At 37.0% G+C, this 57671-nt stretch carries 51 protein-coding genes, 2 tRNA genes and 1 rRNA gene (1 of these 54 running past the window's edge); 23 read left to right on the top strand and 31 right to left on the bottom strand.

From position 1 onward, the window contains the following. From J5J03_RS17050 to J5J03_RS17035, 4 genes are all read left to right on the top strand, one after another. Positions 1-311, top strand: the 3' end of a protein-coding gene (locus J5J03_RS17050) for a Ger(x)C family spore germination protein (RefSeq protein WP_208591133.1). Its footprint begins 895 nt before the window's first position; the window shows 311 of its 1206 coding nt (coding positions 896-1206); its start codon lies beyond the left edge, outside the window; it ends in the stop codon at positions 309-311. Positions 312-317: 6 nt separating this feature from the next. Beyond that, complete coding sequence (locus J5J03_RS17045; protein ID WP_208591131.1) at positions 318-551, top strand: hypothetical protein; 234 nt, start codon at positions 318-320, stop codon at positions 549-551. A gap of 124 nt (positions 552-675) precedes the next feature. Next, positions 676-1794 (top strand): GerAB/ArcD/ProY family transporter, encoded by a 1119-nt coding sequence (locus tag J5J03_RS17040; RefSeq protein ID WP_331460522.1) that lies wholly within the window; start codon positions 676-678, stop codon positions 1792-1794. 263 nt (positions 1795-2057) lie between these two features. Continuing rightward, the gene (locus J5J03_RS17035; RefSeq protein ID WP_208591126.1) at positions 2058-2570 is read left to right on the top strand and encodes a cupin domain-containing protein; all 513 of its coding nucleotides are present in this window, start codon (positions 2058-2060) and stop codon (positions 2568-2570) included. A 111-nt stretch (positions 2571-2681) separates the two neighbouring features. Here the strand turns inward: J5J03_RS17035 and J5J03_RS17030 are convergent, their stop codons facing one another. After that, positions 2682-3599, bottom strand: coding sequence for an SDR family oxidoreductase (locus tag J5J03_RS17030; RefSeq protein ID WP_208591124.1), 918 nt, complete (start codon positions 3597-3599; stop codon positions 2682-2684). 194 nt (positions 3600-3793) lie between these two features. Here J5J03_RS17030 and J5J03_RS17025 point away from each other — a divergent pair, with 194 nt between their 5' ends. From J5J03_RS17025 to J5J03_RS17005, 5 genes are all read left to right on the top strand, one after another. After that, on the top strand, positions 3794-3964 hold the full coding sequence (locus tag J5J03_RS17025; protein WP_208591121.1) for a hypothetical protein: 171 nt from the start codon (positions 3794-3796) through the stop codon (positions 3962-3964). Positions 3965-4338: 374 nt separating this feature from the next. Beyond that, the gene (locus J5J03_RS17020) at positions 4339-5880 is read left to right on the top strand and encodes a spore germination protein (RefSeq protein WP_208591390.1); all 1542 of its coding nucleotides are present in this window, start codon (positions 4339-4341) and stop codon (positions 5878-5880) included. Beyond that, positions 5880-6977 (top strand): GerAB/ArcD/ProY family transporter, encoded by a 1098-nt coding sequence (locus tag J5J03_RS17015; RefSeq protein ID WP_208591119.1) that lies wholly within the window; start codon positions 5880-5882, stop codon positions 6975-6977. Before J5J03_RS17020 ends, J5J03_RS17015 begins: the two co-directional genes overlap by 1 nt. Position 6978: 1 nt before the next feature. Then, positions 6979-8157 carry a Ger(x)C family spore germination protein gene (locus J5J03_RS17010; protein ID WP_208591118.1) on the top strand — a complete coding sequence of 393 codons (1179 nt, stop codon included), beginning with the start codon at positions 6979-6981 and terminating at the stop codon, positions 8155-8157. Positions 8158-8578: 421 nt separating this feature from the next. After that, on the top strand, positions 8579-9049 hold the full coding sequence (locus tag J5J03_RS17005) for a hypothetical protein (RefSeq protein ID WP_208591117.1): 471 nt from the start codon (positions 8579-8581) through the stop codon (positions 9047-9049). 487 nt (positions 9050-9536) lie between these two features. Here J5J03_RS17005 and J5J03_RS17000 read toward each other — a convergent pair whose 3' ends face one another. From J5J03_RS17000 to J5J03_RS16960, 9 genes are all read right to left on the bottom strand, one after another. Then, a complete protein-coding gene (locus J5J03_RS17000) occupies positions 9537-10553 on the bottom strand; it encodes a DUF3231 family protein (RefSeq protein WP_208591116.1) in 1017 nt (338 codons plus the stop codon). Positions 10554-10710: 157 nt separating this feature from the next. Further along, the gene (locus J5J03_RS16995) at positions 10711-11574 is read right to left on the bottom strand and encodes a DMT family transporter (RefSeq protein ID WP_208591115.1); all 864 of its coding nucleotides are present in this window, start codon (positions 11572-11574) and stop codon (positions 10711-10713) included. Between the two features lie 551 nt (positions 11575-12125). Next, positions 12126-12584: a hypothetical protein gene (locus tag J5J03_RS16990; protein ID WP_208591114.1), complete on the bottom strand. Its 459-nt coding sequence runs from the start codon at positions 12582-12584 to the stop codon at positions 12126-12128. A 33-nt stretch (positions 12585-12617) separates the two neighbouring features. Beyond that, on the bottom strand, positions 12618-14291 hold the full coding sequence (locus J5J03_RS16985) for a sodium:solute symporter family protein (protein ID WP_208591112.1): 1674 nt from the start codon (positions 14289-14291) through the stop codon (positions 12618-12620). A gap of 33 nt (positions 14292-14324) precedes the next feature. Continuing rightward, positions 14325-14600 carry a DUF4212 domain-containing protein gene (locus tag J5J03_RS16980; protein WP_208591111.1) on the bottom strand — a complete coding sequence of 92 codons (276 nt, stop codon included), beginning with the start codon at positions 14598-14600 and terminating at the stop codon, positions 14325-14327. A gap of 297 nt (positions 14601-14897) precedes the next feature. Continuing rightward, a complete protein-coding gene (locus tag J5J03_RS16975) occupies positions 14898-15632 on the bottom strand; it encodes a LytR/AlgR family response regulator transcription factor (RefSeq protein ID WP_208591110.1) in 735 nt (244 codons plus the stop codon). Continuing rightward, positions 15601-17382: a LytS/YhcK type 5TM receptor domain-containing protein gene (locus J5J03_RS16970; protein WP_208591109.1), complete on the bottom strand. Its 1782-nt coding sequence runs from the start codon at positions 17380-17382 to the stop codon at positions 15601-15603. The genes J5J03_RS16975 and J5J03_RS16970 overlap by 32 nt, the downstream gene beginning before the upstream one ends. Further along, positions 17375-18880: a solute symporter family protein gene (locus J5J03_RS16965; RefSeq protein WP_208591108.1), complete on the bottom strand. Its 1506-nt coding sequence runs from the start codon at positions 18878-18880 to the stop codon at positions 17375-17377. The genes J5J03_RS16970 and J5J03_RS16965 overlap by 8 nt, the downstream gene beginning before the upstream one ends. Continuing rightward, positions 18877-19176, bottom strand: a complete 300-nt coding sequence (locus J5J03_RS16960) for a DUF485 domain-containing protein (RefSeq protein WP_208591107.1) — start codon at positions 19174-19176, stop codon at positions 18877-18879. The genes J5J03_RS16965 and J5J03_RS16960 overlap by 4 nt, the downstream gene beginning before the upstream one ends. A gap of 300 nt (positions 19177-19476) precedes the next feature. On the opposite strand from J5J03_RS16960, the gene J5J03_RS16955 reads away from it, so the two are divergent. Next, the gene (locus J5J03_RS16955) at positions 19477-20085 is read left to right on the top strand and encodes a biotin transporter BioY (RefSeq protein ID WP_208591106.1); all 609 of its coding nucleotides are present in this window, start codon (positions 19477-19479) and stop codon (positions 20083-20085) included. Between the two features lie 14 nt (positions 20086-20099). Further along, positions 20100-21092, top strand: a complete 993-nt coding sequence (gene bioB / locus J5J03_RS16950; RefSeq protein ID WP_208591103.1) for a biotin synthase BioB — start codon at positions 20100-20102, stop codon at positions 21090-21092. Between the two features lie 479 nt (positions 21093-21571). Here the strand turns inward: bioB and J5J03_RS16945 are convergent, their stop codons facing one another. Beyond that, entirely contained in the window at positions 21572-22351 is a 780-nt protein-coding gene (locus tag J5J03_RS16945; protein WP_208591101.1) for a YheC/YheD family protein, read from the bottom strand. Positions 22352-22617: 266 nt separating this feature from the next. On the opposite strand from J5J03_RS16945, the gene J5J03_RS16940 reads away from it, so the two are divergent. Continuing rightward, complete coding sequence (locus J5J03_RS16940) at positions 22618-24348, top strand: methyl-accepting chemotaxis protein (protein WP_208591099.1); 1731 nt, start codon at positions 22618-22620, stop codon at positions 24346-24348. Positions 24349-24440: 92 nt separating this feature from the next. On the opposite strand, the gene J5J03_RS16935 is transcribed toward J5J03_RS16940, so the two are convergent. Continuing rightward, entirely contained in the window at positions 24441-25016 is a 576-nt protein-coding gene (locus J5J03_RS16935; protein WP_208591097.1) for a cupin domain-containing protein, read from the bottom strand. A 255-nt stretch (positions 25017-25271) separates the two neighbouring features. After that, positions 25272-26126: a MurR/RpiR family transcriptional regulator gene (locus tag J5J03_RS16930; RefSeq protein WP_208591096.1), complete on the bottom strand. Its 855-nt coding sequence runs from the start codon at positions 26124-26126 to the stop codon at positions 25272-25274. 144 nt (positions 26127-26270) lie between these two features. Between J5J03_RS16930 and gnd the strand changes: the two genes are divergently transcribed. Both gnd and J5J03_RS16920 read left to right on the top strand, forming a co-directional pair. Continuing rightward, complete coding sequence (gene gnd, locus J5J03_RS16925; protein WP_208591389.1) at positions 26271-27167, top strand: phosphogluconate dehydrogenase (NAD(+)-dependent, decarboxylating); 897 nt, start codon at positions 26271-26273, stop codon at positions 27165-27167. 160 nt (positions 27168-27327) lie between these two features. Beyond that, positions 27328-28674 (top strand): GntP family permease, encoded by a 1347-nt coding sequence (locus J5J03_RS16920; protein ID WP_208591095.1) that lies wholly within the window; start codon positions 27328-27330, stop codon positions 28672-28674. A 453-nt stretch (positions 28675-29127) separates the two neighbouring features. Here J5J03_RS16920 and J5J03_RS16915 read toward each other — a convergent pair whose 3' ends face one another. Both J5J03_RS16915 and J5J03_RS16910 read right to left on the bottom strand, forming a co-directional pair. Beyond that, positions 29128-29817, bottom strand: coding sequence for a hypothetical protein (locus J5J03_RS16915; RefSeq protein WP_208591094.1), 690 nt, complete (start codon positions 29815-29817; stop codon positions 29128-29130). Positions 29818-30011: 194 nt separating this feature from the next. Continuing rightward, complete coding sequence (locus J5J03_RS16910; protein WP_208591093.1) at positions 30012-31259, bottom strand: hypothetical protein; 1248 nt, start codon at positions 31257-31259, stop codon at positions 30012-30014. A 546-nt stretch (positions 31260-31805) separates the two neighbouring features. Between J5J03_RS16910 and J5J03_RS16905 the strand changes: the two genes are divergently transcribed. The 5 genes from J5J03_RS16905 to J5J03_RS16885 all read left to right on the top strand — a co-directional run bounded on the left by J5J03_RS16905 (position 31806) and on the right by J5J03_RS16885 (position 39218). Then, entirely contained in the window at positions 31806-33563 is a 1758-nt protein-coding gene (locus J5J03_RS16905; protein WP_208591092.1) for a sensor histidine kinase, read from the top strand. Then, positions 33560-34708: a response regulator transcription factor gene (locus tag J5J03_RS16900; protein WP_208591091.1), complete on the top strand. Its 1149-nt coding sequence runs from the start codon at positions 33560-33562 to the stop codon at positions 34706-34708. Before J5J03_RS16905 ends, J5J03_RS16900 begins: the two co-directional genes overlap by 4 nt. Next, complete coding sequence (locus J5J03_RS16895) at positions 34705-35961, top strand: ABC transporter substrate-binding protein (RefSeq protein ID WP_208591088.1); 1257 nt, start codon at positions 34705-34707, stop codon at positions 35959-35961. The genes J5J03_RS16900 and J5J03_RS16895 overlap by 4 nt, the downstream gene beginning before the upstream one ends. Before the next feature lie 143 nt (positions 35962-36104). Then, complete coding sequence (locus tag J5J03_RS16890) at positions 36105-37577, top strand: glycoside hydrolase family 68 protein (RefSeq protein WP_208591086.1); 1473 nt, start codon at positions 36105-36107, stop codon at positions 37575-37577. 105 nt (positions 37578-37682) lie between these two features. Continuing rightward, positions 37683-39218, top strand: a complete 1536-nt coding sequence (locus J5J03_RS16885) for a glycoside hydrolase family 32 protein (protein WP_407927847.1) — start codon at positions 37683-37685, stop codon at positions 39216-39218. 254 nt (positions 39219-39472) lie between these two features. On the opposite strand, the gene J5J03_RS16880 is transcribed toward J5J03_RS16885, so the two are convergent. The 5 genes from J5J03_RS16880 to J5J03_RS16860 all read right to left on the bottom strand — a co-directional run bounded on the left by J5J03_RS16880 (position 39473) and on the right by J5J03_RS16860 (position 44654). After that, the gene (locus J5J03_RS16880; RefSeq protein WP_208591084.1) at positions 39473-40669 is read right to left on the bottom strand and encodes a class I SAM-dependent rRNA methyltransferase; all 1197 of its coding nucleotides are present in this window, start codon (positions 40667-40669) and stop codon (positions 39473-39475) included. 583 nt (positions 40670-41252) lie between these two features. Continuing rightward, positions 41253-42680, bottom strand: a complete 1428-nt coding sequence (locus tag J5J03_RS16875) for a glycoside hydrolase family 1 protein (RefSeq protein ID WP_208591083.1) — start codon at positions 42678-42680, stop codon at positions 41253-41255. Between the two features lie 26 nt (positions 42681-42706). Then, positions 42707-43054, bottom strand: a complete 348-nt coding sequence (locus J5J03_RS16870; protein WP_331460517.1) for a PTS lactose/cellobiose transporter subunit IIA — start codon at positions 43052-43054, stop codon at positions 42707-42709. A 25-nt stretch (positions 43055-43079) separates the two neighbouring features. After that, positions 43080-44318 carry a PTS sugar transporter subunit IIC gene (locus J5J03_RS16865; RefSeq protein WP_208591082.1) on the bottom strand — a complete coding sequence of 413 codons (1239 nt, stop codon included), beginning with the start codon at positions 44316-44318 and terminating at the stop codon, positions 43080-43082. Between the two features lie 21 nt (positions 44319-44339). Further along, entirely contained in the window at positions 44340-44654 is a 315-nt protein-coding gene (locus J5J03_RS16860) for a PTS sugar transporter subunit IIB (RefSeq protein WP_208591081.1), read from the bottom strand. 161 nt (positions 44655-44815) lie between these two features. Here J5J03_RS16860 and J5J03_RS16855 point away from each other — a divergent pair, with 161 nt between their 5' ends. After that, a complete protein-coding gene (locus tag J5J03_RS16855) occupies positions 44816-46720 on the top strand; it encodes a BglG family transcription antiterminator (protein ID WP_208591080.1) in 1905 nt (634 codons plus the stop codon). A 204-nt stretch (positions 46721-46924) separates the two neighbouring features. On the opposite strand, the gene groL is transcribed toward J5J03_RS16855, so the two are convergent. Both groL and groES read right to left on the bottom strand, forming a co-directional pair. Beyond that, positions 46925-48559: a chaperonin GroEL gene (gene groL / locus J5J03_RS16850; protein WP_208591079.1), complete on the bottom strand. Its 1635-nt coding sequence runs from the start codon at positions 48557-48559 to the stop codon at positions 46925-46927. A gap of 69 nt (positions 48560-48628) precedes the next feature. Further along, complete coding sequence (groES, locus tag J5J03_RS16845) at positions 48629-48913, bottom strand: co-chaperone GroES (protein ID WP_208591078.1); 285 nt, start codon at positions 48911-48913, stop codon at positions 48629-48631. Between the two features lie 314 nt (positions 48914-49227). On the opposite strand from groES, the gene J5J03_RS16840 reads away from it, so the two are divergent. Further along, positions 49228-49935, top strand: a complete 708-nt coding sequence (locus J5J03_RS16840) for a CPBP family intramembrane glutamic endopeptidase (RefSeq protein ID WP_208591077.1) — start codon at positions 49228-49230, stop codon at positions 49933-49935. A 7-nt stretch (positions 49936-49942) separates the two neighbouring features. Beyond that, positions 49943-50152: a YdiK family protein gene (locus J5J03_RS16835; RefSeq protein WP_193568338.1), complete on the top strand. Its 210-nt coding sequence runs from the start codon at positions 49943-49945 to the stop codon at positions 50150-50152. A gap of 43 nt (positions 50153-50195) precedes the next feature. On the opposite strand, the gene J5J03_RS16830 is transcribed toward J5J03_RS16835, so the two are convergent. After that, positions 50196-50843, bottom strand: a complete 648-nt coding sequence (locus tag J5J03_RS16830) for a redox-sensing transcriptional repressor Rex (protein WP_018934108.1) — start codon at positions 50841-50843, stop codon at positions 50196-50198. Positions 50844-51014: 171 nt separating this feature from the next. On the opposite strand from J5J03_RS16830, the gene J5J03_RS16825 reads away from it, so the two are divergent. Beyond that, positions 51015-52940, top strand: a complete 1926-nt coding sequence (locus tag J5J03_RS16825; RefSeq protein ID WP_208591076.1) for an ABC-F family ATP-binding cassette domain-containing protein — start codon at positions 51015-51017, stop codon at positions 52938-52940. Positions 52941-53187: 247 nt separating this feature from the next. Here the strand turns inward: J5J03_RS16825 and tsaD are convergent, their stop codons facing one another. The 8 genes from tsaD to rrf all read right to left on the bottom strand — a co-directional run bounded on the left by tsaD (position 53188) and on the right by rrf (position 57662). Beyond that, positions 53188-54225, bottom strand: a complete 1038-nt coding sequence (gene tsaD, locus J5J03_RS16820) for a tRNA (adenosine(37)-N6)-threonylcarbamoyltransferase complex transferase subunit TsaD (protein ID WP_208591075.1) — start codon at positions 54223-54225, stop codon at positions 53188-53190. Further along, a complete protein-coding gene (rimI, locus tag J5J03_RS16815; RefSeq protein ID WP_208591074.1) occupies positions 54222-54668 on the bottom strand; it encodes a ribosomal protein S18-alanine N-acetyltransferase in 447 nt (148 codons plus the stop codon). The genes tsaD and rimI overlap by 4 nt, the downstream gene beginning before the upstream one ends. Beyond that, positions 54661-55359 carry a tRNA (adenosine(37)-N6)-threonylcarbamoyltransferase complex dimerization subunit type 1 TsaB gene (gene tsaB, locus J5J03_RS16810; protein WP_208591073.1) on the bottom strand — a complete coding sequence of 233 codons (699 nt, stop codon included), beginning with the start codon at positions 55357-55359 and terminating at the stop codon, positions 54661-54663. The genes rimI and tsaB overlap by 8 nt, the downstream gene beginning before the upstream one ends. Next, the gene (tsaE, locus tag J5J03_RS16805; protein WP_208591072.1) at positions 55356-55811 is read right to left on the bottom strand and encodes a tRNA (adenosine(37)-N6)-threonylcarbamoyltransferase complex ATPase subunit type 1 TsaE; all 456 of its coding nucleotides are present in this window, start codon (positions 55809-55811) and stop codon (positions 55356-55358) included. Before tsaE ends, tsaB begins: the two co-directional genes overlap by 4 nt. A 4-nt stretch (positions 55812-55815) precedes the next feature. Beyond that, positions 55816-56793 carry a thiamine-phosphate kinase gene (gene thiL, locus J5J03_RS16800; RefSeq protein WP_208591071.1) on the bottom strand — a complete coding sequence of 326 codons (978 nt, stop codon included), beginning with the start codon at positions 56791-56793 and terminating at the stop codon, positions 55816-55818. A 473-nt stretch (positions 56794-57266) separates the two neighbouring features. Further along, positions 57267-57343: transfer RNA gene (locus tag J5J03_RS16795), tRNA-Asp, on the bottom strand. A 71-nt stretch (positions 57344-57414) separates the two neighbouring features. Beyond that, positions 57415-57491, bottom strand: a tRNA-Met gene (locus J5J03_RS16790). Between the two features lie 54 nt (positions 57492-57545). Further along, positions 57546-57662 (bottom strand): 5S ribosomal RNA (rrf, locus tag J5J03_RS16785). Between the last annotated feature and the right edge of the window lie 9 nt (positions 57663-57671).

Here is a 57671-nt window from a genome sequence, read left to right as displayed (position 1 = left end):
ATGTGGGAGAGGTAAAATGTAACATTGATTTATCAAAACAAAAAACGATAGAGGAATTAGAAAAACGAATAGAAGATAACATTTCTAATACCGTTAAAGAGACCATAAAGGCTGTACAGGAAGATTTTTCTGTAGATATTTTCGGGTTTGGCGATGCTATGCATCGTTCAGACACAAAAGCTTGGAACAAACTGAAAGAAGACTGGAATGAAACACATTTTGCCGACCTTGATGTGCAAGTGCAAGCTGATATAAAAATTCGTCGATTAGGTAAAATTGGTAATTCTATTATACCGGAGATTAAGGAGTGATTCTTTTTGTGGGTAATAATAGTGGTTTTCCTGATAGGCTTCATATTAATCTTATTGGAAGTACCATCCATTTGGCGAAGAGAAGAAAAAAAAGAACTATTGGTATTTTCCATCCTACTTGTAATTGGTATTGGCCTGAACGTAGCTAAAGAATTAAATTGGAATATCTTAAACCCTCTTGATGTACTGATATTCATATATAAGCCTATAAGTGATTTTGTCATGTCGTTACTAAAATAATGGGATACTAAAATCGAGATAGTTTTGAATCCATTATTTTTATTCAACAGATTCTAGCGATTTGACTTATTTATATTTTTATTAGCGTGCATAATGGTTAATGGATGTTAAGGGGTGATAGCTTATTACAACGTATAAAATAAATGCAAACCAATTGTTTGTTTTGATTTTCCTTTTTGAAGTTGGTAGTTCCATTGTCGTGGGTGTAGGTTTTGATGCGCAACAAAATGCATGGTTGGCAATACTATTAGCTTTGATAGGTGGAATCATTCTTTTTATTGTGTATTATTATCTATTTCAACAATATCCTAATCATGTGTTTACCGAATATTTGGAAGAAATATTAGGGAAACCCATTGGGAAAGTTGTTGCTATTATCTATATCCTCTACTTCTTTTATATTGCAGGTAGGGTATTACGTGATTTTGGAGATTTGCTCATTACAACAGCACTTGATCAAACACCTTTAATTGTTGTGAATTTAATTATTGTACTGTTAGTATTGTACAGTTATTATTTAGGAATAGAAGTAATTGCAAGGGCTGGCAATATATTCTTTATCATGCTAATTATATTGGCATTTTCATTTTTTTTATTAGTATTTATCGATCAACTACCCAAAATTGAGAATCTTCAACCGGTTCTTGAAAAAGGATGGGAGCCTGTTATTAAAACAGCATTTCCATTAACCCTCACATTCCCATTTGGAGAAATTATCGTATTTACCATGATTTTTCCTTTCCTAAATCAAAAGGAGAAACTTTTTAAAATAGGAGTTGCTGCTCTAACATTCAGTGGTATCTTGCTAATGCTAACGATGACATTGATTCTAAGTGTATTAGGGCCGACATTAAGTAGTGAATCACAATTCCCTCTTATGGATGCAATTGCAAAAGTAAACATAGCTGACATTATACAGCGTTTAGATCCAATCGCTCTTGCTATACTAATAATTGGCATTTATTTTAAGATCACCATTTTCTATTTTGGTGGTATGTATGGCTTTGAGAAACTAATTCAAATAGAAAAAAATAAACGAAAATATTATTTGCTGATCTCAGGAGGAGCCCTTCTTACAGCTTCTATTTTTATGGCTGAGGGGCTGACTCAGCACTTGAAAATCGGTCTAGAAATTGTCCCATCTTATGTACACCTCCCTCTACAAGTATATATTCCATTAATACTTGTAATTATTAATGTAGTAAAAAACAAAATGAGCAAGTATAAGAATAATTTGCAGTAATACACTTTATCTCAAATATACTAAAAGAAAGGAACCTTTAGAAAGTACTGATCTATCCTTCCCATTATTCTCACATCCATTAATAAGCTCACTTGAAAACTTCAATAGAGAAAGTGAACACTTAGCCGTATTATTGCAGCCATATCCGCTTTAAATTGATTGTTGAAATAAGCCGCAGTTTATAGGGATATGAGTCAAAATCATAATGGCATCACCACTTTCTAGGCTATTGCATAAGGTATAAGGAAAGGTGGGAAATCATAATGGCAAATCAACAAACACCGTTATCATTTAAGTTTGATGTCAACAAGAGTCCTTTTTTCGTCGCTAATAGTCAGAATTACATTAACATCGCAGGTCAGAAACAGTTGAATAGCTTAGAAAACGTGTCCCTTCTCGATATTTTTCTAAGTAATCATCACATTGTAGAACCGCATTATCATCAAAATGCCGCAGAATTAGTTTATTGCATAAGTGGTGCAGCAATTGTTTCAATACTTAATCCTAATACGAAGCAGTTCCATCATTATCCTATTACTCCAGGCCAGATTGTCCAAGTTCCTCAGGGTTGGTGGCACTATGAAATAGCTACTTTAGATCAAACCCATTTGTTAGCCATATTTGATGCAGCAAATCCTGAAGTGATTCTAGGTTCAGATATATTACGATTAACACCTCCAGATATAATGGCATACACTTACGGCATGAACCAGCAATTGTGGCAACAAGTAATATCCCCTATTCAATCGTCCACCTATATTGGTCCCACGAGTTAATAAATCTTTGCAATTATGCAAAAAGCCATCCCTTAATTTTAAAGCAGATGGCTTTTTTGTTGGAAAAAATATCATATCAACAAAAGATAGCTAACTTCTATAGAGAATCTATTAACCAAACACCTGCCCTCCATTCACATGAAGTGTTTGTCCGGTTACAAAGCGGGAATCATCTGAGGCAAGATAGACAAACGTTGGAGCGATTTCAAACGGTTGACCTTGGCGATCCATCGGGTTACCTGCAAGCGCCACTTCATCAGCAGAAAAACTGGAAGGAATTAATGGTGTCCAAAATCGCCCTGGAGCAATAGCATTAACTCTTATTCCTTTTTTGACTAGATTTCTAGCAAGTGCACGTGTAAAGCCGATATTAGCTCCCTTAGTCGCGGTATAATCAATCAATTGATCGTATCCGTAAAATGTAACAACAGAGGAAGTATTAATGATCGAACTTCCTGCTTTTAAGTATTTTAATGCTGCTCTTGTTGTATAAAAATGGGAGTATATATTTACTTTAAACGTGTCATCAAACTGTTCATCTGTAATATCTTCTAAACTTGATTGCTGGAATTGAATACCGACATGGTTGCATAAAACATCTAACTGACCAAATTTTTCTACTGTCTTTTCCACAATAGTCATGCATTGTTGCTTATCTCTTAGATCACCTGGTAACAACAAACAACTCTGGTCTAACTCCTCCATTCGATTTTTAGTTCGACTGGCATCTTTATGTTCATCTAGATAAGCAATGGCTACGTTTGCTCCTTCTTTTGCAAAAGCAATCGCAGCAGCTGCTCCTATCCCACTGTCTCCACCTGTAATAAGTACTACTTTATCTTTTAATTTTCCACTCCCCTTATAATGAGGATTTTCAATGATTGGTTTAGGCACCATTAAGTCTTCTACTCCAGGTTGGCGATATTGACGTTGTTCAGGAACTGTTAAGGCTACCTCTTCATATTGAGTTATCTTTCCGTAATTCGGATACATCGGATACCCTTCGTGGCTCGGCCTGTTATCAGACATGTAAAAGCCTCCTTTTAAATCTCGCTAGAAGTACTCTATGTCATTTAGGCGAATGTCGTGTTTGTCTTACAGATGAAAGTTGCGAACTAGTGATTTTTTCCTTCCATTTTGATTCAAAGAATTTTGCCTATCATGAAAAATGAACTAGCTCTTTAAGAGAAAAAAAGCATAACCTGCTATCAGGAGGTGAAATAATGCGCTATTATTACAACCCAGAAGTAAAGTACTTATTGATTCCGGAATCTCAGAAAAAGGAAAATGTTTTATACGACAATAATCCAACACCTTGGCAACTGCCTGCGATCGGATTTAGACCACCTTATTATGTGAATCCTGTCTATCAACCATATTATCCAACCATTTAACAGAGAATAGAAGAAACCGGGAGATAATTAAATAGGTAGTACGAGAATCCGAACACTCTGAACGAAGCGTAGGCAAAATACGCAGACTCCTCATGACGAACACGAGCTAAAGACTGCACACGGTATAGGATACACTGCACAAGCAAGCTTGGAGCAGATGTTGACTTATGCCCTTTGGTTGAAAGCAAAGTATTTTGCCGAAGCGATATGGGTACTCAGACATTCATGTTCGGATTTTTCCTATCTAATTCCTCTTTTGTCCAAGCCTCATTTAACACAATTTCCCTCTGTATCTAAACCCAAGTACATTTGCATAGAAACAATTTAAGTGGGAAAACCAAAAGAATAGAACGCGTAATTTTGAGGTGGTTAAAATACGTACAAACTCATTTGTTAATCGTAAAAGAACAAAAGAGAAAGAAAATCCTAATCTCACTAAATTAGTTAAAAATCTTGAAAAAAACTTAAAAAATATTAAGACATTATTAGAAGAACCAAACGATTTAGTGATCCGAAAATTCAACGTTAGAGGGTCAAAACATTGGTGTGCCACTGTTTATATAGATGGTTTAGCAGATGGTAAATATGTACGGGACCATATAATAGATAATTTACAGTTAGAAACTGAAGGCAAACAAATTCCTGATGATAAACAACAGCTTTTTGACGAATTAAATAAGAATTTCCTTTCATCTTCTTCACTTCAAATAGGATATACATTAGATGATGTCTCCAATGGAATTTTAAACGGGAGTACCGTAATTTATTTAGATGGTATAGATAAAGTGTTTATTATAAAAACACAAGGCTGGGAAAAACGCGATATTAAAGAACCTGTAACAGAGTCATTAATACGTGGTCCAAGAGATGGTTTCGTAGAAGATTTACGTACGAACATGGTTTTGATGCGTCGTTATATCCACGATCCAAATTTACGATTTAAGACATATCAAATTGGTAGACGATCAAAGAAAAGTTTAGTTGTAGCATATATAGCTGATGTTATTCACCCAGATATCTTAAAAGAAATAACGAGACGACTCGAATCGATTGACACCGATGATGCACCTGAATCAGGTTTTATCGAACAATGGATTGAGGATAATTATCTTTCTCCTTTTCCTCAAATTATGAATACAGAGAGGCCAGATAAGGCTTCGGCTGCTCTTTTGCAAGGGAAGGTTGTCATTATACTTGATGGTAGCCCGTTTGTTTTAATTGCTCCATCAACATTAGGGAGTGCCATGCAATCCCCTGAGGATTATTATGAACGATGGACAATTGGAACTTTGCTGAGAATCTTACGTTATTTAGGAGCATTTATCGCTATATTCCTACCGTCATTATATATTGCATTAGTGGCTTTTCACCCAGGTATGATTCCAACCAATTTAGCATTCTCTATTGCTGCATCAAGGGAGGGAGTCCCTTTTACTCCTTTAATAGAAGCGCTTCTTATGGCTGTCACCATGGAGTTATTGCGAGAAGCTGGAGCTCGATTGCCGAAGACAATTGGACAAACCATTGGCATTGTAGGTGGATTAGTTATAGGAGATGCCGCCGTACAAGCTGGAATTGTGAGTCCTATCATGGTCATTGTCGTTGCCCTTAATGCCATTGCTTCGTTTGCCCTACCGGCATATAGTCTCGCAATTGCATTTAGAATCATTCTATTTGGGTTTATATTCTTAGCTGGAACATTTGGGCTCTATGGAATTATTATCGGGTACATCATGGTAAACATCCATATTGTTAACCTTAAAAGTATTGGTGTTCCCTATACAACGCCATTTGCACCTACCTTCTTTAAAGATTGGGAAGACCTTATCTTTCGCAAACCCGTTCCACAGTTAACGAAACGTCCAGAATATATGGAAACAAAAGATAAGCAGGCAGTAGATAAGGAGAATAGGTAATGAAAAGGTTTGAATACGCTGATGAGAAAATTTCTGATAAGCAAATTTTGGTAGCGGTTCCTTCATTTGTGATTGGCATAGGAATCCTTTCACTACCACAAAGCATCGCCTCTATAACCATGGCATCTGATGGCTGGGTATCTCTATTAATCGGAGGAGTGATTACCATTATCATTACTTGGTCAGTCGCTAAACTCTCAGCAAGCTTTCCACATCAGTCGTTTATAAACTATGCATCAACTATTGTTACCAGACCTATAGCAAGTGTTTTAACCTTTCTATTTGCGATCCAAGCAACTAGTATAACTTCATTACAGGTTCGCCAAATAGCTGACATTGCCAAACATTATTTATTAAAAGAAACACCTGTCGAAATCATTTCACTCACCTTTCTATTATTGATCATTTATGCTGTAGCAGGTTCAAGGATTGGCTTATTCAGATTAAACACCATGTTCTTACCATTTGTATTAATCGTTGCAGCAATCGTTATTGTCTTTAATATTAATTGGTTTGATCTAGCTTTCTTATCACCAACTTTTGAAACTAGTTTTAGCGGATATATAGAGGGTGTAAAAAATAGTGTTTTGTCTTATGCAGGTTTTACTATTTTATGGTTTTATATCACCATTGTAAAGGAACCAAAACAGACACCAAAAATGGCTGTTTTAGGAATGTGTATACCGGTAGTTTTGTATATCTTTCTTTATCTTACCTGTATCCTAGTTTTCGGAAACTCTGTTACCTCCAATTTGCAATATCCTACCATTGAACTTGCTAAAATCCTGGAAATTCCAGGTGGTATTTTGGAACGGTTTGAATCACTTTTCTTCGTTATTTGGATAATGGCCATTTTCAACACAACTGCCATGACATTTGATATTGCTGTGCTCGCACTTCATTCTATTTTTGCAAATGTGGGTAAAATGAAGGTTATTTTCATAATTGGTCCGATTGCATATGTTATCGGCATGTATCCACAAGACTTAGTTCAAGTTTCTATCTTTGGATCGTTTATTGGCTATAGTTCTGTACTATACACGGTATTTGTTACGCTTTTATTATTTGTCATCGCTAAAATAAGGAGGGTGAAGTAAAATGAAACGCTCTCTTTTATTGCTGTCTTGCTTCACTTTACTATTACTTGCCGGTTGTTGGGATGAATTACCTATAGATGAACGAGGTTTTGTTATTGGAAGTGGACTGGATATGGCAGGTAAAAATACAGAAGGTACTTATGATATCACACTGACAAGTCAGTTTGTTATACCAGGTAACTTATCCAATCCGACTCAAAACGGAGGACGAGAGCAAGCTGCATTCAAAAATATATCTACTACTGGTCAGAGTTCCTTTCAGCTTTCCAGGCAGATGTTAGGTCTTACAAATTTGATTCCTAACTATGAACATTTAAAGATTTTAATCATTTCCAGTGACATTGCACGCGATCCTAAATTATTCTCCAGTATCGTAGATGGCTTTATTCGTGACCATGAAATGCGTAGAGGAATAAAGGTGATGGTATCAGAAGGAGATGCAAAAGACGTACTTAATATCAAAACGGAAACAGAACCACTCCCTTCCCTATTCATCAACACTATAGTGGAAAATAATGTGAAATCGCTAGAATTAATCGAACCAGTCCGGATAGGACAACTGCATCGTTATTTGTTAGATGAACACAGCTATGCTCTGCCTCTGTTAACATTATCAAAAGATAATGTTAGTTATGAAGGTGTAGCCGTGTTTGATGGAAAATCAGACCATCAAGTTGGAACAGTTTCTGGTGATGACTTAAAAGGTTTAAGACTAATTAAAGGGAATATTTCAAATGGCATGTTACTTTTTCATATAGATGGGCAACTTATGATATATGAAATAAATGCCGCAAAGAGCTCCATCAAAATAAATGCTGCCAATCCAGACAATGTAAAAATATCGATATCCATTGATACAGAAGGAGCTATTGCTGAAATGTTTGGAGGCAGGTCACTTTTAGATCAAGCATATATGAATGAAATTGAAAAACAGATAGAAGAGAAAATCGAGCAAATTGTTAACCATACAGTAGAGAATGCACAACAGGAGTTTGAAGTTGACTTTTTCGGTTTCAGTAATATTTTAAAAGAAAAACACTATGATGACTGGAAGAAGATTAAGGACAATTGGGATCATGGAGATAAACTATTTTCCAAAAGTACAGTAGATGTATCAGCTAACGCTATTGTCAGAACTATTGGATCTTCAGATAAGGCAAAAGACAAAGGAATGGAGTGATGACATGTGGGAAAACATAGTAGGTAGATTAACTGATAAATTAGTTTTAGTTTGCACCTTATTAACTTTTATCGTACCCTACGTTTTTTATAAAATAAACCAAAAACTACACCAAAGTGGCGATCCCCCATGGAAGAAAAAGGTCTAGTTACTATTTTAGACCCTTTCTTCCAGACCCCACTTTTTCAACAGCAGTGTTTTATATATGATAATTCTGACTATTTTCTGCATATTTCCATAAATTTGGTTATATTTCATTCCATTATTTGGAATACTAATCTTAACGACTACTTTAAGAAGGTGTAAAAATGAACCGTAATACTGCTGTCGCATTGCTAAACAGAAGATACTCCCCCATTAAACAACCTTTTTTTCTTTCCATATCCATAACTTTGCTCACTAAAAGAAAGGTGCTAGAAATGTGAAGGCATCTGAGGCTATATTATGGAGTATCGCATTACCTGGATTTGCTCAAGTACTTAATGGAAGAATAGTTAAGGGGATTATCTTAATTGGCTTAGAGTTTTTAATTAATATTCAGTCACATTTAAACGAAGTCATTATTTTTAGTTTTTATGGCCAAATTGAAATGGCTATTGCAAATGCAAACTTTCAATGGCTCATGTTTTACCCATGTTTATATTTTTTTGCTATGTGGGATGCTTATCGTGATACTGGTGGTAATGAGAAGCCTTATGCTTTCTTACCATTTGTATTTTCTGCCTATTTTGTAACTGTGGGAACGATCTATTCCTCCACGTTCACTTTGTTTGAGGTGCTATTAGGACCGCTTTGGCTACCGATATTAAGTGTATTACCAGGGATGCTTGTAGGATTTCTATTGCAAAAGCTCATGAGAAAGCGAGACTCCTTAAGATGTCAGTTGAAATAAGAAAAACCGGGAAAACCCACCCGGTCCTGTTCAAAGTAGTTATTTTGACATGATTAATAGTCGTAACAACCGCTTCGGCTTGCCCACTTCGCTTTCCAGGGGGCGTGTCTTCAGCTAACTTTTTCAAGCGGGTTTTGCTTGGAAAAGTTAGCTTAGTCGAAAATCCCGTGGAAAGGGAAGTGGGGTTTGCCCTTCAGCAAACTTTTTCGAGCAAAAGCGGCTGGAACGAATCAACTGAGATAAAGGAATCACGGTGGTGAGTTTTCGAACCGATGAAGACTTTACCTAAAGGTACAACTGCGACTAAGCCTCTGGTTTAACCAATCGGCAAGTCTTCTTTATCGTAGGACGATTCGTGAATTCGCCTAGTTTCTGGGTGCTTGCGTAGACAGGCACCTAATTTTTATACTTTCTTTGCATTTAACGAAAAAAGTAGCTCCGTTTTGCAATACTTTCTGGTACTTCAAAACGGAGCTACTTTTTGAGGTCATTCTTCTTTATTTCTAGCTAATTTTTCACGATCTTTCGTTCCTGGAGGCTGTTCTAACCAATTATTTTTAATCATAATATCTGCACCACTTTTTGCTAGCTTTGATACTTCTAATGACAGACGTTCATAATCGACCATCAAATCACTTCGTTGACTGGCGGCTGCAGCAGTAGCATAATTACCAATTCCAGCTGACGTGAGCAGTGACATATGAAACATCATTAATTTGTCGGAAAAAGTTTTAGTAGTCGAATGACTTATTGCGACATCTGGAAGCTCTGGAACATCTACATCATTATCTAAGAGTGTATCAGTAAAAATTTTAATATGTTTTTGGGAGACTTTTTTTGCTCTCAGCATAAATTCTTGGACTTCTTTCGTAGGTGACGTTTGGGCAAATGAAATACATAACTTATATCCAATTATGTTGGTCTTAATATTCAAATACAAATGGGAAATCTCGATAGCATTTAATGGACGATTTTGATTCAAAGGATTTAAACCACTCATATATTTTTTACTATCCACATATTCCGTTTCTTTTGGTACTTCTATATATGGATGTCTTGGACTTACTCCTTTTGATTGAGCAATTTCACTTGATTGATTAAAAAGATTCATTGTCTCGTTGAGAGCTTGCGAAAAGTAATTTCGTATATCCTCCCTATAACTCATTGAGATAAAACCACCATATGATACTAATCCCACAGTCGCCATATGTTTCACATAGCTTAAGCAAAATAAATCTGTATAAAGCCAAGGAGCATGTATGTTCACATTTTGTTCGGTAAACCCATTTGGTTTCGCAAAATCATCTTGTTCAAAGATAGCGAGTAATTGCTCAAGATGACTTGAAGAGAGGTCATAGGCATACTGTATAACTGGTTTTATATCCGCATCTTCAATATGTTCCAGCATAAAGCCTAACACGCATTTCGCCATACTGTCATTCATATATCCCGTCCATAACGAAGCAATTTCACTCGATGTTAGATGTATCATTTTGTCACTCATAAGTAACCTCCAATAATAGTAATCTCATACTTATTATGCTCAAAAATCATGCATAATATGATATATAAAATGAGACTATACTCAGTGGAGGTCTTACAGACGATTAGCACAGTGACAATCTATACACGTGCCCATCTATTAACAGAGTTGATTAATCTTATGATGACGATTTCCGTAATGATAACAAAACTAGCGCTGTAAAGATTAGCACTAAACCTATTACTATTTGTACAGTTATTACTTCTTTTACAACAACCATTCCTAGAACGGACGCTGTAAGTGGTTCTGCAAGTGAAAGTGTCACAGCTGTTGCTGCAGAAGTGCCTGACAAACCACAGGCATAGAATAAGTAAGCAATCGCAGTTGCTAAAATTCCTAGATGTAATGCTACGATGATACCTTTCGATTCCAATAGCCAAGAAAAATCATACAAGAATAAAATCGGTGATAATAAAAGCGCAGCAAGCGTGAACACCACTGCAACAACCGTTTCCGAACGGTGTTGTTCCAATAACTTTTTGCTAAACAAGGTATATGCTGCAAAAGATAAACCCGCTCCAACAGCCATCAAAATCCCAAATGGTGATATCATAACTGTCTCTTCATTCGAAGCTAGTAATGTACAACCTGCTACCGCTAATATAGTAGCTAACCACCAACTTCGGTTTGGGATATTTCGATAAAATAGCCATTCTAGTAATCCTGCTAATATTGGTGCACTCCCAATTGCTACCACTGTACCAACTGCTACACCTGTCCATGATACGGCAGAGAAAAAGAGCGGTTGATAAGCCGCCATTGATAAGGCTGCTAAAAATGTTGTCAGCTTTGACCACCCATTGATATAAAATTTTCCTTGTATGACTACAAAAACTAATAAAACTATTCCACCAATCGCTAAACGAATGGCCCCAATAGCAACAGGATGTGCGGATGATGGTGCAAAGCTTTGAGCTGTACCTGTTGTTCCCCATAGTACAGCAGCAATTAATATGAATAAAAAAGCATTTCGCCGGCTCATAAAACGCTCCCCTAAGTTCCTCTGACTTTTTAAACAACGCCATTCAATATCATTCATTTTCTATAATATACCAGATTTAAATTTGCTTTCACAAATGCAAGATAAAAAAATTGGGGCAAAACTCACCTAGCGACTTTGGAGTAGATGAAATATATGGACAGTATTACCACTATTCCGATGCTCACTTCTCTCTTGACGTATCTAATACAAGTAAGAACACTGTATGTAATGGTAAGATTTCCTGGTAAAACTGAATTAACCGGAAAATCTGCCTATTAAAATGAGGAGTTTTTTCGGTAAAAATATAGTTACAGGGAAAACTACCAAGTAGCATAAGAGGTTTTCCCGATAATAAAGGTACCGAAGTTAGTTGAGGCCATGCCCGCGGAAAGGGAAGTGGACAGCCGCAGCGATGGTTTCCTATACGGTTTATTTCAAAATGGCTACTTTGATAACAAATGCGTTGATACCGAGGATTATATACTTTCTTTCCTTATGAAAAAAGGCTCTCCATAAGTCATTAACGATAACTTATGGAACAGCCCTTTTCGTTATGTTGTCCCCTCTATTCTTTTATTGGGAGTGATTATCGCTTTCCCTTCCCGTACAAATCTGCCTGAACCTAACCATGCTGCAAATGCAAAAATTAAATAAATAGCCTGTGTCGCATGTGCTCCTTGTAGAATGACCTGCAAACCCATCCCAAATCCGAGGGAAGGGATTGCGATCAGAAATGTCCGGAAGATCCGCTCGAAGCCTTTTTCAAGCGGCAGTGGCCAAATCCTGGAGAAAAACACTCCTAAAGCAACTCCCATTCCTGATACAACAAAAAGCTGTATCAAGGTAATTGGTGTGGGAAATGGCCAGTTCATCAGATAGTGACCAGTTAAATAAAAAATTTCAAGAAACAGGGTTATCCCCATCACCTTTTGAAACGTCTTCCTATTCATCCATGGATGGAAAAGATATAAGATGACTAAAAAAAGCGATAGTACAAAAGTCCAATTCATCTTTTTCCTCCTTTCTGTCACTTGATCTTATCATTACTCATCTAACTCAGGAGCACGAACATTTTCAATTAATTCCTGGATATCTTTGGGCGGTTCTGGAGTCATCCGGGAAACCATAAAGCTGACAATAAAGTTCAACATCATTCCGACTACCCCGACACCTTGAGCATTAATACCAAAGAAACTTTCTAAAATCGGTGCCTCCGTACCAAAAATAGATGGAGAGAGAATTGCACCAATCATAATCAATGTGAAACTCAAACCAGCAATAATACCTGCGACAGCACCTTCTTTATTCATTCGCTTGTCAAAAATACCTAACAGAATAACCGGGAACAAACTTGCTGCACCTAAACCAAAGGCAAGTGCCACAACCTCTCCCGCGAATCCTGGGGGATTTATGCCGACATAAGCTGCGATAGCCAGTGCAATTAGTAAGGTCATCCGACCAACTCGTAATCGTTGTGATTCAGAAGCCTCTTTATTAAAAATTCGATAATAAATATCATGGGATACAGCGCTTGTCATCGTAATTAATAACCCTGATGCCGTTGACAATGCTGCCGCTAAACCACCAGCTGCGACTAACGCAATAATGAAAGGAGCAAGATTTGCTACTTCTGGAGTGGATAACACAATAATATCTCCATCAATGGAGACCTCATTGTCTTCACCACCAGTAAAATTCACGACTCCATCACCATTGATATCATCTAATTGTAAAAGACCTGTTGTTTCCCACTTACTTACCCACTCAATACTCTGAACTTCTTCGATTGGCTTATCTGCGATCGTATCGATTAAATTGTATTTAGCAAATGCACCAACTGCAGGAGCAGTTAAATAAAGCAGGCCAATAAAGATGATCGCCCAAACCGCTGACCAACGTGCTGCACGAACACTTTTAACCGTATAGAAACGGACGATTACGTGAGGAAGTCCTGCCGTCCCCGCCATTAAAGCTAGCGTAACCATAAAGACATTAATCATGGATAGATCAGTAAATGGTGCCATATATTCCGTCATACCGAGATCTACTTGGATTTGTCCCAAGCGATCAACAATATCACTGCTTGTTATAGCGAGTTGCGGAATGGGATTACCTGTCAGCTGAAACGAAATGGCAAACGCCGGGATTAAAAAAGCGATAATAATAACAAAATATTGAATCGCCTGTGTCCAAGTGACACCTTTCATCCCACCAAGTAATGCAAAGAATCCGACAATTGCCATTCCAATTAAAACACCGACAATAATATCGACCTGAAGATAACGACTGAAAACAATCCCTACCCCACGCATTTGACCTGAAATATACGTAAGTGAGATAAAAATCGTTGCGATTGCTGCTGTCGCACGGGCACCATTTGAATAAAAACGATCACCAATAAAGTCAGGAACCGTAAACTTGCCGAATTTACGTAAATAGGGAGCAAGCAGTAATGCTAAGAGAACGTAACCACCAGTCCACCCCATTAAGTAAATGGTTCCGTCATAGCCTAAAAATGCTACCAGTCCTGCCATCGAAATAAAAGACGCGGCAGACATCCAATCCGCAGCAATGGCAGCTCCATTCGCTACAGTTGGAACTCCCTGTCCAGCGACATAAAAATTGGAAGTATCACGAACCCTTGACCACCAACCAATTCCCGTGTAAATAGCGAATGTAATAAGTACTAGAATAATCGTAATAGCTTCAACACTCATGAAAACCCCTCCTTATACCTACTTACTCTAAGCCTAATTCCCATCCTTTATCATTTCTTTATATTGCTTATCGAGTTTATCCATTCGAATGGCATATGTGAGTATCAGGATGATAAATACCAATATCGAACCTTGATGTGCAAACCAGAACGATAAGGATACATTGAAAAACTGGATTTTGGAGAGAGGTTCAGCAAATAGAACTCCCGCACCAAGACCAACCAAAAACCAAACAATAAGCAAACTTATGATCAGTTGGATATTTTTCTTCCAATACCATTTCTGTTTTTCATTGAGTGTTTGATTCATAGACTATTCCCACCCTTTCCTGCCTTTATTAATGTTAGAGTATAATAGTAAACGCTTACAAATTTCTGTTAATTAGCTCCAACTTATTATTAGGTTAATCACACTGCTAACCGTACATATGACCACCATAGAAGTCTTACTTTATGCTTTTCAAAGCCCATCCTCTTTGAAAGCATAAAAAAATACTAAATACTCTAACATTTGTACTTAGTATATTAAATATAATTGATTCAATTTCGAGATTTTCTTCAATTGTAGTTGTATCTGTTTAAAATGTTGAATAGATGGTATGAATGGTTAATTTAATCCTTGTAACACATCGAAAAATTCTTTGGCTACCGTTCTGCTCATCGGAACTTGCGATTTATGTTTATCCTTAATCACAATGTTATAGGCTCCGTTAAACCACGGAGTAATCTCCTCGATCGCATCAAGATTGACCAAATAACTTCGATGTGGCCGATAAAAAGGAAAGGAGAACAATTTTTCCTCTAGCTCCTTCAAATTCATTTTTGTTTCGATAACTTCATTTGTTAACGTGTGCAAAAGTAGCTGTCTGCCTTCACGGACTGCATAGCCGATTTGTAATGGGTCAACGACCACCATTTTATTATCAGTAGAAATAATCAACTTATCAATTTTCGGCTTTTTATTTTGCTTTTTTTGCAGTGCTTCTCTTATTCGCTTCATAGCGGTGTTAAAACGAGCTTTGTCAAAAGGTTTTAATAGGTAATCTGTCGCTTGAAGGTCAAATGCCTGAACAGCATAGGTGTCATAGGCAGTTGTAAATACAATGACTGGCTCATTGCCATCTTCATTACGCAATGTCTCGGCAGCTTCCAAACCGGTGAGACCTGGCATATGTATATCCAAAAACAGTACAGCCGGCTTATATTCACGATATAACTGAATTAATTGCTCCCCATTCTCTGCACTTGGACATAAAATCACATCTTCTTCCTGCTCGAGCAGATATGACAGCTCTTCTCGTCCAAGACGCTCATCCTCTGCAATCATCACGTAAATCTTCATTTATGCCACTCCTTGTCTGATCGAGTATTTTAAATGAAACAGAACTTCCTTTTTCCGGATGGTTGCGAAAGTGCAGCCGACTCTTCTCACCCATAATTCCTTTCAATCTTTCATTAATATTATATAAGGCAGTTCCATTTCCATTTTGTTGGTCAATAGGTTCTGTTCCGAGTAATACAAGGATATCATCTGAAAAACCTTTACCATTATCTCTCACTTCAATAAATACCCATTCTTCTTTCTTTGTAATGGTAAAATCAATTCTACCTTTCATCTGTTTATCTTTTAACCCGTGTTGAATACAATTTTCAATAAGAGGCTGTAATGTTGCTGGCGGTATTAGTACATCATCGAGATCTGGATCAATATGGATGTTAATGATTAACTGATCCATGAAACGTGCAGTCACAATTTCCACATAGGCATTGACATGTGCGAGCTCATCTTTCAGCGGAATTAGTGTTTTGCTGGCGATGGACAGGTTCGCCCGCATATAGTGACTTAGCTGTATAAGGATATGACGTGCCTTTTCCTGATTGACTCGCATCAAAGAATGAAGCAAATTAAAGGTATTGAATAGAAAATGTGGGTTTATCTGTGCCTGAAGATTTCTTATTTCCGCTTCCTTCAAAAGTTCTTTCATCCTTTCCGCTTCAAAGCCACTGATTTGATTGGAGATAATAGTGCCTAGACCTTTGGCAAGTTCAATTTCTACAGCCCGAATTTGCTGGGAATGGCGAAAATATAAATTAATCAGACCAATTATCTCGCCAGAACGATAAATCGGTACCATTATCGCTGTTTTCAGTGGACAGGCTTCAGACCTACATTGGATCTCCTCCCTGTCATAAGCAACCTGTATGTCCCCAGTATCAAGTGCTTTGTGTGATAGCCGCATTTTGAGCGGCTCCCCTAATCGATGGTGGTCGTCCCCCAGACCGACATGGCTGAGTACCTTCTCTTTATCTGTAATCGCAATTGCAGCAACATCTAGTTCATCATAGAGAAGCTTCGCCATTTTGTCAGCATTAGAGATTAAGGAAGCATCCTGAAGTATCGGCAATGCTTTCTCGGCGATTGATAAAGCTCGGTTTGTTTCAATCGCTGCTTCTCTTTCCGTTTCATTAAGTGCAGCACGGATTACCATCGTAAAAATGGCAAGAGCAACAGCATTGGTAATCACAAGCGGGATGCCAATTGTATTGACAAGCTCTACACCTTTTTCTTGATCAGAAATAAAAATCAGCAGTAAACCCATATGCAATACCGGTGGAAACATACCAATAAATAATGCCTTACCAGGTGCAATGACCCGCTCATCCGAGAAGAACTGACCTGTCCACCCCGTAATTAATCCCGCCAATGGATTAATCAAACTGTTGGCAATCCAAGCTTCACCACCAATAAATGCGAGGTATATCCCCGTAATAACCCCTGTACAAAGGCCGACATATGGCCCACCAAGTAAACCAGCAATCATGACCACTACTGTACTGAAGCCAATCAACACCTCACTAGAGGTCACATTAGTAAATCTTGATTCGAGCATTAACGTATCCATTGGGATTAACACACCAGTGTATGTCGCTAAGATCCCAATAAACCCAAAAACAATCGCTAGATAAATCACGGTGTCTATGGCCATATCTCTGTCTAATAACGAACGAAATCCCGGTATTTGGGTTAACATAAATGCCGCTAGCAAAAGCAGACCGATCCTTTCAAACAAAACAATGGTGAGGTCAATCATGTGACGCAGCCTCCTGTTTGTCGCTGTACAGTTTTAAGAAAAGATCTTCATAGCTTTTCTCGTCTTTCTTTCCTGCCATCGCACCGATCACACCACCAGCAAAGCCGGCAGGAATGGATAGAATACCAGGATTAGAGAGTGGTAAGATGCCGCTCCCCTCTGGACCCAATACAACTAAAATGATGGATGTAAGAAAACCACATAATAGTGTGGTATAGCAACCAACTCTATTAAATCGTTTCCAGTAAAACGTAAGAATCAGCAATGGGAATAACGTGGAAGCTGCAATCGCAAATGTAATCGATACAAGAAAAGCGACATTACTCTCTTCCATTCCTATCGATAAGAGAATCGACAATATTCCGATCACAACAGCAACAATTCTAGCCACCTGTAGTTGTTTTTTCTCTTCGACCTTTTTATTCTTCCAAAGATGATAATAGATATCGTGCGCAAAAGAGGAAGTTGCGGCAAAAATCAGCCCGGTTACTACAGCAATGATAGTGGCAAAGGCAACTGCCATCACAAAGGCAATTAGAAAATCACCACCGAGTGCGTCTGCTAACAATAATGCCGCCAGATTCCCACTGGAGTCCGCCTGTATCAATGTTTCACTTCCTACAAGTGCAATGGTCCCAACACCTAAAATAAGTGTCATGATATAAAACAAGCCAATAATCCATGAGGCAGACATAGCAGATATCCTTGCCTGTTTTGCATTTTTTACCGTTAAGAACCGAATTAGTATATGTGGAAGGCCAGAAGTACCAAGCATTAAAGTTAAGGTAAGCGAAATTTTCTCTATTGAGTTAGTAAACAGATTTCCAGGATAAAAAAACGATTCCCTATGTGGACTTTGCTCTACCGCATCCGTTATAAGACCGAAAAAATCCCAATTCAGCCAAGACAACAGAATCAAAACAACCAATAATGTTCCACACATCAGCAGTACAGTTTTTATAATCTGTACCCAAGATGTTGCTAGCATTCCACCAAATGCAACATACACCGTCATTAACACACCGATAATGGACACTGCTACTCGAAAATCCACCCCAAGCAAAAGACGAATCAGTAAACCAGAAGCTACGAGCTGTGGGATCATATACAAAACAGAGATACAAATACCACTAATGGCAACGGCAGCACGCATTCGGTTCCCTGGAAAGCGGGCAGCAACCACGTCTGCTACAGAATAGGTACCAAGCCGATGGATCGGTTCTACGATTAATAGCAACAATATCACATAAGAAATAAGAAAACCTGTAGCATACAAGAATCCATCATAACCATAGAGCGCAATTAATCCAGTGATACCAAGAAATGAGGCAGCACTGATAAAATCACCGGCTATCGCCATCCCATTTTGCATCCCAGACAGACTACCTGCTGCCACATAGAATTGATGAGCTGTTCTACTCCGCTCTGCTGCCCAATGGGTAATGACCAGTGTACCAATCACTATAACGATGAAAAAAATAAAATAGGTGAAATTCATTGGCCACCTCCAGCTTTGGTCTGTTCGCTTCTTTTATCAAGCTTTCGGTTAAGTAATTTTGTAAAAAAATAATGCCAGATCCCTACTCCCCAAGTCATGAGAAATAATACAAGGACATATCCCCATGCCAAGGGGAGAAAATATTTATTTTGCTCTGACATAAAACTGGTTAAACCAATGGGAAACAGTATATAAAAAAGAGTAATAATTGCAGCGGTAGAGATAAGAATACGGTGTTTTTTCCTTATCTGATCGTTAACTCGGTAAGCGGTTTCATTATTTTTTCTATTTTGCATACTAATCCTCCTCTGTGAAGGAATGGAAAAAGTGAGACTTATCAGAGTGTTAACGTCCGTGGTCCCTCACTTAGTTCTCTATTATCCTTGAATGATGAAGTGAGAAGCTTACGGACGGTTAGTATCGTGATTATATATCTTCTTTATCGTATGCAATTATAAAGGAGCGTGTATAAATATGTCAATTTTGTGAACGAGTACGCACAGCAATAATTATTTTTACATTTGTTAACCCTGAATAAATAAGGTTGACATTTTTAGTTTATTCATTTACTCTATTTTTGGAAAGGAGGAAAAATAATGCATAATAATAAACGCTTAACAGCACTTGACCTTACCATCGGCAGTATATTTATCGCCTTAATGACAGTAGGTGCGAATATTACATCGATTGCACCTTTCATGGTGATTGGTGGAGTTCCCATCACGTTACAAACTTTTTTTGCAATCTTAGCAGGGCTTATTCTAGGTAGCCGGTTGGGAGCCATTTCCATGTTGGTCTACATGTTACTAGGTTTGGCGGGTGCCCCGATTTTTGCACAATTCAAAGGTGGGGCTTCAACTCTTATATCACCAACTTTTGGTTTTATTATTTCTTTTATAGTAATTGCATATGTTGCAGGGAAATTGATAGAGAAGAAACAGAGCTTTCCCATGTATATCACTGCTGCTCTAATTGCGATGATCATTAATTACCTATTGGGGGCTAACTGGATGTATGCAGCTTATATGTTCTGGTTTGACGCACCTGAAGGGTTCTCTTATCAACTTGTTTGGTATTGGTTGGCAGTACCCTTACCTAAGGATATCGTGTTATCTATTGGAGCAGGGATATTTGCTCATCGGCTAGAAAAAAATTTCATCTCCAAAAGTATGTTTCGAAACCAACAAAATCAAAACGTTGCTTAAAAAGGCGGGATTCTATGAGCATTTGGCAATCATTAGCAAGAAAAGCTCTCAAAGGTGAGGAACTATCAAACCGGGAGGCGCTTTCCGTTTTAAATTGTCCGAACGAGCAATTATTAAATCTATTAGATAGTGCCTACCAGGTTCGTCAACAGTACTATGGAAACAAAGTAAAGCTCAATATGATTATCAACACGAAATCGGGTCTATGTCCTGAGAATTGTGGGTATTGTGCTCAATCAAGAGATTCTACCGCTCCGATTGAAAAATATCGGATGATGGATAAAGAGGCGATCATCCAAGGTGCTAAAAGAGCACATGAGATGAAATCAGGTACTTATTGTATTGTCGCCAGTGGTCGTGGTCCATCCAAACGGGAGCTTGATACGGTTACTTCAGCGGTTGTGGAAATTAAACAACATTACGATATGAAAATTTGCGCATGTTTAGGACTGTTAGAACCAGAGCAAGCCAATCAATTAAAAGAAGCAGGTGTAGATCGCTACAATCACAATATTAATACATCCGAAAATCATCATGATCAAATCACAACCAGTCATAGCTACTATGACCGGGTTGCCACAGTAAATGCCGTCAAAGCGGTGGGAATCTCTCCGTGTTCTGGTGTGATTGTCGGTATGAAAGAGAAAAAGGAAGATGTGATCGAAATGGCGCGTGCCTTAAGGGAACTGGATGCCGATTCCATCCCCGTTAATTTCCTGCACGCCATTGATGGAACATTACTTGCAGGTACTAATGAATTGACACCCTCGTATTGTTTAAAGGTCCTTTGTTTATTTCGATTTGCCAACCCTACAAAGGAAATTCGAATATCTGGCGGCAGAGAAGTGAACTTGAGAAGCCTTCAACCATTTGGACTTTACCCTGCTAATTCTATCTTTATTGGGGATTACTTAACAACAGAAGGACAAGCTCGCCTACAAGATTATCAAATGATAGAAGATCTCGGCTTTGAAATCGATTATGTTGCCTCAGAAGAATGCGTATAACTTCTCAACTAATTGATGAACTCTGAAATGATTGGGGATAAACGAGGAAAATATAGAATAAACCTACCAGTTGTCCTATGGTACATTATACCAAATCTGATAATATTCGCTTGGTAATACTATTTATCATATAATATATATAGTTTTTAGTGACGGTAGATTTCTATAAAAGATTGGAGGCACTCTATTATGCATCCTCGTTTAGTCCACACTTATACACCATTACAGTTTGGCAATGAAATGGTAAGGTACAAAGAATACTCTCCTAAAAGGGGGTGCTTACTGGCACGCCCTTAATTAAATCCATAATGTTGTAAAGGAAGGGACCGAACAAACTAACAGTTCAAAATACAGTACTTCTAAACTATCAAATGTTAAAACTGTCCATTCTGATTTGAAGTACTATAGTCTAATAATGCTTCTAAATCAATTGTTCTAGGTTTGCTAACTCTTTAATCCGTTCTATTTGTATATTCAATCTATCCATTATCCTTGAAGCGACGTTTTTTTCGATTTTCTAAAATCTGTTTATATATTGATTTATCTTTAAGATAAGAAAAAAATTCAATACTTGCTCCTATCATATTAACCTCAAATACCCATACTTTCCCTAACTGGTCAATACCTATATCAATTCCGCATTCTACGATCCGCCTATTGTCATCACCAAAAACTTTGCCTACTTCAATACAAATTCTCTCTATTTCCCTTTCTAATTTTTGAGCCTGCTGTTGATCCATTTGTAAATGCTGTAATAAAAGTTGTCTGATTGGTAACGCCCATGCTCCGCGATTTCGGTTGACAATACCACTATCTATATTAGCAAGCTTCCCAAGCATCCCTCCCAAAACCCATTTACCTTGTACATATTGAATATGTGCTCGAACACCTAATGCTAGTTTATCTGACGTAACACTGGAAATACCCTGCTGAATAATATAACGCTTGGAATTTAACTTTCTTCTATAAATAGAGTGAAGAACCTTTATTACTGCCTCTAAGCTATTAAATTCTCTATCTACTTTAGATCCAGTCATTGTATACCCCTTGATGGTATATTGTCCGTTTGAGTTTGTGCCAGCCTGTACCACTCCCCTACCTTTACAATTGGAGATAGGTTTAACATAAATAAAAGCATAACGGTTTAAAAAATCGTTTAAATTATCGCTACTGTATAATACAGTTTCTGGATAGTGTTGTGATAGGAGTGGGTTTTGCTTTATTTTTAGCGTCTGACTCCATTTATTTATACTTTCCATCACTTCACTCCTGTTTATTTATATTTTATTTATCGTATTCGAAAAGTTTCATATTAGTGTTAAGGTAAATGTATTAAAAATCGAAACTTTATATCGAGTAATGCATGTTATGGTTAGTTTGCCTTTTCACTGTACACTTCTATCTCCCAGCTATCGTCATGGTACTTTTTTACTAAATATATATGTAAATTTAACATTAACTTAATATTCATTTGATACAATTTGTCGATGTAAGAATAATTACCTAGGAACTGGAGGATTACAAATTGAAGTTTTATTTCGGTAAATCAGGTAAAAAGACTCAAAAAGAAAAGAAATATAGACAAAGCTTCCTATCAAAGATAAATTTACAAACTAGATTACTAGTTTTATTTTTTGCTCTATTAATTATCTCCATAAGTGTTGTCGGATTAAGTACATACCTAAATGCAAAAGAGACAACAATGGAAACAATGGATAACCGGTTGACACGTGAAGGGGAATTACTTGCATACATAGCTGACAACCTGAAATTTCTATATGTTAGTGATGATGAATATTTTATGCAACAACTCGAGGCAGAAATACGCTCACAAAAAGAAAGACTTGAAGAAGAAGGAATCATGTCTGATATCTACTATATTGTTGATCGCGAAGTCACCCCTTTTAAAGTCAGTAATGACAGTAACTTTACTTTTTCTGATTCCTTAATAGATCGAATGATTGAACTAAACAAAGGTGTCATTCATAAAGAAATAAACGGAACAGACTATACCATGATTGTCGAAGATTTAAGTGAGCAAATTGATGGGCTATATGTTTTAGTTGTCCCTACCCAATCCTATATGGATGCGGTTCATGATATGGCTCAAACGATTGTTATCGTCATCATCGTTAGTTTAATCATATCAGTCTTCATTATTTTATTTTTTGTACGAAGTTTAACCAATCCTTTAACGAAATTACGAAATACTATGAGGGAGACGCGCAACGGAAACTTACAAGATACGGTGGAAATAAATACTTCCATACCGGAAATCGTATCGCTGCATAAAAGTTATGACGCTATGATCAACCAAATGCGGCTTATGCTGAGAGAACTCCTTGATACTACTTCCCAGTTAGAAACAACAGGCGATCTTTTAAAAGATTCTTCAGGTAGTTCTTTATCATCAAGTCATCAATTAATTGAATCGATTAATGTTGTAAAAGAAGGCGCCGAACAAACCGCCAACAGTTCAGAACATAGTACTAATAGTTTCAACGAGATGAAGGAAAAGATCTTTTCTTTATTAGAAAATATGAATATGGTCGATAACAGTTCGGAGAATATGAATAACTCTGCAGCATATGGTGAGAAAAACATGACAAAGCTAATCGAAATGATTACTTCCTTTGGGCAAGGTTTTGAGCATTTGAATCAAACGATACAGCAAGTGAATGCTCACTCATCGTCCATTACCAGCTTAGTCGATTTAATTAAAGGTATAGCCGAACAAACCAAACTTTTAGCGTTGAATGCTGCCATTGAAGCAGCTAGAGCAGATGAATCTGGTAAAGGATTCGCTGTCGTTGCAAATGAAGTCAGAAAACTAGCAGAACAAGCTACCAATGCGGCAGAAGAAATTACTAACTCCATCTCGGAAATGGAGAGTGTAACAACACAAGCAGCCGACGAATTCGATCAAATGCATACAACTATCACGTCTAACTTAACTATCGCTAACGATACGAAATTATCTATTGATGAATTAATGGAACAAATCGATACGGTTAGCAATCGCATTAACAATATGGAAAATGAACTGCTAAACGTGCATCAAGTTCTACCTGATCTTGAACAAGCAACTGTTAGCTTTGCATCTGTCTCTCAAGAAACATTAGCAAGTGCTGAAGAAATGTATGCTACAAGTGATGAACAAATCCGTCAAATGGAAAGAACACACGAGATTGGCTTAAAACTAACAGAATTATCGCAATCACTTGCTCAATTAACGAAACGTTTTCGTGTACATTAAAAGATGTAAAATAAACATATTTATATGATAAATTATAGAGCACATTCCCTTCTTTAAAGAAGTAAATGTGCTCTTCTCGAATTGATCTAATCTTACCAAAAGGAACCCATATTTCCATTGTAATGATGACCTTCCGCAGCCAACGCATCTGCCTTAGTAACATGAACTGTATTAAACGGATGATTAGGTGGTGCATATATTGAATACAGCTTAAGTGGAACTTTACCAGTATTAATCACATTATGCCATGTACCAGCAGGAATGACAATAGCAGAATCATCATAGATACATTTTTCAAAATCCAATTGATTCTTGTTCTTCCCCATTTGCACAATCCCTTGACCTTGTTCAACGCGTAAAAATTGGTCTACTTCAGGATGCATTTCGATGCCAATCTCTCCTCCAACACCGATACTCATTAGCGTAATTTGGAATTGCGATCCCGTCCATATGACAGTTCGAAACGTATTGTTTTGTTTCGTTGCTTCATTAATATTAATCACAAATGGTCTAGGTCCATAATCAGTCAATCCCATTTCATATCCATTTTGAAAGTTTGATGTACTAAGGTTGGGTGGATAATGAGATTGCGCTGAATGCACTCCATTATTATACATTGGTTGATTAGAATAATGTGGATATGAATACGGATTAGGGTTGTTATACATGTTTCTTCATCCTTTCAGCATTTCTATAACCATCCTATGCTTTGATTTAAGTAATGTACCTAATACCCATATCCAATGTTAGTAGAGCTTCTATGTTACTCATGAACTAGATGGTTCTATTTCCATTTCCCTTCCATTGGTTAATTTCTCTGCTCCATTTTGTACCTTCCTTACGTATAATTGAAAAATCCAAGGAAAAATTTCTATTAAACAATAAGAATCTGCAATTAAGCATAAACCTCTGCGCCACGTCTACTATATTCTTTTGACCATAATAGCTTCACGCATTTTATTGAGCGCTTCTTGTCCCGCTTCTCCCCTGTTCATCAAAACGTTCACATATAATAAATCAAGTAATGTCAACTGCGCAATCCGGGACGAAAATGCTTCTGTTCTAAAATCGGTTTCTCCAGAACTTGTATATAGTGGAATATGTACCGCTTCACTTAACGTTGATTTCGCAAAGTTGGTAATCGCGATCGTTTTTACTTGATTCTTTCTCAATACGTTTAAAATATGTAAGATATCCTTCGACGACCCTGAATGTGAAATAAGCACAGCACAATCCTTCTCATCCAGTTGGGAAGCAGCCATCAACTGGAAATGAGTATCGACTGCAGTTTGTACCGGCAAACCAGTGCGAATAAACTTATGGTATGCATCTAATGCGACTGTATTGGATCCTCCACTACCAAAAAAGTGAATTTGACGGGCTGACAATAAGCTATTTACAGCCTTTTGTAATTGTTCTTCATCGATAATTTTCAATGTTTCTTCCAAAGATTGAATATTGGTTCGAAACACCTTGGCGGCTACCGTATTTAACTCGTCATCACGGTCCACTTCTTCATGGATATGTTGTATAGAAGACACTACTTCAGAGGCTAACGCAATCTTCATCGCCTGATAACCTTTATACCCTATCCGCTTACAAAATCGGAAAACAGTTGAATCTGCAACATCTAAGTCCTCTGCCAACTGATTAATCGAAGAATGAATAATTTGATTAGGATTTTCTAAGATATAATCAGCAATTTTTCTTTCTGTGACACTGAATTTCGGATAATTCCTTCGTACCTTATCTAAGCATGTTTGCTCTCTTTTTCTCATTAGCATTCTCCTGAACGACCTTTAGTTCTCATTATACAGGATTAGTCTACGAAAAAAAATATTTTTTGTAAACGGTTGAAAAAAGAATTTTTTTTCGTATAATGTATGAAGAACGAAAATTTTTTCGAAAGAGGATTGGTAATGATGCAAATAGGAATGATAGGTTTAGGGAAAATGGGATACCAACTATCGCTAAATCTACTAGATAAGAATTATACTGTTATTGCTCACGATACGAATGAAGAAACGTTACAACATATTACTTCAGTTGGTTGTGAAACCGCTACAACGATAAAAGAGTTAATCAGTCGTTTACCAGCACCGCGCACTGTCTGGATGATGGTTCCAGCAGGCGATGCTACAGAATCTGTATTTCATGCTTTACTTGAGCACCTTGAAAGCGGTGACCGCATAATTGATGGCGGAAACGCTCATTACAAAGATTCCATTAAGCGAGGGGATGCGTGTAAAGAAAAAGGCATCTACTTCTTTGATTGTGGGACAAGCGGTGGTGTTGATGGTGCGCGAAACGGTGCCTGTACGATGATTGGCGGAGACCAGCTGGAGTTCGAAAAGATAGAGACACTTTTTCAAGACATGACCGTTGCGAATGGCTACTTATATACTGGTCCTGTTGGAAGCGGTCACTTTCTTAAAATGGTGCATAATGGAATTGAATATGGCATGATGCAAGCCATAGCAGAAGGTTTTGACATACTCGCGAAAAGTCCTTTTGCTTACGATTATGAAAAGGTTGCCAAAGTGTGGAACAATGGCTCCGTTATTCGCTCCTGGTTAATGGAGTTAACAGAAGACGCTTTTGGAAAAGACCCAAACCTCGAACAAATAAAAGGGATTATGTACTCATCAGGAGAAGGAAAATGGACAGTAGAAGCAGCACTGGACTATGAGATGGCTGCCCCTGTGATTACAATGGCATTAATGATGCGCTATCGCTCACAAGAAGAAGATACATTTACCGGAAAAGTTGTCGCAGCACTCCGTAATGAATTCGGTGGCCATGATGTAACAAAATCATAAAGTGAGACTATGATTCCACTGATCATTAGCGAAACTTATTAGGGTATTAGCGTGTCTGTTATCGCTAAACATTATCCTTGTGTTATTTGTAGCTTAAAATAGGGGTCTTACAGACGTTTAGCACCATGATAAAAATAATTAAGCAAAGGATGGAAACAACATGTCAGATCAAATGTTAATACTTATTGCACTAGCAGGAATTTTCTTATTATTATTTCTAGTTATTCGAACGAAATTACACGCGTTCGTTGCTTTATTAGTCGTCAGTTTAATTGTCGGCATTTTAGCAGGAATGCCTCTTGGTGATGTAATCGACACAATGGAACAAGGAATGGGAGGAACATTAGGGTTTGTCGCTGTAGTTGTCGGTCTTGGCGCTATGTTTGGTCAAATGCTTGAAGTATCTGGTGGTGCCGACCGTTTAGCACGAACTATGATCAACAAGCTTGGTGAAGACAAAGCACAGTGGTCATTAGGTATTACAGGTTTTCTTGTAGCAATTCCCGTTTTTTTTGATGTCGGATTTATCATTCTCGTACCAATTGTATACGGTTTAGCAAAGAAAACAGGAAAATCATTATTGTATTACGGTATTCCTTTACTTGCCGGTTTAGCGGTTACACACAGTTTTATCCCTCCGACACCCGGACCAATTGCGGTTGCAGATTTAGTAGGAGCTGATTTAGGCTGGGTTATCTTATTCGGTGCGCTTGCTGGTATACCTTCGATGATTATTGCTGGTCCACTGTTTGCACGTTATATTTCGAAACGTTTGCATGTAGTTGTACCAGAATATATGAATATGGAGGAAGTAGAATATGATGATCGAGAATTGCCTAGCTTTTCATTAATTGCTTCCATTATTTTAACACCTTTAGTATTAATTTTATGTAATACATTTTCGGACTTCTTTTTAGAGGAAGGAAATATGGCTCGTGAAATATTCACTTTCTTGGGACACCCTTTTGTTGCCTTAACGATTGCAACGATCTTAACCTTTATTTTCTTAGGAACAAAACGAGGTCTTTCTCGTCAGGAAGTACAAGATATTGCAACGAAAGGATTGGAACCTGCCGGGATTATTATCTTAGTAACGGGTGCAGGTGGTGTATTTAAAGAAGTCTTAATTCAATCTGGTGTAGGTGATGTAATTGGTAACATGATGGCTGGCTCAAACCTGCCACCGATTTTACTTGCATTTTTGATTGCGGCAGCCGTACGTGTTGCTCAAGGATCTGCAACGGTATCGATGGTAACAGCAGCAGGACTTGTTGCCCCTTTAATTGATATCTTAAGCCTTGAAGGTCCGATTTTAGGATTAATCGTTATCGCAGTTGCATCAGGTGCGACAGTGTTATCACATGTCAATGATTCTGGTTTTTGGCTTGTTGGTCGATACTTCGGCTTAGATGTAAAGGATACATTGAAATCATGGACGGTTATGGAAACATTAATAGGCCTTGTCGGTTTATCCGTAGCACTTATCCTAGGCATTTTTATTTCATGATTTAAACGATGCGCACTGCTTTTTGGAATAAGCAGCTTCCCATCTGTTTAATAGGAAAGAATGCATATAATTCGCGATACTATCGTATTTTGAACTATGATAAACGAAACTTGAGAATAACCCAAGTTGCTAGGTCTGATATTCGTTGTAGAGCAGAGATTAACGTAGGCCGCCCACTTCCACTCCTGTGGGAATTGTTTGACCTGAAGATCCACTTTTTTGAGCGGGTTTTGCTCGAAAAAGTTAGCTGAAGGGCAAACCCCACTGAAAGGGAAGTGGGCAGCCGAAGTGGTGGTCAAGCAGTTGAAACATTTCATAATGGCTGCAAGAGGAATTATAAATCTTTAACATCTAGTGATAAGAACTGAGCGTTTTGCTCAGTTTTTCTTATGAGAATTTTTTTGGATTTTCCACGACTTATATATTTGTGGTTTTGTCATACCTCTGCCGTTATTAACGTTTAAATTTACAAATAACAGAATAGGCATACTGACTCCACCAAAGTAAAAAAGTTGCAAGTATGATATAAATGATTGTATATAGCCAAAATGGTATTTCCACTACAAGTAAACCAAAAAAGTACAATGGCAAATCAATTCCATAAACCAAAAAAGGTGCGATCAAACGCCAACGAAATTTTTGAAAGAGCATAATCCCTGCAACAAAAATGAGACTTTTTATCACGCCGATAATCGATGAAAAAAATATATTATCACGATAAACATTTTCAAAAAAACCAATTTCATAATAACGAATTGTCGTAACAGACATTATGTACATCACGGTACCCACACCGCCCCAGGCTTGCATCCATAACGATAAAGTACGGGACCAGCTAGTACCAATTTGAAGAGCACGCATCCAGAATTTAGATAACAGCAGGAAGAACAGTACGGCAATGAATGTATATACCTTCCTCCACCAGTTTACATGATAAATATGTAGCCACTCAAATAACCATTCTACACCTATTAACGTTACTGCAAAAAATAGAAGCCAGCGAAACCGCAGCTGATATACTGCTACTAGTACACCTAAGGCAGGGATGACAAATAAATTAGAAACAATGGCACCTAGCGTATGATCGTAATATGGTGTAGAAAGGATTTCTGGAGAATAAATATAACTATTTCCAATAACCATTACACAAAATTCTGCTATATAAACCATCCCAGAAAAACTGAAAAATAATACTATAAATCCAAATCGGCGTTTATGAACCATTATTATAGTCAATATTGTTATGCTTATAATAGTAAGGATCAAATATGGAACATAGTTTGGCATTGTACATACTACCTTTTCTAAAAAATTTAACAGTTATTAGCTGTTAATTGTTAAGACTTAATAAGGTAACCATTAGCTTTCCGTGTTTTTAGAACTTTAATCATCTGATCTTGTAAAGAAGCATTACATGTTATCTGCATAAAAACCTCACTTTTTCGCTCTGAAAAAACCTTTAACTTCTTCTTATTAAGCACTAATTCGATTATTAGTCCTAAGAAAAAACCTCCTAATAATCCTATCAAGCCCCAAATTACTGGCCCCCATTGCCATACGAAACCATATATCGTACCCAGAAGCATAAAAATAGTTCCGCTCACCATAGCTCCGTCTAGCACGCTTCTGCCATCGACTCGATGAAGAGAGTCAATGATATGTGTTGAAGATTCTAGGTTTTCCAAAGGCAATGCAACAATATTCTGTTTCGGCACTCCTAATGTCTCCATATCATGAATAGCCATCTCGACAAAAGGCGAATGTTCAAAAGTAGCAATTATTTGCACGTTACTGTTATCCAGTTTCTTCTCTTTCTGTTGTGCCAAGTTTTCATCCCTCACTCTAAGGTATCGTATTTGCTCAATATCATATAATGTATTGTTTTCATTTATTGATGTATACGCTTGATAGATTGCAAAAGTATACATAGAAGGTAAAAAAAGAAACCATTGCCAATCAACCATTACAGTTATGCTACTAAAATCCCCAAGGAACGAATGGAACCAGACATGAATGGCTCCTGCCTTATAGGTAACAAATATCCACCAAGCCAACACACAAAAGCCAATAATCATACTACTAGCATATAATTGTCCCAAACCAGGTGTTAAAACAGACCACACCATTCCCAGCCAAGGTTTTTTCTTATCAAGGATGACAACATCAAAAAAGTTAACGTCGGAAGGAGAGACAGGGGCATCTTCCACTTCAGAAAGAAGATGACTTTTACTAATTTCGACAGCAGATCGGTAACTGTCCCAAATACTAAATACATATACTGCTACATAAAGTAGTACCCATTCTTCGTTTATTAGATCCTTAGCCTCCTCGAACCTGCCAAGCATGGACAAGACAATCCCCGTATTTAGATTAGCCAGATTATTAACGACTAGCTCCCAGATGATCAACATTAGACCTAGTAATTTTTTACCTAAAAACATATGTCCAAACCCTGGAAAAGTAACCGACCACCAAGCTGCAATCCAAGGAATACGGGGATATATCGAGTTAATTCCAAATGGCGATAACGCACCTTTGGCATAGCGAGGTTTTATGTTAGCTGATTGAAACTTCTGATGTGGCATAGCTCATTCTCTCCGTTGGCGTGATGTCTTCTTACTAATATTACCAACAAAGCCTGAGTTATTCATTCGCTCACCTGTTATTCCAGTTTCTACAATCTGTCACACTTACCGATTCTCTATGTTTATCATACCTTCTCAACCAAAATGGTTATTTCTATATTTAACGTAAAAAAGTTCAATTGTAAAAAAGGGACAAACAAGAATTGGACATCTATCTCAACAGAAATCCTGTCTCATTAAAAAATTATGTAATTACTAATGTGAGACTATAAACAGTAGGGGCTGACAGACGTTTAACATCGTGATAAATTTCTAGCAAGAACTCTAGATAAATTAGTTGTAAAGGATTATTATTTAACAAGTGTAATGATATATATAACATGAAATTGAGCCTTATCTCATATTGCCCAAGGTATTAATACATTTTATAATGTGAAAGTAGGCTTACAATCTATACCATCTTAACGCCAATGTGGTATCGATACCACATTAATTAGAACTTATTGTTAGCAGAGTGCCTACCCTGAATAGAAGGGAGAAGGGTAAGTGAAAAGCATCCAAAGTCGTTTGTTATTTATGTTAATTATATTTATACTTCTTCCCTACTTTTTGTCAGTGTTGCTGATTTATAGTTACACGAAAAACAATGTAGAAAAGCATGAACTTGCAAATAATGAGGAACAGATCGCCGAGAGCTCTGAGGCATTACAACAATATTTTGATGAACTCATCCATCTCCCTTATATACTTTATCGTGATGCTGAGTTGTTTCAGATTTTTAATAATGAAGCAGATAATTCCAATTATTTAGAAAAAAGCATTGAAAACTTTTACTTAATGAGAGAGGAAATAAAACAGGTTCGCTTCTATATGCACAAAGGAAAAGAATCTATAACAGTTTATAATGCTTTCATAAGTTCTAGCAAATCTAAACCAGATTTTTTGCAGCAGCCATATATGAAAAAACTATATCAATCAGATCAAAAACAAATCATTGAAGTTCCACACCCATTGGAAAATTATAATAATACAGCAATTGTTCCACAGTCAGATCGTACTCCAGTGATGACCATTCATCATAAAATAACGGACGTGTTCACTGGAGACTTTTTAGGTGTGATTTCGATAGATGTAGCATTGAATGAAATGAGTCAGATTGTAGATAGCTTAATAAACAAACAACAAGAAGCGATATATTTGATCAATAAAAATAACCAAATAGTCTTAAGTAGTGATACGAATCAGATTAGCGATACTGTATCTGAGGACTTAAAAACGACTATACAAGGTAAAGCGGATCGTCAAGACATAGTTTTTTCGAAGATTTTAGCTTCCCCGCTAAATGATTGGAAATTAGTAAAAGTTACATCTAGCGAAATCTTATTTCAGGAATTACGAAAAACTACTTATACTAGTATTATTGCTGGTATTATCGTGGGACTGTTAGGGCTAGTAATGATCGGATTTATTACCTACAAAATCACCAATCCAATTAAACAGCTGACCAACAAAATAAGTACTATTGAAGACAGCTACACAGAGGTGTCTTTTGATGATCAAAGACATGACGAAATCGGATATTTGGAAAAGCATATGAAAGATATGATGAATCGAATTAATCAACACATTGATCGTGAATATAAGCTCGAAATCGAGAACAAAGAAAAACAGTTCCAAGCATTGAAATCACAAGTGAATCCTCATTTCTTGTTTAACGCTTTGCAATCCATTGGTACTATCTCGCTAAAATCTGGTGCCACTAATGTATATCAGCTTATAACCTCATTATCAAATATGATGCGATATTCTATGCAAGCTAACAAATCGGTAAAAGTCAAAGAGGAAATAAGCTATATAGAAAGCTATCTCTCCTTACAAAGCGAGAGATTTCAAGACCAGATACACTATAATGTGCAAATAGATCAAAATATGTTAGACATGCAGATTCCTAGTATGATACTTCAACCGCTTGTGGAGAATTTTTTCAAACATTGTTATGAGGAAGGGTATAACAATGCACAGCTAAACGTCTGTGGTGAAAAAAGAGGAACCGTCCTCTATTTTATGGTGGAAAATGACAAAGCAAGCATGAAAGAAGAAGAATTAAGAGAGCTAAAACAATCTCTTTATACTTCTCGTCCAAAAGGAGAGGCTGAAAAAGAACATATCGGATTAAAGAATATTCATGACAGATTGGTACTGAATTATGGAGAAAAAGCAGGCATAACAATAGATAATAAAGACGGACTAGGATTTGTTGTAGAGATGTTTATTCCACTACGTGAAAAGGAGAATAAATGGTGAAAGTATTGATTGTGGACGATGAGCAGAATGTGCTTGATGTGATGAAAATGCTCGGTGAATGGGATACACAAGGTATAACAAAAATATTGGAAGCAAATCGCGGAGAAGAAGCAAAAAAATGGGTTGAAAAAGAAGCGCCGGAAATTATTTTTACAGATATAAAAATGCCTGGAATAAATGGACTAGAATTGATGGAATGGCTAGATACCATCTCTTATCAAGGAAAAGTGATTTTTTTAACGGGATACCATGATTATTCTTACATGCGCCAAGCTATCAAGCATAATAGTTTTGATTATTTGTTGAAGCCAATTGAAGCGAATGTTTTCAATGAAATTTTAGCTGAAGCAGTAAAAGCATGGAAGAAGGATTATGTAAAATCTAGTTCCACTGAAGAAAGATATACTTACAACAAAATCGTCACAGATGCCTATGCTGGAGTGACTTTCGATTTGTTGGGACTTATACCTTCCCTTCCAGAAGCTGAGCGTTATGATATGAAACTACTATCTTTTTATCATATGCATTACTCAGAACCAGAAATAGAATCATTAGCAAATAAACTTTCCGGACAAAAATTAGGAAATGCTTATTCACTTCTGACAGATCATAATCTTTCTCTTGTTGTAACCTTAAAAAATGAATGGATAACCATTGAGAAGTGGCTAAATGAACATATCAAGAGTAAGGTTCGAATCGTGGCTAGTGAAGCCCCCCAACCTTTAGCAAATCTTCCTGAAGTCTTCAGGGAGCTAAAGAAGAAACTGGATGAAAATCAATATAGAACCGTCTACCAAGCTACACATTTAGAACATGTTAACAGAATGCAAGATATTGTATCTTATGTAGATAATTATTATATGGAAGACATAAGCCTTGAACAATTATCCAATTTATTTTTCATGAGTCGCGAACACATATCAAGAAAGTTCAAACAAGAGACTGGTTTGACTCTTTCGAAATACGTAACCAAGCTTAGAATTGATCAAGCGAAATACTGGCTAAGTGAAACAGATGAAACGATTTATACTATTTCGTTAATGCTTGGCTATCAAGATGAGAAATTCTTTTCTAAATTATTCAAAAAAATAACCAGCTATACCCCTTTCGAATATAGAAATGAGAAGAAAGAGGTGATGAAATGAAAAAAACGATAATGTTTATCTTTATAAGTTTGCTTGTTTCAGGCTGTCACTCTGACTCTACTAGTGATGAACTTGAAGAAATCCAGCCAAAAATCACGCTAACTATCCGGAATCCAAAAATCGAAATTGCTTCCGCATTTGAAGAGATGACGCAAGCATATGAAAAGGAATACCCACATGTGAACATAGAAGTAACTACAGTTGGCGGCGCATTGGACGATTTTTCTGACTTAAAAGCACAACTTGCCGCAGAAGAAGGTCCAGATATTTTCACAAATCCAGGTTATCAAAATACTAAGTTATGGGAGCCTTATTTAGAGAATTTATCTGATCAACCATGGATCGAAAATGCTTATCAAGAAACATTGGCACCAGTGAAATTGGATGGACATGTTTATGGAATGCCAATGAATTTAGAAGGCTTTGGTATTATTTATAACAAAGATTTGTTTCAGAAGGCAGGAATTAAAAAACTTCCTTCTACTTTTACAGAATTAAAAACTATTACCAAACAATTAGAAAAAGCTGGTATCACCCCCTTTGCGACAGGTTATTACGAGAAATGGATATTAGGAGACCATTTGATGAACATTGCTATTTCTCAACAGGAAGACCCAGATCAGTTTATAAGGAATTTAAAAAACGGAACCACTTCCATTGAAAACAATCGGCAGTTTAAACAACTGATAGAACTATTGGATTTAACGATAGAGTATGGTGGAGAAAATCCTCTATCAACTGATTATACAATGGAGGTTCAACAATTTACTTCAGCAAAAGCAGCAATGATGATACAAGGGAACTGGATTCAACCTATGATAAATAAAAAAGCGCCAAACATCAAAATTGGTATCTTCCCTATTACTATCAATGACCAAGCCGCAAAAAACACTTTTAACATTCATGTCCCTGGATACTGGGTAGTCAATAAACAAACCTCAGCAGAAAAGAAAGATGAGGCAAAACGTTTTTTAAATTGGATGGTAAATTCTGAACAGGGGCAATCGTTTATGACTGAAAAGCTTCATTTTATTCCTGCTTTTAGTCATGTGGATATGCAGGAAACAGATTCTATTACTTCTAAAATAACTCATTTATATCAAGCAAACAGAAGATTATCCTCTAATTGGTCAAACCTTCCTCCAGGGTTGAAGGAACAATTCGGTGCCGATACACAACAATATATCGAACATAAATGGAGCAAGGCGCAATTACTACAAGCCTATCAGAAAACATGGAGAAAAATGAATTAGACAAATAAGCATACTCCTATTTTCCTAATCAATATACAACGAAAATGATATCAATATTCGACATTTCTAACCACTCCTATCTCTCTTATACTATATTTGTACAGCCCGGGCAGATCAATTTAGTATCTAAGAGGAGGAATAGTATGAAATGGGAAGGTCTTGTTAAGAAGGCAACAGTTTTAACACTTAGTACTGCTATTTTAGTGGGAGGAAGTGGTCTGGTACATGCAGAGAAAAAGTCATCAAACGATTATAAAGAGGACTACGGTGTTTCGACGATCACACGCTCTAATATGAAGGATATGATTCAGCAGCATGGAGAGGAGAAATTTACTGTACCTACATTTGATGCATCTACTATTCAAAACATCCCTTCTGCTACAAAGGTTTTGGAAAATGGGGAGAAAATTAAATTAGATGTCTGGGATACATGGCCACTACAAAATCCGGACGGAACTGTAGCAGAATATAATGGTTACCATATTTTATTTGGTTTAGCAGGTAATCCTGATAATGCACAAGATACTTTTATCTATATGTTCTACAAAAAAGCCGATGAAACTTCTATCGATGCTTGGAAAAATGCTGGACGAGTGTTCGATGAGAATGATAAGTATGAAGCTAACGATAAATATTTAAAAGACCTTGCAGAAGAATGGTCTGGTTCTGCCACATATACTTCTGATGGAGAAGTTCGTTTATTCTATACGAATCGTACCGAGTTTAATGAAGAACAAGGTCTTTACGGAAAACAAACGTTAACTACTGCACAAGTAAATGTATCTGAAATAGAAGATGGAACACTTCAAGTTGACGGTGTGGAAGATAATAAATCCATTTTTGAAGGTGGAGATGGTTCTGTTTATCAAAATGTTATGCAAGCATTTGGTGGAGAGGAAATCAATTGGAAAGAGAATCATACCTTAAGAGACCCACATTATATTGAAGAAAATGGTCATAAATACCTTGTCTTTGAAGCTAACACTGGAACAGATTATGGGTACTCTGGCGAAGAATCCCTTTATAATCAAGCTTATTATGGGAATAGCAATCATTTCTTTCAAAATGAAAAAGATTGGCTATTAAACAGTTCCAAAAAAGAATATGCTGAATTAGCAAATGGTGCTATCGGCATTGTGGAAATTACAGATGATTATGAATTGAAAAAAGTAATGGAACCATTACTAGTTTCTAATACCGTTACGGATGAAATTGAAAGACCAAACATTTTCAAAAAAGATGGAAAATGGTACTTATTCACAAGCTCACGTGGATCAAAAATGACTATTGACGGTATTGATGATGAAGATATTTATATGCTCGGTTATGTTGCCAATTCACTAACTGGTGAATTTAAACCACTGAATAAAACAGGAATTGTGCTTCATCATGACTTAGATCCATATGATATCACTTGGACTTACGCACACTATGTTATTCCACAAGAAGGTACTGATGAGGCAGTAGTTACAAGTTATATGACAAATAGAGGATTTTTTGAAGATCACAAATCTACCTTTGCACCAAGCTTTAAGCTGAAATTAAAAAACAAAAAATCTTCAGTTGTAAAAGACAGCATTCTGGAGCAAGGCCAAATTATTCTACATGATAAATAATGATAAGAAAATGCCGACTTGTTCGGCATTTTCCTTTTTTACACAATAGCAAAGTGTAAAGTATAGCCAAGTTGTCCTTTAACATTAAATATGGAGGTGAAACACTTGAAAAGAAAATGGGTAATAACGTTATTTTCACTCTTTGTCCTTCTTATTTCTCTTCTATTTTTTCAATTGCTAACGCCTACTACTCCATCAGAAGATGAAACCTATTCTTATCGAGCGGATTATCATTTCACAGTACCTGATAATTGGAAAAACGATCCGCAACGACCTGTTTATTTCAATGAGACATATCATTATTACTATCTTTATAACAAAGATTATCCCGATGGAAACGGGACAGAATGGCGCCATGCCACTTCTAAAGATTTAATTCATTGGAAAGATCAAGGAATCGCCATCCCCAAATATAAGAACGAAAATGGAGATCCTTGGTCAGGATCTATTGTCGTTGATCATGAAAACACGGCTGGATTTGGAGAAGACACCTTCATTGCTATTGTCACACAGCCATCTGCCAATGGGCAACAGGAACAATATCTCTGGTACAGTACGAATAACGGTCAAACATTTAAAAACTATCAGGATGAACCAGTCCTCCCCAATCCAGGAATAGCAGATTTTAGAGATCCAAAGATTATATGGGATGAGACTTCAGATAAATGGGTGTTGTTAATGGCTGAAGGGTCGAAAATCGGTTTCTACAAATCTGAAAACTTGAAAGATTGGGAGTATACGGGTGGATTTCAAACAGATCGTATTGGAATCATAGAGTGCCCAGACCTATTTCCATTACAGTCAAACGATGGCAGTATAAAATGGATAATGGGTGTTAGCGCAAACGGGGCTGCGCAAGAAAAACCAAACACATACGCTTATTGGACAGGAAACTTTAATGGCGAAACCTTTATACCAGATCACAAGAAACCTCAATGGCTCGATTATGGATTTGATTGGTATGGAGCTGTCACTTTTGAAGATGGGAAAAGTAGAAATAAGCTGAATCATCGTTATGCTTTAGCATGGATGAATAACTGGTCATACGCAAATAACACACCAACTTTAGCAGAAGAATTCAACGGACAAGATTCCATTGTTCGCAAAATCGAGTTGAAACGAGATAAACAAGGTGGGTATTATCTTGCTTCCCAACCAATACAAGAGCTCGGCCAACAGATAGAAACTACCGATAGTTACCCTAAAATAGAAGTAGATGGTACAAAAGCATTGGAAACTGTAGGAGATGTATATCTATTGAAAGCAGATATTAGCTGGAATCAGGCTGAAAATATCGGCATTCGCCTTAGAGAATCAAGCGATGAGAATCGTCATCTTGATGTTGGCCTTTTCGCTAAGGAAGGTTACTCCTATGTCAATCGTGAGTTCACTAATCAACCAGATCACCATCATAAAATGCTAGAAAGTAAAGCACCTATGGACCAACAACAAAAGAATGCCCATCTCAAAATATTAGTGGACAAAACGAGCGTGGAAGTATTTATTGATGATGGAAAAATAACACACTCCAATTTGTTTTTTCCTCTACAGGCAGATCAGAGAATTTCGCTGTTTTCAGAAGGAGGGAAAGCTATTTTTGAAAATTTAGAGGTTCAAAAGATGAATGCGATACATGATTAAAACGAACACACAAAGAGAAGAGACTGGGACATAATTAAATAGGAAGAACGAAAATTCGAACAATCTGGACTAAGCGTAGGCATAATACGTAGACTCCTCATGACGAGCACGAGCTGAAGATCTATTCTGTGTGAAGTGCTCTTCTTCACACAGTTAGCTCAAATCGTGCAACAATGTGAGTTTTTAACTCTCTTTAAATCATCACGTAATTCACGGTGTTGGTTTGTTATATTGTATTGCATTGGAACACATCCTTAATTCATTACTTTGATAAATACGACTTTCAAGTAATTAAATTCCGGAAAATTGTGTGGTACAGTAAAATCCTCTGGTAATTGGTGCTCTTCTAAAATTTGATAGTGTGTGTTTGCTTCGGTAAATGCTTTATCAATAAATGTTTTAAACTTTTTCATGTTGAAGCTTGCGTTATTTGTGGATGCAATAATTATTCCGTCATCACTAGTAATCTGTAGGGCAGCTTTAAGTAGCTTCGGATAATCCTTTGCCGTACTAAATGTCATTTTCTTTGTCCTTGCAAAGCTTGGTGGGTCCAATACAACTACATCAAATTTTAAGTTGTGACGCACCGCATAGCGAAAATAATCAAAGACGTTCATCACCTTAATGTCCTGTGCTTCATAGTCAATTCCGTTTACTGCAAATTGCTCAATTGTTTTTGGAAGGCTACGTTTGGCTAAATCTACACTAGTTGTCCCTGTTGAACCACCCAGAACTGCAGCCACAGAAAACGCACCTGTATAAGAAAATGTATTGAGAACCGATTTTCCTTCTGAGTAATGGTCACGTAATGCTTTTCGTACCTTACGTTGATCTAAGAATATACCTGTCATTGCCCCATCATTTAAATCTACTGCATATTTCATCCCGTTTTCTAAAACAATTAGAGGAAAATCTCCCTTTTCACCTGACACGTAATCATCCTGTTCAAGGTATTGTCCATTATTATTAAAACGTAATTTCTCATATAAGCCACGAACATTTACTACTTCGTTCAAGGCTTGATATATATCCTCACGGAAAGAATAAATACCTTCACTATACCAACTTACCATATAAAAATCGTTAAAGAAGTCAATAGTTAATCCTCCAATACCGTCTCCTTCCCCATTAAACACACGGAAAGCAGTTGTATCTTCTGTCTCATAAAAACTATCTCTTTTTGCAACTGCTTCACTAATTTTCTTAACAAAAAACTTCTTATCAATTTTTTCCTGTTCTTTACGAGTTAAAATCCAACCTATTCCTTTATTTTGCAAACCGTAATATGCGGTTGCAATATAACTCCCATTGGTGTCAACTAGGCGTAAGATCGTTCCCTCTTCCATCGTCACTCCTGAAGTTTCTATAGTTTCTTTTGAGAGTAACGGATAGCCACTCGTTATTTTTTTTACCGATTTCGATTTTACCTTTACTTCTACTAACTGTCTCATATAGTCATCCTTACTTTTATGATTTATTTTAATTATGCCATTATTTAATAGAATATGCGAAAGTAGTGATATATCGAAAATATTTCCTACATAAATACAACGATGAATATGATTAATCTGGACAGATAAAGATGAGGATTCTGAAATAAGTGATTCAGTGATAGGATTGGCTGTATTCAAAGATTGACTAATACAAAAATGATAAAGTGAGACTTCAATCTGTGGACTTGAATTTAACTCAAATAGCAATAAGAATAAATCATGGGCTTGTTGACTTAGATCGTTAAGTGAGTTCCTGAACTTCCATCATACCAAAGAGCTAAAAAAATGCACTCTAATGACTTATTAAGTAATGGCACCCTTCGTATACTTCATTTTTACATTTAAGTACGTCGAAACACAGCTTCCTAACAAAAGTCCCCATAAACCAAGTCAACTATAGTAAATGAACCGACTAACACACAAAAAGAAGCCTGTCACAAAATACAATTCAAGCATTTTGTGACAGGACAGCTCTCTTAAAGCTAAATCAATACTACCCGAAGTCAACCAAATAGACACTTGCACATACTCTGTCAGTATGCTAACTCTCTGATAAATGTCTTCCATTGGAAGCAATCACTTCTTGATACCAGTCAAAGCTATCCTTTTTGATTCGTTCCAATGATCTTACATTATGATCATCACGATCAATATAGACAAAGCCGTAACGCTTTCTAAAACCACTAGACGTACTTAGTAAATCCATAAAAGACCATGCCATATATCCCCATATCTCCACTCCATCTTTAATTGCCAGCTGAAGTTGCTGGAGATGATCTCGCAAGAAGTCCACCCGCTCTTGATCATGAATCTTTCCATCATTCGTCACTTGGTCCAATGTGCCAATACCATTTTCGGTAATCATTATTGGAATATGATAGCGATCATATAGTTCATTCAATAGATATCGAAAACCTACAGGATCAATCTCCCAATCCCATCTAGTCTTCTCTGTATAAGGGTTGCCTGCCCCTTCAAACAAACCGGGGATATTATCGTATTGTGTATCATCGTCCTCACCATCATAATTAAGCTTCAATTCTTTCTTCTTGGTTTCCACTGGGATATACTTCACAACACGTGATTGATAATAATTCACCCCTATAAAATCGGGTTTGGCCGACTTTATGCATGCCATATCTTCCGCTTCAATTGTAGGCTCCAACCCATTATCCACTAAATAATTCCAGACAAAAGGACGGTATTCCCCTTTCATGTATAAGTCCATAAACAAATAGGTTCTTAAGTTATCTGCGTGTCTGGCAGCTAGAATATCTTCTGGTTTTGATGTAGCTGGATAGTTCGGTATGATCCCCAAAGCTGGTCCAATTTTCGCCATGGGCAGCACTTTGCGACATAAATGCACCGCCTTTGCATGTGCTAATGTCATAATATGATTCATTTCATATTTCTGTTTCTCTAATGGCATATCGGGGTCAAACTCCATCAAATATGGCAATTGAAACATGTTGCTTTGTTCGTTAATGGTGAGCCAATAGTTCACATCTGGAAAATGTGTAAACAACACTTCACAATATTCCTCAAAATCCTGAATCACTTTCCTAGATGACCAACCACCATACTCCTCTTGCAGACATTGTGGTAAATCAAAATGATAAATTGTTACAATAGGTTCAATTTCATATGCCTTTAATTGGTTAATGATACTACGATAAAATGCAATCCCATCTTGATTTACTTTTCCACGGCCATTAGGCAAAATTCTCGGCCAAGCAATGGAGAACCGATAAGCCTTCAACCCTAACTCTTTCATTAACTCAATGTCTTTTTCCCAATATTGATAGTGACCAGAGGCGACGCTAGGGTCCGCATAGTTATTATTCATATTCTTTTCGACAACAGACAAGGTTTTGCCATGTGACAAGTATTCACCCTCTATTTGATAAGCTGAAGTTGCCGCCCCCCAAAGAAAGGATGCTGGAAATAGATTATTTGCATGCCTAGACATCTCTATCACTTCCTATCCACTTATAGTTACTCTTCTAGTTTTTTTATTCTTTGGTCGAATGACTGGGAGATCCTTAGTAAATTTCTCGCAATATTCCATTCACTCATAACCGTCATCAAATGATCTTGAGCATGAGTAAATAATGTCGAGAACACCATATTTTCCCCTCTTGCCTCTTTTTGGATCGTTTCCGTCTGCGCAGAGTGAGCTTTCGACATATGTTTTTTTGCCTGTGTTAATGCTTCTTCTGCTTGTACAAACTCAAATGTTTCCACATGCCTCAAAGCAGATTGAATATCGGCACGTGCATTCCCTGCCCCTAATATGATTTGCATCGCAACTTCTTGCAGTGCCTCTGTATTATTTTGACTCACATGAATCACCCCTAAAGTTGATTAATTAAACTTGTTCTTCTGTTTCTTCTACTACTTTTTGTTTATCATATACCTTGACGAATGGATACCATATGATTAGCGATACAATAAGGTTAAGAGCCAAAAGTAATAAACCGCTAAAGTCTGTATTAACTAAATAGGTGGAAATACCAATTGGTAAATACCATAATTGCATAACCTCTGTTGGCAGTGTAATGACTCCAAACGAAAGTACTAAATATGTGATGCCCGGAATAATAATACCATTCAACCACATCGGAATCATCAAGATTGGATTAAAGGCAACCGGCGCCCCAAATACTACGGGCTCATTAATATTAAAGATCGAAGGTACAATAGTCACTCGACTAATCGCCTTCAAGTGATTCGACTTAGCAATAACTAACATAATAATCACTAATGGCAATGTAGTTCCCATACCACCAAGCCAAATCCAAGCCATTAATGTTTCAAACGTATGGATATTGGAAGGGGCCAGACCTTGCGCTAATTGGCTTGCATTCTGTTCAATTCCTGCGATCCAAATCGGAAATACAACTGGGTAAAGGGCCCATGGGCTAATACCAAAAGAATATAAAAACACACAAATAAACGTAATAATGACGAAACCAGCAAAACTTTGACCAATACTATTTAATGGTTCAAATAAACTAATAATCGAAGCATAAAGATCAAAGGTCCCAACAATGGTAACTAGCCATCCTGCAAATAATAAAAGTGTAATTGGTACAATCGTATCAAACCAAACGATAATAAAATCAGGTAAAGAACTAGATTCTTTAAAAAAGGACATTTTACTAAACAAATAAAATACAAAACCAACCAATAAGCCAACGATAATGGAAACAAACATCCCATTTGCGCCAAACCTTTCAAAGGAAAATACAATTTGACCTTCCTCATTAAAGGTTGGAGAAAGCAATAACAAGAACATTGCCGCCCCCGTCAATCCAGCAATTAATTTTCGATCATTCTTTTTTAGCTTCTCCATTATAAAATATGGTACTAAAAAGGCGATAAATAAACTCATCAGCCCAAACGAAAAATCACTGATAGGCTGTAAATTAGACATATTTGGTATAACATTGTTTAAAATCATAATCAAGGTGATTAAAGATCCTACAAGGATTAAAGGCAATACACCCATAATAGACTCTTGTATAGCCGATACCCATGCATTTCGAGTAATCTTATTCATTTTAGGTGCAAAAGACCGATTCATGTATTCAATTAATTTATTCATCCTTATCCCGCCTTCATGAGATTATTCTAAGCCTAATTCTTTTACAATAATGTCAAGCCCTTTCTTTCCATTTAATGTGCCATATGTCATTTGATCGATTAATTGGAATGGAATATTTGTATTTGCAAGTTCGGCCGCGATATCATCTTGAATATAACTCAAATGGGGAGCAATCAATACCATATCAATACTCTCCTTATAATCATTTAATTCGGATTCACCACGAGCCATCACTTCTAGTTCTAATCCTTTTTTCTTGGCCGCTTTTCGAATATTCTGAGCTAGAAACCCACTAGAGGCCCCGCCACTGCATATTAATAAAACTGTTTTTTTCATTGTTTTTCCCTCCTTGTTTTTCGTGTGCTTATATTATGGCAAATGATTGGAATACTATCTAATAAATATGTTGCCTACCTATCGGCAACATATTTATTTTCGTCATCAATCTTAAAGGTATTATAATGAAATTGATAGATTAAAAAAGGGGGGATATTTAAATGAAGGAAAAGAATATCCAAGCACTAATTCAGATACTAAAAGAACAAGACGATTGGATGAAAACAAGCGAAATATTGGATTATTTAAATATCTCTTCACGGACATTACGAAACTATGTCCAATATATCAATGAACAACTCCAGTCATCGCTTGCGATAGAATCATCTAATATGGGGTACCGTTTGAAAATGCCAAAAAACTTGGGAGCTTTCCCGACAAAGGAAAATAGTCTAAACAACAGAGTATACTACATCTTACAGCAATTAATTCTATCAGAAGATGGTATCGATATATTTGATTTGAGTGAGTATATGTTTGTAAGCGTTCCTACGGTTGAAAAGGATATTAACGAATGCCGGAAGTTTATTGGCAACTATCGTTTGAGTATCAATCGTGTGAAAGATCATTTGTACTTGCAAGGAAAAGAAATCGATAAACGAAAAGTAATGAGTATGATTTATTATAAAGAATATAATACTACCTTTTATAATATCATCGATCTAGAAAAAATATTTGGCTATGAGTTGCATAATTTCAAAAAAAAGTTATTGCGGATTATCCAGCACCATGGCTACGATATTAATGAATATACGCTAGGCAATATTATCTATCATATTATTATATCGATTGAGCGTATGCAAGATAACCAATACGTCCATCACCTGGACTATCCATATAAGGAAACCTTTATTTCGATGACCATCATCCATGAAATCCAAGACCTAATTGAATCGTATTTCCATGTTCACATGGATAAAAATGAATTATACTATTTACAAGCACTTATTAGTAGTAAGACTACCTATATATCAGAGGAAAAGGAGAAGTTTGTCCAAGCACCATATGCAGCTTTAATTGATGAAATCATAGAAAAAGTAAACGAGAACTATTTTATCAATTTGGAGGATGAAGAATTCAAAACCAAGTTTGTCTTGCATGTTCAAAATATGGTGGTCAGGGCTTCTAACCATTTTTCATTTAAAAATCCCTTAACACAATCAATTAAAACGTCTTCTCCACTTATTTATGATTTATCGGTGTATATTAGCAACCTTATTTCAGAAAAGCTGGATATACACCTACATGAAGATGAGATTGCATATATTGCCTTACATGTAGGTAGCTGTTTAGAGTTAAAACAAAAAAACCATGACCTGCTTGAAGTTGTTCTCGTCTGTCCTGCTTATAATAATTTACAGTTTCAATTAAAAGAGAAGATAGAACACTACTTCGCCAATCAATTGCGAGTAATAAAGATGGTAACAAGAGTTGACAAGGAAATATCAGCACTTCAGGCTGACTTTATTATTTCTACGATGGAGATTCCATTAGATCAGACAATTGTCCAAGTTGTCATCAGTACATTTCTGACCTCAGATGATATACTCAACATACAAACACTTGTCAACCGAATCAAACAGGAGAAACAGCAAGAGCGAATCAAACAAAACCTGCTTTCTTTATTTGATAAACGGATCTTTATGTTCAGTGATCAAACATTCCAAGATGAATATGATATTATATCATTTATCACCCGACAGATGACCGATCTTCGCTTAGTTAAAAAGGATTTCGTGGAAAATGTGATGAAAAGAGAAAAGTTGTCCTCTACCGCGTTTAATAATATCGTAGCTGTTCCTCATTCCATCTATATGGACGCTTTACAAACATCTATCGCAGTACTAATTACGGATAAACCGATTAAGTGGGGAGAGGCTACTAACATACGGATTGTCACGTTAATCGCCATGAACAAGAGTGAACGAAATATCTACCGGGATATATATGACGAATATATAAAAATTCTTGCAAACCCGTCGAATGTGAGTAAGCTTGCAAATTCACGGTCGTATGAAGCATTTATTGATCAATTAATGGACCTAATTGACCAGCCAAGCGAATAAATAAAACCATGTCCGTTGAAGAAGGACATGGTTTTATTTAACTGTTTAATAACTCTACTAGAGATTTGGATTGCGAATGAGAAGCTTACAAAAATCATAGCACCTGTCATTGAGACAGGTGCTATGATTTCTTGTTGCACTATGTTAGCATTTCGCTTTCACTTCACCATGAAACCCTTATTTATCAGGGCTTAGAGGGGCAGATTACATCATGCCGCCCATTCCGCCCATGCCACCCATTGCACCTGGGTCTGGAGCTCCACCATTTTCTTCTGGAATATCAGCAACAACAGCCTCAGTAGTTAAGAACATAGCAGATACAGATGCTGCGTTTTGAAGTGCGGAACGAGTAACTTTTGTTGGATCAACAATACCAGAGTCGATCATGTTTACCCATTCACCAGTTGCTGCGTTGAAGCCAATTCCAACTTTTTCACCTTTTAGACGTTCTACAATAATAGAACCTTCTAATCCAGCATTTTCTGCAATTTGACGAACTGGAGATTCTAGTGCATGAAGTACGATGTTTACACCGGTAGCTTCGTCACCTTCAAGGTTAAGTTCTGCAACTTTGTTATATACGTTAAGAAGTGCAGTACCACCACCAGAAACGATACCTTCTTGAACCGCTGCACGAGTTGAGTTCAACGCATCCTCAATACGTAGCTTACGCTCTTTTAGTTCTGTTTCTGTTGCAGCACCAACTTTTACTACTGCTACACCGCCAGCAAGCTTAGCTAGGCGCTCTTGTAATTTTTCTTTATCAAACTCAGAAGTAGTTTCTTCTACTTGTGCACGGATTTGTGCTACACGAGCAGAAATTTGTTCTGGGTCACCAGATCCTTCTACAATTGTAGTGTTTTCTTTTGTAACCACTACTTTAGAAGCACGACCTAATTGCTCAATGCTTGTGTTTTTAAGATCTAAACCAAGATCTTCTGTAATAACTTCAGCACCAGTTAATACAGCGATATCTTCAAGCATTGCTTTACGACGATCACCGAACCCAGGAGCTTTTACAGCAACTGCATTAAATGTTCCACGTAATTTGTTCACTACTAATGTAGCTAGAGCTTCTCCTTCTACATCTTCAGCGATTAATAGAAGTGGTTTACCTTGTTGTACAACTTGCTCTAGTACTGGTAATACTTCTTGGATATTGTTGATTTTCTTGTCAGTAATTAAAATGTAAGGATCTTCAAGATCTGCTTCCATCTTGTCTTGGTCCGTTACCATGTATGGAGAAGCATATCCGCGATCGAATTGCATACCTTCTACAACTTCTAATTCAGTATTGAATCCTTTAGATTCTTCGATTGTGATAACACCATCGTTACCCACACGTTCCATTGCTTCTGCGATTAATTGACCTACTTCATCATCAGCAGAAGAAATAGCTGCTACTTGTGCAATCGAATCTTTTCCTTCGATAGGTTTGGAAACTTTGCGAAGTTCTTCTGTTGCGATTTCGACCGCTTTTTCGATACCGCGGCGTACACCTACTGGATTTGCACCAGATGCAACGTTTTTAAGACCTTCTTGGATCATTGCTTGTGCAAGCACTGTTGCAGTTGTTGTACCGTCCCCAGCTACATCATTTGTTTGAGAAGCCACTTCAGATACAAGCTGTGCACCCATGTTTTCGAAACTATCTTCTAATTCAATTTCTTTTGCAATCGTTACACCGTCATTTGTAATAAGTGGTGAACCATATTTTTTATCTAAAACAACGTTACGACCTTTTGGCCCTAAAGTCACTTTTACTGCATTTGCAAGTGTATCTACCCCGCGAAGCATTGCGCGACGTGCGTCTTCACTAAATTTTAATTCTTTAGCCATTGTGAAAAAACCTCCTTAAAATTTGAAAAATGTTATGTTATTTATCGTTAAAGCTCTTCGTTATCCTACTTAGCTTACAACTGCTAAAATGTCACTCTCACGAAGAATTAAGTATTCTTTTCCTTCATATTTTACTTCTGTACCAGCAAACTTAGAGAAAACAATTGTGTTCCCTTCTTCTACTTCAGGAGCCACCTTTTCCCCATTATCTGTTACACGACCAGAACCAACAGCTACAACCTTACCTTCTTGTGGTTTTTCCTTCGCAGAATCTGGAAGAACAATTCCACTCGCTGTTTTTTCTTCTTGTTCTACAAGCTCAATAATGACACGATCACCTAATGGTTTAAGCATCTTTTCGTTACCTCCTTGAATTTCTCATTCATTATTTTGTTGATTATTAGCACTCGTTCAATAAGAGTGCTAACACAATTATTATAATAATGAAAACTGATTTTTTTTGCAAGTATTTTAATATCGTTTTTTAAAAAAATTTATCATCGTTCCTAACTATATAAATGGAGGCACCTCCTCCACTTATGAAATTCTCACTTTATGGAAAAATACTCATATACTTCCATATGTAGACGAAGTATTTCAATTTTATTCTAAATTTATGTTAAAATACGTATCATGACATTAAAAAGAGTTTAAGGGAGTCGTTATACTTGCCAAGAAAATATATTTATTTGATAATCACGTATTTTGCAATGCAATTTTCCATCTTTTTGGCTATGCCGTTTGTGCCTTACATTGATGATTTGGATACTTTCCAAGCTAACTGGAGTATTGCGTCATTTGCGATAGCTTTGATCATATCTATCTATTTCATAAGGGATGAAGTCCAAGATTTCTTCCAAACACAACATAAGAAAATAGGAACTATTATACTGTGGTCTGTACTAGGTTTTTTCCTTGTGATGATAACACAAGGCGTTGCTGTTGTTATTGAAATGGTAGTTTTCAGAATCCCGCCTGGATCAGAAAATACAATGGAATTAATGGATGTAGCACGACAAACCCCTTTATTTATTGTAATCATTTCAATTTTGGGACCGATTCTAGAAGAATTAGTGTTTCGTAAAGCTATTTTTGGTTCACTCTATAAGAGAATGAACTTCTTTTTCGCTGCGTTGTTATCGGGCTTCATCTTTGCAGCTGTTCATAATGATTTTGAACACTTACTTATATACACATCCGTTGGAATGGTGTTCGCCTTTCTATACGTTGAAACGAAACGAATCCTTGTACCAATAATTGTGCACATGTCCATGAATACATTTGCCGTAGTAGGCCAACTGTCTGTCGATCCAGAAGAAATCGAGCAGCAAATGGATCAAATACAAGAATTAATGATGATTCTTATTGGAGGATAATAGTATTATGCGTATTTCACCTTTACGTTCTGCCATTTTTTACATTGCGTTAGGCGCTTTATTCACCTATATCGCAATCCAATCGGCAGATGAAACTGTTTTTAATTTTATTACCATTTTATTAGCAACCTTTGCTACCATTGATTTTGTGGTTGCGTTCAGATTAATCAATCTACATTTTCGCATAAAAAAAGCGAATGACAATAAGAAAAAATAGACTTAGCTACTGTTAGCTGAGTCTATTTTTTAGTATTATATCTTTACTCTTCTCCTTCATTCTCTAATGGATAATGCTTCATAAAATAGGCAAGTGATTGTAGTTCTACGGCTAAATCAATATGATGTACACGGACATTCTCGGGAACTGTAATTCTTGCCGGTGTGAAATTCAAAATACCGCTGATTCCGGCTTTTACTAGACGATCAGTAATATTTTGTGCTTCAGATACAGGTACTGTCAAAATCGCAACAGAGATATTTTCTAAGTTTCCCTCTAAATCGTCAATGTGGTGTACTTGAATATCCCCTATCGTTTTGCCGACCTTTCGTTTATCAGCATCAAAAGCGACTTCAATTTTTGTATTATTATTTTTGGTGAAATTATAATTTAAAAAAGCGGTTCCTAAATTTCCTACACCAATTAGCGCAACGGGAGTATTTTCATCCTGATCTAATGTTTTACGGAAAAATCCAAGCAAATATTCGACATTATAGCCATAGCCCTTTTTACCTAAAGCTCCAAAATAGGAGAAATCTCGTCTTATTGTAGCAGAATCGACTTTCATTGCTTCACTTAATTCTTTTGAAGATACTCGCGATTTTCCTTGGATATGAAGGTTATTTAAAAATCGATAATACAATGGCAAACGTTTCGCCGTCGCTTGTGGTATTTTATTTTGATTGATCATCATTCATTCCCCTTACTATAGTTCGGTTTGGATTTGTGAATGTTTATACTTACTTTTTATTCTAACAGAAAAGCGGTTAATTGTCGTGAAATAATTCACTTACAGCCAAACAACCGTGCTTGCAGTGGTTTCTGCTTTCCGATACACTGAACATATTAGAGGTGAAATCAAATGATTTATTTACAAGTAAACAATTTAACCAAAAGATTCGGTGCTGAACTGATCTTATCTAATATAAAACTAGTGATAAAAAGGGATGACCGTATTGCTATAGTGGGACGGAATGGTGCCGGAAAATCGACACTTTTAAATATTATTTCCAATCAGCTTAGTTATGATGAAGGTGAAATTCATAAACCGAAAGATGTATCATTAGGATACCTTGCACAACATTCTGGCTTAGATTCTAATGAAACGATTTGGGACGAGATGCTTAAGATTTTTGAACACTTTCTAAAAGAAGAAAAAGCTCTACGCCAGATGGAACAGCAAATGGGTGATCCTGATCTGCTTGCGGATAGTGAACGTTACGAGCAGTTACTTGCCAGTTATGATCAAAAACAAGAAGCCTTCAAGCTTGCGGGCGGTTATCAGTATGAAGCGGATATAAAAGCGGTGCTGAACGGTCTTGATTTCCCAGAAAGTATGTGGACGACTTCAATTGCTACACTAAGTGGCGGGCAAAAAACGAGATTAGCTTTAGGGAAACTATTATTAACGAAACCTGACATTCTCATATTAGACGAGCCTACTAACCATTTGGATATTCAAACTTTAACTTGGCTGGAGGGTTATTTAAACAGTTATCAAGGTGCTGTTGTTATCGTCTCTCACGACCGCTACTTTTTAGATAAAACCGTGAATATTGTCTATGAAATATCTCGGCATCACTCGACTAAATATCATGGCAACTATAGTGATTATTTACAGCAAAAAGCGGCCAATTATGAACGGGATCTAAAGCTCTATGAAAAACAACAGAGTGAAATTAAAAGAATGGAAGAATTTATTCAGAAGAATATTGTGCGTGCTTCTACTACGAAACGTGCCCAAAGTCGACGTAAGCAGTTAGAAAAAATGGAGGTTATGGACAAACCCGCGGGCGAAGAAAGCTCTGCCAAGTTTACTTTTACAATTGACCGCAGAAGTGGTAATGATGTGTTAAAAATTAATGATTTAGCATTTCGTTATCACGAAGCAGATCCATTCATCTTTTCAAATCTTAACTTGCATATCGAACGCGGGGATAGTGTTGCATTGGTTGGACCAAATGGTGTCGGAAAATCGACCTTATTAAAGACAATTATCGGACAGCTAGATCCTGCTTCAGGTAACATTCAACTCGGTACAAACGTACAGATTGGCTATTATGATCAAGAACAAACACAATTAAATCCCAAGAACACCGTATTGAATGAACTGTGGGATGATTATCCGGTCATGAATGAAAAGGACATTCGAACTATTCTCGGTAACTTCCTTTTCAGTGGTGATGATGTGTTACGTAATGTTTCGGCTTTAAGTGGTGGGGAAAAAGCGCGTCTGGCTTTAGCTAAATTAATGATGGAGAAGTCAAACTTCTTGTTACTTGATGAACCGACCAACCATTTAGATTTGGATAGCAAAGAAGTGTTAGAAGCTGCCTTGATTGACTACCCTGGATCGATTCTATTCGTTTCTCATGACCGTTATTTTATTAATAAGATTGCAACCCATGTATTGGAGATGCAATCTAACAAAACTACTCTCTACTTAGGTGATTATGATTACTATGTAGAGAAAAAACAAGAAGAACAGGAACTGGCTGAACTAAAAAAAGCAGAAAAGCAAACCGTCGACAAGCCTGATAATACAAAATCAAATTTTGAAAAAGAAAAGCAATTAAAGAAAGAGCAACGAAAAAAAGAGCGTAGAATTAAGGAAATTGAAGATGAGATTGAGCAGCTTGAGTTAGAAATGGAAGAAATTGATCAAATGTTATGTGATCCTGACGTTTTTCAAGATCATGAAAAAGCATTGGAACTAACTAATCAAAATGATTCCTTAAAGACAAAATTGGAATCATTAATGGAAGAATGGGAAACATTACACGAATAGACACAAAGGGCATTTTGCGAAGTAGGCATTATGTCCTTTTCTATTTTTCTCATCCTCATTTATACACACCTTTATCCACTTATTCAGTCCTAGCAAATCAGTTATTAAGATGTTTGTCCACATTATCCACAATGATAAGCCACTTTATCCACATTTTATTACTGTTATTAAAGCTTGATATCATAAGGGATATGTAATAATCCACATTCGCAGAAAAATTTTGTGGATAAGAATAATGCTAGAACGTTTATCGTTCTAGCATTGATCGTTTGGCGTATCTTTCCAGACTTAAACTAGGATTTGCATTTAAATCCCATTGGGCATGATGTCCTTGCTTGAAAGCAATTGATCCTGCTGCTGCAATCATCGCTGCATTGTCCGTACAAAGCGATAGGGATGGAAATAGCAATTCCACAGTCTCTTCCTGCTCAAATTTAGTTTGCATCGCTGCTCGCAACCCTTTGTTAGCCGCAACACCGCCTGCGACAATTACTTGTTTCACACCATATTGTTTGGCTGCTTGAAAGGTTTTCTCTGTTAACACTTCAACAACACTTGCTTGAAAACTTGCCGCCACATCTTCTTGTTTTAACGTTTCACCTTTTTGCTTGGCATTGTGCAATGTATTAATAACAGCTGACTTTAATCCACTAAAACTAAAATCAAAGGAGTCCTCTTCTAACCATGCACGCGGAAAGTCAATGTTCGCTTCTCCTTGATGTGCTAACTGATCCATTTTCGGCCCACCTGGATAAGGTAATTCCAAGGTTCTCGCTACTTTATCATATGCTTCACCCGCAGCATCATCTCTTGTTTCCCCGATGATTTCAAAATTACCATGTTCCTTCATCAAAATCAACTCAGTATGTCCACCGGAAACAACTAACGCTAGCAGTGGAAATTCCAATTCCTTTTCCAATCGGTTAGCATATATATGGCCAGCTATATGGTGAACACCGACTAAGGGTTTTTGATGAGCATAGGCCAATCCCTTCGCTGCATTAACACCTACTAAGAGTGCACCGACTAACCCCGGTCCTTCTGTTACGGCAACAGCATCCATATCATCAATCGTTAAACCTGCTTTTGCAAAGGTTTCTTCTAACACAATCGTGATCTGTTCGACATGGTGCCTCGAAGCTATTTCTGGAACTACCCCACCAAACCGTTTATGGCTCTCAATTTGGGAAGCTACTACATTTGACACAATTTCTCGACCATCTTTTATAATTGCTGCAGCTGTTTCGTCACAGCTCGTTTCAATCCCTAAAATATATTCACTCATAAATTCACCCACAATACTAAAGCATCTTCCTGATTATCACTATAATAATTTTTCCTGATTCCACCGGGTTTCATCCCGAATTTTTTGTACATCCGTTGTGCAGTTAAGTTGGAAACCCGCACTTCCAATGACAAATGACGAATGCCATGAGCAACTGCATAATTGATTACAAACTGGAATAATCCTTGACCATATCCCTTCCCTCTATGGTCTGGATCAAGCGCAATATTCGTGATTTGTGCTTCATCCAGCACCATCCATGATCCACAAAAGCCGATTACTTTCTCATCTAAAACAGCAACAAAATATTGTGCATAATGGTTCTTCTTTAATTCTTCTTCATAAATATCATCGGGCCATGGTATAGAAAAAGAGCGTTTATCTATCTCTTTGACTACCTCTATATCTGATTCTTCCATTTTTCGAAATTGAACTTTAGCCATTTCGTTCTTGTTCCTTTAACCATTTTGCTTCTGCCTCCACTAATCGAATATAGTTAGGTGTCAATTCATGAAGGTTATCCTCATTGCGTTCTACACCTAAGAGAGCTAGTTGGCCAGGACGAGGAAGATGATCAATGGCAGGAGGGAAAATGGCGGACTTTGCTAATTTTTCTTTTATCAAATTTTGGTGCTTTTTGATGTCCTGACTGAGAAAGATAACAGGTTTTTGATAGCTTTGGACTTCATCGAGCCATTGCTCCATTAAAATATTCTGGTCTTCTTTTTTTACATGAATTCGATCATAATTGTTTTCATATAATCCTGTATAAACTAAGCCTCTACGTGCATCAAAAAAAGGAGAGATCAGCACATTCTGTTGCCTTACATTATGCGCCAATAATTCTAGACTGGATATAGCCACAATCGGGATCTTTAGCGTCCATGCCATTGTCTTTGCTGTTGCGAGTCCAATACGAACACCAGTGTATGAGCCTGGACCTTTGGCAATGGCAATTCTATCTAACTGAGCTGGAGTGGTTTCTGTTTCTTGCATAACATGATCTATTGCCGGCATTAAGCCAACCGAGTGATTGCGTTTGATATTTGCCGTATACTCCGCCTTCACTTCCCCATCTTTACTTACCGCGACTCCTAATACTTGATTAGAAGTATCAATTGCTAACACATTCATGAGTATAGCTCCTTACATACTGAATCAAAGTGATCTCCAATTGGATGAAAAATCATTTCCCTTGTATGTTCATCGATTCTTTTTATTTGAATTTCTAATCGTTCAGTTGGAAGAAATTCTTCTATAAACTGCGCCCATTCTACAACGGTAATACCATCGCTAGTGAAATATTCATCAAAACCGATGTCCTCTTCACTATCCTCCAGACGATAAACGTCCATATGGTATAACGGAATTTCTCCGATATATTCTTTTACGATCGTAAACGTCGGACTGTTGATCGTTCTTGTTACACCAAGACCAGCACCTAAACCTTTGGTAAAAGTTGTTTTCCCTGCACCTAAATCGCCCTCTAATGTTAGTACATCTCCAGGCGAAAGCAGTATTGCTAATTTATTTGCTAATCTTCTTGTTTCTTCCTCTGTATTTGACTCGAAAATATATGTACTCATTATTTCACCTACTTAGATGTGTATAACCCGATTTTTCCAATTTTTTTAGTTGATGATTATGTTGTAACCATACTGTACCATTCTTGTTCCAATCATTTCGCACCGTTCCTATTGCTGAAATTTTAGTATTTGTTTTTTTGGCTATTGTCTTTAATTGCTTCCAATCTTTTTCCGAAACAGTTCCAATCAATTCAAAGTCTTCTCCGCCAGTTAAAGACCATTTGAATTGTTGTTCGGGGGAAAAATCAGCTAATTGCGAATGGCTTGGTATTTTATCATATTCAATGATCAATGTTTTATCCGAAGTCTCTGCTATTTCATTTGCTTCATTTGCAATACCATCACTTATATCGTTCAAAGACATTCGCGTTATATTTTCACAATGATTAATAAATGATACCCTTGGCATTGGCATCTGATGTCGCTTTACAAAATATCGATACTTGTCTTGCTCTTTGTGAGTAGCATTTAATAATAGATGTAAACCACAAGCAGCATCACCAAGTGTTCCAGTTACAAAGATTATATCATGTTCCTGTGCATCACTGCGATATCTAGCCTTTCCTTTTAAAACAGTTCCTAATACGGTAATGGAAAGGACTAATTGTTCACCTGACACAGTGTCTCCACCGATAAGATCCATGTTAAATACTTTAGCCAACTCTTCCATACCGTGATAAATTGCTTGTAAATCGGCTGCAGCCCAGCTGTCTGGTATAACAATAGATACTACATATGACGTTGGTTTGCCCCCCATAGCTGCAATATCACTTATATTCGCAGCCAATGCTCGATAACCAATATGAAAAGGTTCAGTTGTCTTAGCAGAAAAATGAACATTTTCCACCATCGTATCAACCGTCGTAATAATATCCTCATTAGTATGTCTTACAATAGCCGCATCATCACCAATACCTTTCACAACAGAAGGCTGTCGATAAAAATTCGGCTGAATGGACCGAATAAAATCAAATTCTTTCAACAGGCCACACCTCCAAAGCACAACAATATACACACATCATACCAAAATATAAGATAAGAGGACAGAAGAAGCAACTCTATTACTAGTTATAATTCTTATCTTTTTTAAATAGTGATTTAGTGCCAATTTAGTGTTCACCAAGGTTCATTTTGGTACTAAAACCTATTTTAAGTACCATTTTAATATAATGATTTCTATTTTTGGTACTTAAATTAAAGCTGTATTCATCGCCAAAAGTGTCAGAAAGCGAAACGGTCAGCCTTAGTGGTTGACTTGCAGTAGCTATCTTTCAAAATGACAACTCCATTTGAATAGCTATTTTTGCTTTTTACTCAACCTTGTTGATCACAGGACGTGACCGTAATTAGTCGATGAAAGTGCGACTAAGCCTCTGGTTTCACCAATAATTTGCTAGAACACAAAAAAACCTTAAGTATCAAAACTTAAGGTTTTGCTATTTGTTAGTCATAAAATGGCGGTCCGGACGGGACTCGAACCCGCGACCTCCTGCGTGACAGGCAGGCATTCTAACCAACTGAACTACCGGACCTTTTGGTTGCACCCATTGGCACTACAATGATTTTCTAACATAGAAGTTTATTCAACGTAGTAAGAAAATGTTGGTTGCGGGGGCAAGATTTGAACTTGCGACCTTCGGGTTATGAGCCCGACGAGCTACCAGACTGCTCCACCCCGCGATAATAATAAAGGATACATAAAACAAAACAATGTATGCATATTTTAAAACACAAGCCTGGCAACGTCCTACTCTTGCAGGGGCGTGAGCCCCAACTACCATGGGCGCTGGAAAGCTTAACTACTGTGTTCGGCATGGGAACAGGTGTGACCTCTCCGCTATCGCCACCAGACTTTGTATG

This window comes from Gracilibacillus suaedae (assembly GCF_017599345.1).
Taxonomy (GTDB): domain Bacteria; phylum Bacillota; class Bacilli; order Bacillales; family Amphibacillaceae; genus Gracilibacillus; species Gracilibacillus suaedae.
This window is presented reverse-complemented; position numbering and strand designations above follow the sequence as displayed.

Bases quoted from the DNA above. Each gene is read 5' to 3' on its own strand.
- J5J03_RS17035 (WP_208591126.1), top strand. From the start codon at position 2,058: ATGGCAAATCAACAAACACCGTTATCATTTAAGTTTGATGTCAACAAG.
- J5J03_RS17030 (WP_208591124.1), bottom strand. From the start codon at position 3,599: ATGTCTGATAACAGGCCGAGCCACGAAGGGTATCCGATGTATCCGAAT.
- J5J03_RS17025 (WP_208591121.1), top strand. From the start codon at position 3,794: ATGCGCTATTATTACAACCCAGAAGTAAAGTACTTATTGATTCCGGAA.
- J5J03_RS17015 (WP_208591119.1), top strand. From the start codon at position 5,880: ATGAAAAGGTTTGAATACGCTGATGAGAAAATTTCTGATAAGCAAATT.
- J5J03_RS17010 (WP_208591118.1), top strand. From the start codon at position 6,979: ATGAAACGCTCTCTTTTATTGCTGTCTTGCTTCACTTTACTATTACTT.
- J5J03_RS17000 (WP_208591116.1), bottom strand. From the start codon at position 10,553: ATGAGTGACAAAATGATACATCTAACATCGAGTGAAATTGCTTCGTTA.
- J5J03_RS16995 (WP_208591115.1), bottom strand. From the start codon at position 11,574: ATGAGCCGGCGAAATGCTTTTTTATTCATATTAATTGCTGCTGTACTA.
- J5J03_RS16990 (WP_208591114.1), bottom strand. From the start codon at position 12,584: ATGAATTGGACTTTTGTACTATCGCTTTTTTTAGTCATCTTATATCTT.
- J5J03_RS16985 (WP_208591112.1), bottom strand. From the start codon at position 14,291: ATGAGTGTTGAAGCTATTACGATTATTCTAGTACTTATTACATTCGCT.
- J5J03_RS16980 (WP_208591111.1), bottom strand. From the start codon at position 14,600: ATGAATCAAACACTCAATGAAAAACAGAAATGGTATTGGAAGAAAAAT.
- J5J03_RS16975 (WP_208591110.1), bottom strand. From the start codon at position 15,632: ATGAAGATTTACGTGATGATTGCAGAGGATGAGCGTCTTGGACGAGAA.
- J5J03_RS16970 (WP_208591109.1), bottom strand. From the start codon at position 17,382: ATGATTGACCTCACCATTGTTTTGTTTGAAAGGATCGGTCTGCTTTTG.
- J5J03_RS16965 (WP_208591108.1), bottom strand. From the start codon at position 18,880: ATGAATTTCACCTATTTTATTTTTTTCATCGTTATAGTGATTGGTACA.
- J5J03_RS16960 (WP_208591107.1), bottom strand. From the start codon at position 19,176: ATGCAAAATAGAAAAAATAATGAAACCGCTTACCGAGTTAACGATCAG.
- J5J03_RS16955 (WP_208591106.1), top strand. From the start codon at position 19,477: ATGCATAATAATAAACGCTTAACAGCACTTGACCTTACCATCGGCAGT.
- bioB (WP_208591103.1), top strand. From the start codon at position 20,100: ATGAGCATTTGGCAATCATTAGCAAGAAAAGCTCTCAAAGGTGAGGAA.
- J5J03_RS16945 (WP_208591101.1), bottom strand. From the start codon at position 22,351: ATGGAAAGTATAAATAAATGGAGTCAGACGCTAAAAATAAAGCAAAAC.
- J5J03_RS16935 (WP_208591097.1), bottom strand. From the start codon at position 25,016: ATGTATAACAACCCTAATCCGTATTCATATCCACATTATTCTAATCAA.
- J5J03_RS16930 (WP_208591096.1), bottom strand. From the start codon at position 26,126: ATGAGAAAAAGAGAGCAAACATGCTTAGATAAGGTACGAAGGAATTAT.
- gnd (WP_208591389.1), top strand. From the start codon at position 26,271: ATGCAAATAGGAATGATAGGTTTAGGGAAAATGGGATACCAACTATCG.
- J5J03_RS16920 (WP_208591095.1), top strand. From the start codon at position 27,328: ATGTCAGATCAAATGTTAATACTTATTGCACTAGCAGGAATTTTCTTA.
- J5J03_RS16915 (WP_208591094.1), bottom strand. From the start codon at position 29,817: ATGGTTATTGGAAATAGTTATATTTATTCTCCAGAAATCCTTTCTACA.
- J5J03_RS16910 (WP_208591093.1), bottom strand. From the start codon at position 31,259: ATGCCACATCAGAAGTTTCAATCAGCTAACATAAAACCTCGCTATGCC.
- J5J03_RS16895 (WP_208591088.1), top strand. From the start codon at position 34,705: ATGAAAAAAACGATAATGTTTATCTTTATAAGTTTGCTTGTTTCAGGC.
- J5J03_RS16890 (WP_208591086.1), top strand. From the start codon at position 36,105: ATGAAATGGGAAGGTCTTGTTAAGAAGGCAACAGTTTTAACACTTAGT.
- J5J03_RS16880 (WP_208591084.1), bottom strand. From the start codon at position 40,669: ATGAGACAGTTAGTAGAAGTAAAGGTAAAATCGAAATCGGTAAAAAAA.
- J5J03_RS16875 (WP_208591083.1), bottom strand. From the start codon at position 42,680: ATGTCTAGGCATGCAAATAATCTATTTCCAGCATCCTTTCTTTGGGGG.
- J5J03_RS16865 (WP_208591082.1), bottom strand. From the start codon at position 44,318: ATGAATAAATTAATTGAATACATGAATCGGTCTTTTGCACCTAAAATG.
- J5J03_RS16860 (WP_208591081.1), bottom strand. From the start codon at position 44,654: ATGAAAAAAACAGTTTTATTAATATGCAGTGGCGGGGCCTCTAGTGGG.
- J5J03_RS16855 (WP_208591080.1), top strand. From the start codon at position 44,816: ATGAAGGAAAAGAATATCCAAGCACTAATTCAGATACTAAAAGAACAA.
- groL (WP_208591079.1), bottom strand. From the start codon at position 48,559: ATGGCTAAAGAATTAAAATTTAGTGAAGACGCACGTCGCGCAATGCTT.
- groES (WP_208591078.1), bottom strand. From the start codon at position 48,913: ATGCTTAAACCATTAGGTGATCGTGTCATTATTGAGCTTGTAGAACAA.
- J5J03_RS16835 (WP_193568338.1), top strand. From the start codon at position 49,943: ATGCGTATTTCACCTTTACGTTCTGCCATTTTTTACATTGCGTTAGGC.
- J5J03_RS16830 (WP_018934108.1), bottom strand. From the start codon at position 50,843: ATGATCAATCAAAATAAAATACCACAAGCGACGGCGAAACGTTTGCCA.
- J5J03_RS16825 (WP_208591076.1), top strand. From the start codon at position 51,015: ATGATTTATTTACAAGTAAACAATTTAACCAAAAGATTCGGTGCTGAA.
- tsaD (WP_208591075.1), bottom strand. From the start codon at position 54,225: ATGAGTGAATATATTTTAGGGATTGAAACGAGCTGTGACGAAACAGCT.
- rimI (WP_208591074.1), bottom strand. From the start codon at position 54,668: ATGGCTAAAGTTCAATTTCGAAAAATGGAAGAATCAGATATAGAGGTA.
- tsaB (WP_208591073.1), bottom strand. From the start codon at position 55,359: ATGAATGTGTTAGCAATTGATACTTCTAATCAAGTATTAGGAGTCGCG.
- tsaE (WP_208591072.1), bottom strand. From the start codon at position 55,811: ATGAGTACATATATTTTCGAGTCAAATACAGAGGAAGAAACAAGAAGA.